Origin of the sequence: Flavobacterium chungnamense, from assembly GCF_039539165.1 — a bacterium.
GTDB classification, from domain to species: domain Bacteria; phylum Bacteroidota; class Bacteroidia; order Flavobacteriales; family Flavobacteriaceae; genus Flavobacterium; species Flavobacterium chungnamense.
This window is the reverse complement of record NZ_BAABCS010000005.1, coordinates 57,672-99,828: the sequence shown is the minus strand read 5'-3', so window position 1 is coordinate 99,828 and position 42,157 is coordinate 57,672. Positions and strand designations below refer to the sequence as shown.

The following is a 42,157-nucleotide window of genomic DNA, read 5'->3' as shown; positions in this document are numbered from 1 at the left end:
TAAATAAAAAAAGTTTATTGAAACGAATTTCAATAAACTTCTCTCAATATCATATTTTATAGGTACTCAAAACATTTTTACCAACTATTTTTGACTATTAAACCATATTTTAAAAATAAAGAACACCTGCTATTTTATCTTATAAATCGATGAGGATTACCAACATACAAACCTTTTTGAGTAATATTTTGAATTACAACTGTTCCTCCTCCAAGTTGGGTATTAGAAATTATGGAAACATTATCAATAACAGTAGAATTGATTCCGAGAATACACAATTCTTCCACTTTTATAAATCCGGCTAAAGCTACTCTTGGCGACAGAAAACAATGTTCTCCAACAATAGTATCATGAGCAACAGTACAAGATATGTTAAGAATAGTATTTTGTTTTATAACTGCATGTGCATCAATACTACAGAAAGGATAAATTACACATCCTTTTTCTACAGTAGCAGTAACATCAACCCACGAAGTAGAATGAATTATTTTTCCGAATGGAATAATTTCTGAAAAACGTTCAAATAATTGTTTTCTTATTACTAGGTGTTTATAACCAATACCTAGTATCAGTTCATCAAAAGATTGTTTTGCAAACTCTTTTTCAATAGCATCAACATTGCCAAGAATAGGAAAACCACTAGTATGTGTTTCATTTGAAAAATCATCAAAAAAAACTACCTTTTCATAATGATTATCAGACAATGCATAATGTGCAATTTGCTGTCCTAAATGACCTGAACCAATTATAGCTAATGTTTTTTTCATTAAAGATTAGTTTTATCTTTTATTGAATAAAGTGGTCGTCGTTTAACCTCTTTATATATTCGTCCTATGTATAAAGATATGATTCCCATAAAAAATAATTGCAATCCGAAAACAATAATGATTGAAGCAATAATTGAAGGCCAACCTGCTTGAAAATCTATAAAGAATAATTTCAACACCACCAATATAAATATACCTAACAAACCTAATACAACAAGTGACATTCCAAATTTGACGGTTATTTTTAAAGGAAGTTCTGAAAAGTCAAAAATAGCATCAAATGCCAATTGCATTTTACGTTTAAAATTAAACTTGGAAGTTCCAGCAAATCGTTCACGCTGTCCAATTTCTATTGTTGTCCAATGCTTAGATATGTCAATAAATATTCCTTCAATAAAACGATTGGTTTCATTGTACTTTAGAAATTCATCAGCAAAATCTCTATTAAACATTCGCATTACAGCAATCCCTTTTGGAATATTTAATCCAGTAAATTTATTTAATGTACCCCAAAATATTTTAGAAAATAATCTATTAATGAAAGAATCTTTTTTTTCTTTTCTTATTCCCCAAACTAAATCATATCCTTTTTCGATTTCTTCTAAAAATCTAGGAATTTCGATTGGTGGATCTTGTAAATCTGGATCCATATACAACAAGTAATCTCCTGTAGCATGAGCAATAGCAGCAGAAACAGCAGATGCTTTTCCGTGATTATATGAAAAAACAACTAGTTTTATTCTATCATCTAATTGTGCTTGTTCTTTTATGATTTCTACAGTCTTATCTTTACTCCCATCATCTACAAAGACATATTCATAAGTAATTGGCAAACTGTCCAAAACAATTTTAGTCTCTTTTAAAAACTGAAGAATAACTTCTTCTTCATAATAAACTGGTACAACTAAAGACAGTTTCTTCATTTAGATATAGTTTGTTATTTCTGCTAAATTAGAAATTTTATTTTTCAAATTGGGATAAAAATCATCCCTATCGATGATTAAAACGTTAAATCCTAATTTTTCTGCAGGTTCTAAATCGAGTTTTATAGAATCTCCAATATACAGTACTTCGTTTGCTTTAAAAGGAATTCTATCTAATGATTTTTGATAAAAATCTAAATTTGGCTTAGCAACTCCAAGTTCTTCTGAAACAAAAACATCTTGGAAAACAGGTCCAAAAAAGGAATGTAATTTATCTTTTAATGTAGTATTAAAATTAGAAATCACACCAAGTGGAAGATTTAACTCTGATAAAATTTGGGTATCCTCAAATGCTTCCCATGGTAAATAAGTACAGTTTTTAAAAATAGAATTTACTAATGTTTCTTGAGGAACTATCCCAAGCAAGTACAATAATTCTGAATTAAATTTTTTGTAAAAATCCTCATCTGTCCTATCTGGGAAATGAATTACTTCAGATAATAATTTATGCTTGGCTTTAATATCTGCTAACGAAATTTCATGATCAAAATCTTCAATTGTTTTTTGAATATTGTTATACAATGATGGTTTTCCTAATAAAGTGCCAGCAACATCAAAGAAAATATATTTAATCATATTTAATAAATAATATGTGAAACACTATTGTTGTTTAACTTGTCAAAATCGTTAGAATTTGGATAAACAACATCCATCAAAATTCTTGTTGCAATTCCTTCAATTGGTTTTGGCTCATCAGGAATTTCGTTTAATAAATATTCTTGAATGGCATATTTAACATCTTGGAAACCCAAATTGTGGCGAATAGAATTGGTCCCAGAAATTCTACAATTAATTTCAAATGGAACTATTGAGCCTTCATCTGTAACAATACTTTGAATATTAAAACTTCCAACCAAACCACCAAGAGCAATCATCTTGTCTGCAATGATTTTCATCTCATCATCAAATTGAAAAACTACTTTTGATTCGGTTGTTGTTCCATTTGTTAAAGAACGCTCCATTGTAAACAATCCATGAAGATTTCCTTGTTTGTTTACATAAACTGCAGTTGTAATTTCGATTCCTTTAGACAAAGGTTGAATCATATATCCTTGTGGTAATTGATTTGGTTTTTCAGGATTTAATAAAATACCTCTCGATCCTCTTCCCTCTCTTGGCTTAGCAATAATTTCTTTTTCAGAAAAATCATATTCTGAAGCTATCCAAGATTTGGCAAAAGGAATACCATTGGAAGACAAATACTTGTAAGTTTCATATTTATCCAAATAAATTTTGGCAGTTTTTGCTTCACTTGCAACAACAACTGTATTTAGTTTTTCAGCATTTTCTGAAAGATAATAAACTTCATAATCAGTAGATGGTATAACTAAATCAACTTTTTCAGTTTGGATTATATCTTGAAGCTTTGGAATATAACTTTCATCGTAAGAATAAGGAACTTGGCAGGACACATCACATAAATGATTCCCTGGTGTGAAACTTGCAATATCAGTACCAATTAATCGAATAGGTAAGTTTAAAGAACGAATATTTCTCAAGATACCTTGTCCAACATTTCCTCCTATTCCTGTTACTAAAACTGTTCTTTTTTCCATTGAATATATTTGATAATAGCTTCTTTAAAATTGGTTTGTGGTTGCCATCTTATTAACTCACAAGTTTTTTGATTGTTATAATGAAATGATGAAGCAGTATCTTCGTTAACAAACTCAATTGTAGCTGAAGTATATTCTGCAATAATTTTAGCTAAATCAATATTAGAATATTCCTCTTTACTTACTCCCAAAAGTACTTTATTTTTTACAGAGTCAAAATTTTGAATCGCTAAAATAATATATTGACAAGCATCTTCAACATAAATATAATTTTGCTGTCGTTGTCCTTTACCCCAAACTGTAATGACTTGATTGCCTATAGCTTGTTGAATATAGTTGGGAATAATAGTATTTTCTTTCATTCCGATACCATAAAGAGAAGAAAGTCTTATTATTGTTGCATTAGACGTTTCTAAAACTATTTGTTCTGCAAGATATTTAGAAGTTGCGTATTGAGATTGAGGATTAATTGGAGACTCTTCATTAATTAAATCTGTTTTTAAATCATATACAGAACAAGTAGAAATATAAACAATTTTGGTGGAAGAAAACTTTTTAATTAATTGTTCTGTAAGTGAAACATTAACTTCAAAAAGTTGCTCTTTATCAACACTAATTTGACCAGATGAAACAGCTGCATGGCAAAGAACAAGAAAATCTGGCTGAATAGAAATAGCATTTAAATCTGTAGATGAAAACACTTGAACTCCGTTCCAAAGTTCTGTTTTTCTTCCAATTCCAAAAACTATAAAATCGTCTTTCAACAAACTAAATAAATGACTTGCTAAAAACCCTTTTATACCTGATATTAGAATTATTTTTTTCAAATTTATGAAATAATTATATTGATAATTTGGTATTAAAAGAATCTTATTAATGAAATTCTATTCGTATTGTTTGTCGTAATACTTTTGATATTCGCCTGAAGTAACATTTTTCAACCAAGTTTCATTAGCTAAATACCAATCGATAGTTCGTTCTAATCCTTGTTCGAAAGTTACAGATGGTTTCCAACCCAATTCCTTATTAATTTTGGAAGCATCAATTGCATAGCGCAAATCGTGTCCTGGTCTATCTTTCACATAAGTAATCAATTGTTCCGAAGTTCCTTCAGCTCGACCTAATTTGGAATCCATTTGAACACATAATAGTTTCACTAAATCGATATTTTGCCATTCGTTAAAACCACCTATGTTATAAGTCTCGTGATTTTTTCCTTCGTGAAATACTAAATCAATAGCAACAGCATGGTCTTCTACAAACAACCAATCACGAGTATATTTGCCATCTCCATAAACAGGAAGTGGTTTGTTATTGATAATATTATTTATAAAAAGTGGAATCAATTTCTCTGGAAAATGATAAGGTCCGTAATTATTGGAACAATTTGTAATTACATATGGCAATCCATAAGTTTCTCCATAAGCTCTTACAAAGTGGTCTGAGCTTGCTTTAGAAGCAGAATAAGGAGAATTTGGATCGTAGCTTGTTGTTTCAGTAAATAAACCCTCAGCACCTAGCGAACCATAAACCTCATCGGTAGAAATATGATAGAATCGTTTACCATCAAAGTTATCTTTCCAAATGGTTTTAGCAGCATTTAAAAGGTTCATTGTTCCGATAACATTTGTTTTTACAAAACTCAACGGATCTGTAATAGAACGATCAACATGTGACTCAGCTGCCAAATGCAACACACCATCAAATTGATGCTCTGCGAACAAAGCATTTATAAAATCAGCATCTACTATATCACCTTTTACAAAAGTGTAATTGGGAGCGTTTTCTATATCAGCAATATTTTCAAGATTTCCTGCATAAGTCAAGGCATCTAGATTATAAATGTGATAATTAGGATATTTATTTACGAATCGTCTTACAACATGCGAACCAATAAATCCTGCACCTCCTGTGATTACAATTTTTTTCATATTTATACTGAATATATTTAAGTATTATAATTTACCATCAATTGAACATTTCAAAACTCCTTTTACATCATAAACAACAGAGTTTGGGTTTTTAAATTGTTCTAAATCTATAGTTAAAAATTCATTGTGAGCAACACCTAAAACTATGGTATCATATTTATCAGTAGGTAACGTTTTGGTTGTTATTAATCCATATTCGTGCTTAACTTCAGTTGGATTAGCCCATGGATCGTATATTGATACTGTTATTCCATAATCTTGCAATGATTTGATGACATCTACTATTTTAGTATTTCTCACATCAGGGCAATTTTCTTTAAAAGTAACTCCCAACATCAATAATTTAGAGTGATTTACAGGAATTCGTTTTTTAATCATCAACTTAACAATTCTAGAAGCAACATATTCTCCCATACTATCATTAAGACGCCTTCCTGCCAAAATTATTTCCGGATGATACCCTGCTTCTTGTGCTTTTTGAGCTAAATAATAAGGATCAACACCTATACAATGTCCACCAACTAGTCCTGGTTTGAAATTTAAGAAATTCCACTTTGTACCAGCAGCTTTAAGCACGGCTTGAGTATCAATATCAAGAATATTAAAAATTTTAGCCAACTCATTTACAAAAGCAATGTTGATGTCTCTTTGAGAATTCTCGATTACCTTTGCCGCTTCTGCAACTTTTATTGAAGGAGCTAAATGTGTTCCTGCAGTAATAACAGATTTGTATATTTCATTTACTTTTAATCCTGTTTCTGGAGTTGAACCAGCGGTAATTTTCAAAATCTTATCAACGGTATGTTCTTTATCTCCTGGATTAATTCGTTCTGGAGAATATCCTGCAAAGAAATCTACATTAAACTTTAATCCGCTAACACGCTCTAATACTGGAACACATTCTTCTTCTGTAAGTCCAGGATAAACAGTAGATTCATAAATAACAATATCGCCTTGTTTAAGAACTTTACCAACAGTTTCGCTTGATTTATATAAAGGTGTTAAATCTGGTCGATTGTTTTTATCAACTGGAGTTGGAACGGTAATTATATAGTAATTACAATCTTTAATATCTTCTAATTGAGTAGTGCAAAATAAGCCAACTTTACTCGATGGTTTTTCAACAAGTACAGATTGTAATAATTCTTTCTCAACCTCAAGCGTAAAATCATTACCTTTATTAAGCTCTGAAATCCTATTTTGATTGATGTCAAATCCTACTACTGGATATTTGGTTGCAAACAATCTAGCCAGCGGCAATCCAACATATCCTAAACCTATTATACCTATTTTTATATCCATCTAAAAGTGGTTTAAACAATTAAAATTTACGAACCAATTTCTTGGTAAATAAAACCTATCTCTTTAATTTTTTGTGCATCTAATAAATTTCTACCATCAAAAACAAAAGCTGGTTTTTGCATGCTATCATATATTTTTTGCCAATCATAATTTTTAAATTCATCCCATTCTGTTAGAACAGCAATAGCATGAGAATTGGCACAAGCTTCATAAACATCATTGTAAGAAGTTACAAGTTTCTTATTTTGATCATCCGAACGAGTTTCAAGATAATTCAAATCAGAGATTACTTGCTTGTAGTCAACTTTAGGATCATAAACAGCAATTTTTGCTTGCTCATTAATCAAATCGTCTGCAACATAAATAGCAGCTGATTCACGAGTATCATTTGTATCTTTCTTAAATGCCCATCCTAAAAATGCAATTTTTTTATCAGCGATAGTGTTGTATAAAGTACTTACAATATTTTTAGAAAATCTTCTTTTTTGGTGATCGTTCATGATAATAACTTGTTCCCAATAATCGGCAACTTCATTCAATCCGAAAGATTTAGAAATATAAACTAAATTCAAAATATCTTTTTGAAAACAAGAACCTCCAAATCCTACAGAGGCTTTCAAGAATTTTGGCCCAATTCTACTATCCATTCCAATAGCTTTTGCAACTTCATTTACATTAGCACCTGTTTTTTCACAAAGTTCAGACATTGCATTTATTGAAGAAACACGTTGTGCTAAAAAAGCATTAGCTGTTAATTTAGATAACTCTGATGACCAAACATTAGTAGTTAAAATTCTTTCTCTTGGAACCCAATTAGCGTAAACATCTACTAAAGATTGAATAGCTCTTTGACCTTCTTGAGAGGTATCTCCACCAATTAAAACTCGGTCTGGACTTAACAAATCCTCAACTGCAGTACCTTCTGCTAAAAATTCAGGATTGGATAAAATTTGAAATTGCACTCCATTACCCGTATTATCTAAAATACTTTTAATAGCCTCTGCAGTTCTTACTGGTAAAGTTGATTTTTCAACTACAATTTTATCGTTTTTAGATACTCTTGCAATTTGTCTTGCGCAAAGTTCTATATACTTTAAATCGGCTGCCATACCTTTGCCAGAACCATAAGTTTTAGTTGGTGTATTTACCGAGATAAATATAATTTGGGCTTCATCTATTGCTTTATCAACTTCTGTTGAGAAGAAAAGATTTTTACCTCTAGAATGTGCAACTATTTGACCAAGACCTGGTTCATAAACCGGAATATTGTCTACATTTTCATCATTCCATCTCGCAATACGCTCTTCATTTAAATCAACTACAGTGACTTTGATATGTGGGCATTTTTGTGCTATAACTGCCATTGTTGGTCCACCAACATAACCTGCTCCGATGCAGCAAATATTTGTTATTTTCATTCTATTTTATTTTAAATTTTCCCAATACCATTTCACTGCTTCTTGCAATCCCAATGAAAAGGAATATTTTGGATTATAATTTAGTAATCGTTTCGCTTTTTCTATACTAGCCAAAGAGTGTGGTATATCTCCTACTCTATTAACACCATAAACAATTGATACTTCTGCTATTGAAGCATCATGTTTAGATAAATTTTCTTTCAACAAATTAACCATCTCGTTAAGAGTCACTCTATCACCAAACGCAGTATTGTAAACTGTATTTAGTGCTTCATTATTTTGAGTTGTCATTGCCAATTCATTCATTTGAATCACATTGTCTATATAAGTGAAATCTCTTGAATAGGTTCCATCACCATTAATCACCGGACTCTCGTGACGCATAAATTGCATAACAAATTTTGGAATAACTGCAGCATAAGCTCCATTTGGATCTTGACGTCTTCCAAAGACATTAAAATATCTCAATCCAATTGTTTCTAATCCATACGTTTTACTAAACACATCAGCATACAATTCATTCACATATTTAGTAATTGCATATGGTGATAGCGGTTTTCCAATTACTTCTTCAACCTTAGGCAAAGCCTCTGAATCTCCATATGTAGAAGAACTTGCTGCATAAACAAATCTCTTAACTTGATTATCACGAGAAGCTACTAGCATATTTAAAAAACCCGTAACATTAACTTCATTACTAGTGATTGGATTTTGTATTGATCTAGGTACAGAACCCAAAGCCGCTTGATGAAGAACAAAGTCTTTCTCTTTAGTGGCTTTTAAACAAGTTTCTAAATCTCGAATATCACCTTCAATTAAATCAAACTTTTCATGAGATAGTAAATGCTCAATATTATGTCTATGTCCTGTTGCGAAATTATCCAAACAAGTTACATAGTATCCTTTTTTTATAAAATAATCACACAAATTAGATCCTATAAAACCTGCACCTCCAGTAATTAATATTTTTTGAATAGTATTACTCATTATTTATTTTTTCTTTTGAAAAATACTTTTATACCATTTTAATAAAACATTTTCTGATGGTTCTTCTTCGTGATATCCGTTAGAATAAGCACCATAACCATAGCCATAACCATATCCGTATCCAGCACCATATTTAGCTTTATTCTCAAATCCATTTAAAACAATACTAACATTGTGCAATTCATCTCTTTTAACTCTATTATTTAACAAGTTAACCATTTCTTTTTTAGTGAAATTTTGACGCATTACATATAGAGTAACATCAACATAACTTGACAATTCTACTGCATCAGTTACTAACCCAACTGGTGGCGTATCGAGAATTACATAATCGTATTTTTGTTTTAATTCCTCCATTAACTCGCTCATTGTTTCACCCATGATAAGTTCGGATGGATTTGGTGGAATTGGTCCAGATGTTATAACATCTAAATAGGGTATTTTTGTACTTTGAGTAATCTCTTCTAATGTTGATTGACCAATTAAATAATTAACTGCGCCTGTATTATTTTTTAGATTAAAATCATCAAAAATCTTAGGTTTTCTCAAATCTAATCCTACAATAACTGTTTTCTTCTCACTCAAGGCAAATACCGTTGCAATATTGATTGAACAAAAAGTTTTACCCTCACCACTAACTGAAGATGTTAGCATTAATACTTTACTTCCGGAGATCTTTTGCTTTTTATACAAAAATTGTAGCGAGGATCGGATTGCCCTAAAGGATTCTGATAATGCAGATTTCGGTTTTTCAAAAACTGCTAAATTGGTATCAGAGTGTTTCATACCTACAACTCCAATAAGCGGTATGTTTGTTAATGAACTAATATCATCTGTATTTTGAATAGCATTGTTTATAAAAAATATTAAAAACACTATTAAAAGCGGAATTATTAATCCTGAGAATATTGCAATAATATAATTTACTCCTGTTCTTGGCCCAATTAAACCTCCACCTATATCCTTTGCTGGATCAATAAATTGCACATCTGATAAGTTGGCTGCTTTAACAATTTGCGCTTCATTTCGTTTTTGTAGAAATGCATCAATAACGCTATTGCTAAGATTGAATTTCCTCATTATCTTTAGATAATTTTGGCTGTCCTCTGGTAATTGTCTAATGTTACTTTCGGCTTGACTCATCTTGGTTCTTACTTGAGAAGATTCAAATTGGATTGCTGCTCTTGCAGCATTAATATTTTCTAATAAAACCTTCTTTACAGCAGAAATTTCATTATCAATATTATCAAACATTAATTCACTTTTTACAGAATAAGCCATCTCAGATCTTCTTACTGAAAGTGATATTAAATCAGATACATTCTTAAGAATATTTGGATCCTCAATTCCAGCTACTGATGGTGCTGGCAACTTGGAATAATCACTACTATTTCTTAAATAACTACTTAAAGTATTGTAGTAATTAATTTTTCTATCAACTCCATCTTTGATTATATCAAGCTCTGTTATCTGGCTTTGATAAGTCTCTCCTCTTCTTTCTATTTCTACAATATTCTTGTCTCTACTAAAATCTTTTAACTCATTATTAGAATCTCTTAAATCACCTTCCATAAGAGTCAAAGTCGTGTCAATATATTTTATAGTATTTTCTGCAAATAAATTTTTACTTTCAAGTTGTTTCTTCATCAACATCCTAACGGTTGCATTTAGATAATCAACAATTCTAGCCTTATTTGTTCCCTGCATTGACAACTTCAAAATTGAACCAGCTTTTTCGTCAACAGCGACTTTCAAATTTTTGTAATTAGAAACAACATCATCAAAATTATTCATTTTGACAATATACTTTTCATTGGTGTATTTACCTGGATTATCCTTAATTTCTAAAACCCAATTTAAAAAAGGAAGATTAACCCTTTGTCCTACTTTATAGTTTTTAATAAAATCTCCACTAGCAACAGATTGAACATCTTTGGCATTAGTGTTGTAATTAATTACAGAAGCAGAATTTGATTTAAAATTAACTTTTATCTGATACTCGAATGGAGAAACAAAAACAATGTGAATTGGCAAACCAAGTAATTGATTTTTAGATTTATCAATTTTCACATAGAAAGGCGTTGAACCATAAACATCTTTTGTATAATATTTTTGCTCTTGTTGATAGTCAATAAAAAAATCTAATTTATCTACAACTAATTCATTGTGAGATCTAGATTTTAATGTAGTTGCAATAGTTTGTACTTGATCTGAAGTTCCTCCCCAATTGAAAACTAAACTTGTATTTGAAGTAAATAACGGATTTTCTTGTTCTTTTACAGCTATTGTGGTTTCGAGTGAATAAATTTTTTGCTTTCTTATATTTATTTGATAAGCAATAGTCAATGCCACTGCCAATCCAAGTATGAACCATTTCCAATAACTACCAGTTTTTATTAAAAATCCTTTGAAGTCAAAGCTATTTTGGTTTTCAAAAAAAGAAAAATCTTTTATATCTAACATTATTGGTAATTTTAGTTATTTAAGTAATAAAAAAGTGGTTGTTGCCAACGACAGGATAGTAATAATAGTACCTAAAGATTCTATACCTGTTTTACCTGTTCCCCAAGTTTTTTGTTTCAATGGTTTTATATAAATATAATCATTAGGCTGAAGATAATACACATTAGACTTCATTGCATTAGCATCCGTCAAATCAATTCTAAAAGTTTCAGCTCCTTGAGGAAATTGTCTAATAACAATTACATCTTTTCTATCACCAGTAACTGTTATATCACCAGAATTTGCAATAGCTTCAAGAATATTAACTTTATCTTGATACAATACTTTAGAACCCGGACTTACTACTTCACCGTTTACAGTATATCTAAATCCAGCTAATTTTACATTTACAAAAAGTTGTGCATTTGCTTTGAAATATTCGTCTAACAAACGTTCTTCTATCTTCTTTCTGACCTCTTCTGCAGTAAAACCTAAAACATTTACTTCTCCCAATACCGGAATTCTAATATTACCATGGTCGTCGATAGTGTAACCATTAAAGAACAATGATTCGATAGTTGGAGACAATTGAGCTTTGCTTGTATTATTAAACATTTCAACAAGTCTTTCATCAAGTGCTTTTATAGTAACGTTTAATATATCATTTGTTTGAAGTCTATAGGGCTTTATGTTAGTAGCAACAATATTAGATGAATCTGTATTTCCTTTATTCTGTAAATAAATCAAATCTTTTGTAGGTACACATGAGGTAAATACAATTCCAATAAAAAATAATATATAGAGTATTCTGTAGTTCATTATCAAAAATAATTTAGCAAACAAAGATAGTTTTTCAAATCTAAAAACAAAAAAGTTAGAATAGAATATTGACTAATTATTTTTTAGAGAATTCTCAAACGGAACTCGTTGCAAGATACTTCTTCCTAAAGTAACCTCATCGGCATACTCTAATTCGTCGCCAACAGCTATCCCTCTTGCGATTGTAGAAGTTTTTATATTACACTCTTTTATTTGTTTGAAAATATAAAAATTCGTGGTATCACCTTCCATTGTGGAACTTAACGCAAAAATTATTTCTTCAATCGCACCCAATTTTACTTTTTCAACTAACGGATTGATATTCAATTGACTTGGGCCTACCCCATCGATTGGTGAAATTTTCCCACCTAGAACATGATATATTCCTTTAAACTGATTGGTGTTTTCAATAGCCATAACATCTCTAACGTCTTCAACAACGCAAATTATTTTATGGTTTCTTGAGGCATTTGCACAGATTTCACACACATCAAGGTCGGAAATATTGTGGCAATTTTTACAAAATTTAATATCATCACGCATCGTAGTTAACGCTTGCGATAAAAAATGAGTCTGTTCACTAGGTTGTTTCAATAAATGCAATACCAGTCGCAAGGCAGTTCGTTTACCAATTCCTGGTAATTGAGCCATTTCGTTGACTGCTTTTTCGAGAAGTTTTGATGAAAATTCCATTTGGCAAAAGTAACAAATTAGATTTTTAGATTATTAGATTTTTGGATTAATAGATTTGTATTTATGCTTATTCTGTCTTTTTTCTATTTTCTATTATCTTTCTTCTCAAATATTTCTATTTTAGCACAACCAAAAAAATCATTTATGTCTTCAGGAACTATTTTAGCCATTATCATTATCTATTTCGGAATTCTTATTCTTATTTCGAATCTTGTTAGTAAAAAAGATAGTAGCAACGATGCTTTTTTTAAAGCAAATAAAAATTCTAAATGGTATTTGGTAGCGTTTGGAATGATTGGAACGGCGCTTTCTGGCGTGACTTTTATTTCGGTTCCTGGCGAAGTTGGAAATCCTGATTTGCAGTTCAAATATTTCCAATTTGTTTTGGGAAATGCAATTGGGTTTATCATTATTGCAACGATTTTACTTCCACTCTATTATCGAATGAATTTGACTTCGATTTATAGTTACATCGAGCAAAGATTGGGCGTTGTGAGTTACAAAACTGCTGCCACAATTTTCTTGATAAGCCGCACTATTGGCTCAGCTTTTCGATTGTATTTAGTTGTAATTGTGTTGCAACGTTTTGTATTTGATGCTTATAACATTCCGTTTGCAATGACGGTTTTAATTTCGTTAGCGTTAATATTTGCTTACACGTATCGTGGCGGATTGAAAACAATTATTATCACAGATACTTTGCAAACATTCTTCTTAGTTTCTTCGGTGTTCTTGACGATTATTTTTATTTGTAATAGTTTGGATTATAGTTTCATGGAAGCTTTTGAAGCTGTAAAAAACAGTAATTATTCTAAAGTGTTCTTTTATGAAGATTACTTGAAAGGTAACTTCGTAGTAAAACAAATTTTGGGTGGAATCTTTGTAACTATCGCCATGGTTGGCTTAGATCAAGATTTAATGCAAAAGAATTTGAGTTGCAAAAATATTGGTGAAGCTCAAAAAAACATGTTCACATTTACTGGAATTTTTGTGGTGATTAATATTTTCTTTTTAAGTGTTGGCGCCTTACTTTACTTATATGCAGAGAAAAACGGAATTGCTGTTCCGATGGTTGATGGTGTGAAACGTACTGATTTATTGTTTCCTGAAATTGCTTTTAATCATTTGAATATTGTTCCTGCAGTTGTATTTTTGTTAGGATTGACTGCGGCAACTTTTGCTACAACCGACTCGGCTTTAACCGCTTTAACAACCTCTTTTTGTGTTGACTTTCTTGGAATGGATAAAAAGCAGTCAGCAGATAGCAGTCAGCAGATAGCAGATGATAAAAAAATGGTTCGAACGCGTCATTTAGTTCATGTTGGGTTTTCGGTGTTGATGTTTTTGGTGATAATTATATTTAATTCTCTGAACGACAAATCGGTGGTGACAATGATTTTTAAAGTGGCGAGTTATACTTATGGACCGCTTTTAGGTTTGTATGCTTTTGGTTTGTTTATGAAATCGAAAACGGTTCATGATAAATTGGTTCCGATTATTTGTGTGATTTCACCTTTAGTTTGTTTTTTAATTGCTAAAAATTCTGCTGCTCTTTTTGGAAATTATGTCATTGATAACGAATTGATTATCGTAAACGGATTGATTACTTTTATTGGGTTGTTAATTATTAGCAAACCTGCCACTAGTCAGACGAAGTTTTAAGAATGGAAAATCTATTTGTTTTTAGTGGACTTGGTGCTGACAAAAGAGTTTTCAACTATTTAGATTTTTCAAAACACAATACCACTTTCATTAATTGGGTTCATCCGACACACAATGAATCAATTGAAAATTATGCAAAAAGATTAACCAAACAAATTACTTCAGAAAAACCAATTTTAATAGGTTTATCTTTTGGTGGAATTATAGCTGTTGAAGTTGGGAAGATTATTGAATCAAAGAAAATAATTTTAATAGCTTCCGCTAAAAATAAAAGTGAAATTCCTTTTTATTATCAATTTGCAGGATTCTTAAATCTTCACAAATTGATTCCAACTAAATTAATGAAGAAATCCAATTTTTTGAGTTTTTGGTTTTTCGGAATTAATAGCAAGGAAAATAAAAATTTGTTGACTGAAATTTTGAATGATACTGATGAAACTTTTCTTAGTTGGGCCATTGATAAAACTGTAAACTGGAAGAATACCCATATCCACAAAAATCTAAAACACATTCATGGTACTGCGGATAGAATTTTACCTATTCAATTTGTAAAATCTGATGTAAAAATAGTTGATGGAGGACATTTTATGACTATTGACAAATTTGAAGAACTGAATATTGTTTTGGGAAATTCAATCAAAAATTAAAATGGAAACCTCTCTAGCCCTGATTGCAGTGGCACGAAGTAAAACGTAAAGCAGGAATTACCATCACTGATAAAGCCCTAACCACTCGCTCCTAATATTGATTAGTTGTCAATAAAACCAAGGTACAAGCTTCTTCTACTTTGATGGAATTGGCTTTAAGTAATTGATAAAACTCTGGATTTTCGGTACCTGGATTGAAAACTACTCTTTTGGGTTTGGTTTCGATAATGTAGTTGTAATATTCGCGTTGGCGCACCGGATTTAGGTACAAGGTTACGGTATCGATATTTTTTAGAGGAATATTTTTGGTTCTGATTGAAATTCCGGCAACTTCGCCTTGATTTTGTCCAATTGCTATAACCGAATGACCTTTGTCAACTAGCATTGTTATGGCTTTGAAAGCGTATCTTTCGGGTTTGGTGGAAGCACCAAGAACTAGTGTTTTCTTATTTTTCATAAATGTAGAAGTTGTTTTTTTAGAGGTCATTTATGGTATCGCCCTATTTGAAATTTGTTTTCAACAAAAGTAATGTAAGTGGCGATTTCATGGTACAAAATTACGGATAATTGTTTTTATTTTAACTTTATGCGTTACTTCTTTATTTATCTTTGTAAAAAATTTAAACTTTTCAAAAAATGGATGTTTTCTTGAATACTTTTTTTGTTTTGCTTGGTGCGCTGTTTTCGGTATTGAATCCGATTGGTGCGATTCCGTTTTTTGTGGGTTTGACTCAAGATTATAACAAGGCAGAACGTTCACGAGTTTCTTTAATGGCGGCAATTAACGTTTGTATTATATTAATAATTTCCTTTTTTGTTGGTGAATATGTTTTGAGTTTTTTTGGAATTACGATTTCAGCACTTAGAATTGCTGGTGGAATTTTGATTGCAAGTTCTGGTTTTGGTTTGCTAAACGCTAATCCGAAAAAGAGAAAAGGAATTAGTAAAGAAGTGGAAGAAGATTTGCAAAGCAGAACCTCTATTGCTTTAACACCACTTGCTATGCCAATGTTGGCTGGACCTGGTTCGATTTCGTTATTAATAGCATTTAATCAAGATCACAAAACTACTCCTGAAATTTTGTCTTCTACACTTTCTATTTTTGTGGTTTCTCTTCTAATATTTTTGGTATTGAGAAGTGCGCATTATTTGGCTAAATATCTTGGTGCTTCAGGAATTGTGGCGATTTCTAGAATTGTAGGATTCTTAACAGTCGCGATTGGTATTCAGTATATTATTAGTGCGGTTTTGAGTATTATTAGAGGAATTTAGAAAATTACGAAGTACAAAATACGAAGTACGAAGTTTGAAATAAATAATCCCAAATTCCAAAGTAAACAATTGGAATTTGGGATTTGGGATTTGCTGTTTTTAAAATTTATTTTCTTGGAAGAAAAACTTCTGCCATCATGCATCTTGCACTTCCGCCGCCACATGCTTCTATGGTGTCTAGGCTTGAATGAAGAATTGTGATATGTTCTTCTAATTGTGCGATTTGCTTTTTGGTTAAAGCATTGTAAGCTGATGAACTCATGATTAAGTATCTTCTTTCATCTGCGCCTTGCAATTCTAACATGTTTCCTGCGAAATTGTTCATTTGATCTTCACTAATTAGAACAATTTCTTTTTCGTCTGAACGAAGACTGTCTAGAACCATTTTACGTTCTTTTTTATCATCGATACAATCAGCACAAATTACTGCAAATGTATCTCCAATGCACATCATTACGTTGGTATGATAAATCAATTTTCTTTCGCCATTAACGGTTTGAAATGATTCAAATATGATTGGATTCAAATCGAAATCTTCGCAAAATTCTATGAATAATTCTTCGTCTGCTCTTGGAGAAAGTGCGCAATATGCTTTTCCGTTTTCTCTATCAAGAACAATACTTCCTGTTCCTTCAAGGTAAAATCCATCATCTTCAGCAGAAGTATAGTCCATAATTCCGTCGTTGATTTCGTATCCTTTAGCTTCAAGAATATCTAAAATATCTTCACGCCTTTCGGCACGACGATTTTCGGCAAACATTGGATACAAAACTACATCACCATTTTCGTGAAAAGAAATCCAATTGTTTGGAAAAATACTATCTGGTGTGTCTGGATCTAAAGTGTCGTCAACAACCGTAACATCGATTCCGACCATTCTTAATTTGTTTACGAATGCATCAAACTCTTGTTGCGCTTTTTCATTAACATTCGCTGGAGTTAATCCGTCAAGGACTTTTTGATAATAGTTGTTTACTGCCGTTTGTTCGTTCATTCTAAACGCTACCGGACGAATCATCAGAATTGAGTTTGTAGTTTGATTCATTTTTTTGTTAGTTAGTGGTTTATTGTTAATCGTTAATTGTTTTAGTTCCAACCAAGAACCCTAAACTAAAAACCATAAACATATTTAATCTCTTATTAAGGGTAGAGTCGAACATCTTAATAGTCCTTCTTGTTTTGCTATTTCAGAGTATGGAATTTCTTCCACTGTAAAACCTTTTTCTCTTAGCCAATTATTTAATCTTGTGAAGTTTTTCTCAGAAACTACAACATCTGGCGCGATAGAAAATACATTGGAATTCATATTATACATTTCGTCTCGTTTAATGTGAAATAGGTTTTCTTTTCCGAATAATTTTACTAAATAAACGTAATCTGCTTCTTCACGGAAACCACTTTTGTAAATAATTCCTTTATTAGTTCCCACTGGCTGAAAACAGCAATCAAGGTGCAATGCATTATCGCGAGCTTCTAATTTAGATTTCACCAAATCAAATTCTTTCACAATTTTGTTTGGAAACAAATCTTTAATGTATTGAACACCTAGCATATTAGTTCTTGCTGTGATGTAATCTTTATAATCGGAACCTTTGTAAGTTCCTATAAAAATATAATCATTCCAAAGCATTACATCACCACCTTCAATATGTACATCGTCTGGCGGACGAACCACTTTAGCAGGATTGATTTGATCAATAACATAATTTATTGCATCCAATTCACGATTTCTATCAGGTAAAATGTTGGCTTTTATAAAAACATCGTCAATCACGAAACCAATATCACGAGTAAAAATTTGATTATAATTTTCAATCATTTCTGGGCGAAAAACTTTCACATCATATTTTTGAAATACTTTATTGAAGGCTTCCATTTCGTTAACCATATCTACTTCAATTGGATATGTTCCTGCGAGAATATGTTCTAATGATTTTGGATCGTAGGCTTCGTCTACTGTTGGAGTTGGTCCATTATTTAATGCTGAACCTAACACAACGGCTCTTAGTCTTGAGGTTTCGTTTTTTACATTTAATTGTAACATATAATTTGCTTTTGGCATTTGTACAAATATAAAAAAGCTCCGTTGATTAACGAAGCTTTTGTTTATAAGTATTTAAAGAATTTTATCTTTTATCCATTGCAACAAAATCTCTCAATGGATGACCAGTATAAACTTGTCTAGGTCTACCAATTGGTTCTTTGTTAACTCTCATTTCCTTCCATTGTGCTATCCAACCTGGTAAACGACCGATTGCGAAAAGAACAGTAAACATATCCGTTGGAATTCCTAAAGCACGGTAGATAATACCTGAGTAGAAATCAACGTTTGGATATAATTTTCTTGATACAAAATACTCATCAACTAAAGCAGATTCCTCAAGTTTTTTTGCAATTTGAAGAATTGGATCATTTACTCCTAAAGTTGCAAGAACTTCATCAGCAGCTTTTTTAATGATTTTAGCTCTTGGATCAAAGTTTTTGTATACTCTATGACCAAATCCCATTAAGCGGAATGGATCATCTTTATCTTTTGCTTTAGCTAAATATTTATCAGCATCACCTCCATCTTTTTGAATATCTTCAAGCATCTCTAAAACTGCTTGGTTTGCACCACCATGTAATGGACCCCAAAGTGCAGAAACTCCTGCAGAAATCGATGCAAATAAACCTGCGTGAGAAGAACCAACAATTCTTACCGTTGATGTAGAACAGTTTTGCTCATGATCTGCATGAAGAATAAATAATTTATCTAAAGCATCAATTACAACTTGGTTTTGTTTGTAAGGACCTGTTGGCAATTCAAACATTAAATGCATGAAATTTTCAACATAACCTTTGGTATTATCATAATAATTCAAAGGATAACCCATCATTTTTCTATAAGTCCAAGTAGCAATAACTAAAAATTTAGCCATTGTTTTACATACAGCTTCGTACATTTCTTTTTCATTTTCAACATTAACCACTTTTGGATTAAAAGCGGTTAAAGCAGAAGTTAAAGAAGACAAAACTCCCATTGGATGAGCTGTTTTTGGAAAACCATCAATGATGTTTTTCATTTCTTCGTTTACCAAAGTATATTTACGAATATCATTTTCAAATTGTTCTAACTGCTCTTTTGTAGGCAACTCTCCAAAAATCACCAAATAAGAAACCTCAAGAAAATCAGCTTTTTCCGCTAAATCTTCAATTGCATAACCTCTGTAGCGTAAAATTCCTTCTTCACCATCAAGGAAAGTAATATCACTTTTACAAGAACCTGAATTTTTATAACCTGGATCTAAAGTGATGGCACCTGTCAAGGCACGTAGTTTTTCAATATCGATGGCTGGTTCGTTTTCGCTTCCAACAATTACTGGAAACTCATACTTTTGGCCATCATATTCTAATATTGCTGTTTTTGACATAATATGTGTGGAAATTAATCGTGATAATTTATAATTTAACAAAATTATGGAATTCTAAATGAATTAAAAAACAAATACGTTAACGTTTTCGTTAATTTTAATATAAAAATTGCAAGGTTGATATAGTTGAATACAAAAAAAACTCGTTAAGTTTGAACTCTATGGAAATATTACTCTTTTTTTGGAAATAAAAACTCACCATTATATTAATGATTAATAAATTAAAATAGCTTAAAATTAAAATATGGAGATTTTGTTAAATACCAGTTTAGAGTAATATTTACGATGTCTAATAAAATAACAACACCTGACAAGTTTAAAACTCATCAGGTGTTGTTTGTAAAATATTTAAGTGATTACTTCTGTTTGAATGCTTTCAATCCTGGAAAGTAAGCAGTATTTCCTAATTCTTCTTCAATACGTAATAATTGATTGTATTTCGCCATTCTATCAGAACGTGAAGCTGAACCAGTTTTTATTTGTCCACAATTTAATGCTACAGCTAAATCAGCAATAGTATTATCTTCTGTTTCTCCAGAACGATGTGACATTACTGAAGTATAACCTGCATTATGAGCCATATTTACTGCTGCAATTGTTTCTGTAAGTGTCCCAATTTGGTTAACTTTTACTAAAATTGAATTGGCAATTCCTTTTTCAATTCCAGTTGACAAACGTTCTACATTAGTAACAAACAAATCGTCACCTACTAATTGTGTTTTGTCACCTATTAATTCTGTTAAGTATTTCCATCCTTCCCAATCATCTTCATACATTCCGTCTTCAATTGAGATAATTGGATAATTTGCGGCAAGTGAAGCTAAATATTCAGCTTGTTCTCTTGAAGTTCTAATTTTTCCAGTTGCTCCTTCAAATTTAGTATAGTCGTATTTTCCGTCTACATAAAATTCAGAAGCTGCACAATCTAAAGCAATCATTACTTCATCACCAAATTTATACCCAGCGTTTTCAACAGCAATTTTGATTGTATCAAGTGCATCTTCTGTTCCGCCAGCAAGATTTGGTGCAAAACCACCTTCGTCACCAACAGCAGTTGATAAATGTCTATCGTGTAATACTTTTTTCAAATTGTGGAAAATTTCAGTTCCCATTTGCATTGCATGCGTGAATGAAGTTGCTTTTACAGGCATAATCATAAACTCTTGGAAAGCAATCGGTGCATCAGAGTGCGAACCACCATTGATAATATTCATCATTGGAACTGGTAAAGTATTGGCAGAAACTCCACCAACATATCTGTATAAAGGTAATCCTAATTCATTTGCAGCCGCTTTTGCAGCCGCAAGAGAAACTCCTAAGATTGCATTAGCTCCAAGATTTCCTTTGTTAGAAGTTCCGTCTAACTCAATCATAAGTTGATCGATATGATTTTGTTCAAAAACAGAAACTCCCATTAATTCAGGAGCAATTTTAGTATTTACATTTTCAACAGCTTTAAGAACACCTTTTCCCATGTAAGCTTTTCCACCATCACGAAGTTCAACAGCTTCATGTTCTCCTGTAGATGCACCACTTGGAACAGCAGCACGACCTAAAACACCATTTTCTGTTACTACATCCACTTCAATTGTTGGATTTCCTCTTGAGTCAAGAATTTGTCTAGCGTGAATTTTGATAATAATACTCATTTTTATGTTTATTTGTTAAAATTAAGGTTGAAATTATTGTTATTTCCACAAATTTACTGAAAGTTAAAAAGCAAAATAATTAATTTCAAAAAACTTATAAACGCAATCGTTTTAGTAATTTATGATTTCATTTTATTTCTAGATCATTACATTTTTTTTAATACTTTCTATAAACTCATCAAATAGATAAGAAGAATCATGAGGTCCTGGACTTGCTTCAGGATGATATTGAACTGAAAAGCAATTTTTAGATTTCATTCTCATTCCTGCCACGGTGTTGTCATTGATATGATAATGAGTGATTTCTAAATCATTATGATTTTCCAATTCTTCTCTGTTTACAGCAAAACCATGATTTTGTGAAGTTATTTCACCTTTTCCAGTAAGAACATTCATAACAGGATGATTTATACCTCTGTGACCATTAAACATTTTATAAGTAGAAATTCCGTTTGCTAAACCGATGATTTGATGTCCTAGGCAAATTCCGAAAACAGGTATATCAGAAGCTATCATTTGTTTAGCTGTTTCTTGGACTTGAAAAAGAGGCTCAGGATCTCCAGGACCATTTGACAAGAAATATCCGTCAGGATTAAATGCTTTTAACTCATCAAAAGATGTGTTGTATGGAAAAACTTTTATATAACAATCTCTTTTTGCAAGATTTCTAAGAATGTTTCTTTTAATTCCTAAATCTAAAGCAGAAATTTTGAAAGTTGCGTTTTCATTTCCAAAAAAGTAAGGCTCTTTGGTAGATACTTTTGAAGCAAGCTCCAACCCTTTCATATCAGGAACATTTGCTAGTTGTTTTTTTAGTTCTTCTATTGAAGTTCCATCTGTTGAAATCACAGAATTTTGTGCTCCATTATCGCGAATGTAACTAACAAGCGCTCTTGTGTCTACATCTGAAATACATATTAGATTTTGTTTTTCAAAGTAATCGTATAAATTACTTTCAGAATCGGGACGTGAATGGTTAAAACTAAAGTTTTTACATACTAAGCCAGAAATCATAATTTTTTCTGATTCAACCTCGTTAGAATTTACTCCATAGTTACCAATATGTGGATTGGTAGCCACCATTATTTGACCAAAATAAGATGGATCGGTGAAAATTTCTTGGTAACCTGTCATTCCTGTATTGAAACAAACTTCACCGAAAGTTGTTCCAGAAATCCCGATAGATTTACCATAAAAAATGGTTCCATCGGCTAATAATAAAATGGCTTGTGGTCTTGTTGTGTATTTCATTTGATGTAGTTAGTAAAAAGTAGTTAGTTGTTGTTTTGCAAATTTAAGTTAATCTTTTATAATTCTAAAGTGGATTTATTAAAGTTTATAAACATTCTAATAGTTGGCTACTTAGCCCTGATGTAAGGGAAAAGCCTTGTCTCGTTCTTTTAAACGAGACAAGCTTTGGAAAGGCAGCAGGAAAATGGATTACTGATAAAGCCCAAACGATTCGCTTCAAATAATAAATAATTTAATATTGGGTATAAAAAAAAGGATAAACTCGAAAGCTTATCCTTTATATTTATGAAATTGAATTCATTATTCTGCTGATTGCTTCGCCTATTCGCTAGCGCTCGGGTCAGTAGTTTCTTCTGAAGAAGTTTCTGGTGCTTCAGGAGCTTTTGTTTCAGCTGCTGGAGTTTCAGATTTTTTAGCTTTTCCACCACGACGGCTTTTAGCTTTTTTCTCTTCTTTTTTACCACCGTTGTAAATTTCGTTGAAATCTACTAACTCAATCATTGCCATATCTGCGTTATCACCTAAACGGTTACCAACTTTGATGATACGAGTGTATCCACCTGGACGGTCACCAACTTTAGCTGCTACTTCTCTAAAAAGTTCAGTAACACCATATTTATTACGTAAGTAAGCGAAAACGATACGACGATTGTGAGTAGTATCTTCTTTTGATTTTGTTATAAGCGGCTCAACGAATTGTTTAAGTGCTTTTGCTTTAGCAACAGTTGTGTTAATACGTTTGTGTTCAATTAATGAACAAGCCATATTAGCTAACATAGATTTTCTATGTCCAGTCTGTCTGCTTAAGTGATTGTTCTTTTTTCCGTGTCTCATTTTAAATGCTATTTAATTTGAATAAAGAAACTAGTCTTTATCTAATTTATATTTTGACAAATCCATTCCGAAAGTTAAATTTTTAACTGCAACTAGTTCATCTAATTCTGTTAAAGATTTTTTACCGAAGTTACGGAACTTCATTAAGTCGTGTTTGTTAAAAGAGACAAGGTCTCCTAATGTATCAACTTCAGCTGCTTTTAAGCAATTTAATGCTCTTACAGATAAATCCATATCAACAAGCTTAGTTTTAAGCAATTGTCTCATGTGTAATGATTCCTCATCGTATGAATCTGTTTGAGCGATTTCGTCTGCCTCAAGAGTGATTCTCTCATCTGAGAATAACATGAAGTGGTGAATTAATACTTTTGCAGCTTCAGTAAGAGCATCTTTTGGATTGATTGAACCATCAGTTTTGATTTCAAAAACTAATTTTTCATAATCTGTTTTTTGCTCAACACGGAAATTTTCAATAGCATATTTCACGTTTTTCACTGGTGTAAAGATAGAATCTGTAAAGATTGTACCAATAGCAGCATTTTGCTTTTTGTTTTCTTCTGCAGGAACGTATCCTCTACCTTTTTCAATTGTTAATTCCATATTGAAATTAACTTTTGGATCAAGGTTACAGATAACTAATTCTGGGTTTAAAACTTGAAATCCAGAAATAAATTTTTGAAAATCACCAGCTGTAATTTGCTCTTTACCAGTTATAGATATAGTTACTGATTCGTTATCGATATCTTCAATTTGACGTTTGAAACGTACTTGTTTAAGACTAAGGATAATTTCTGTAACATCTTCAACAACTCCTGAAATTGTAGAAAACTCATGCTCTACACCTTCAATTCTTGTAGATGTAATAGCATAACCTTCTAAAGCAGAAAGTAAAACTCTTCTAAGTGCATTACCAACAGTCAATCCGTAACCAGGTTCTAAAGGTCTGAACTCAAACTTACCTTCAAAATCGGTTGAATCGATCATGATAACTTTATCGGGCTTTTGAAAATTAAATATTGCCATAATTTAGACTAGTGTCAATTATTATTTGTTGTACAACTCTACGATTAACTGTTCTTTAATGTTTTCTGGAATTTGAAGTCTAGCAGGAACAGTAACGAACGTACCAGATTTAGTATCATTATTCCATGTAATCCATTCGTAAACATGATTAGAGTTTGATAAAGAACGTTCAATTGACTCTAAAGATTTAGATTTTTCGCGAACAGCAACTACATCACCTGGTTTCAAGTGATAAGAAGGTATGTTTACTAATTCACCATTTACTGTAATGTGACGGTGAGAAACAATTTGTCTTGCAGCTCTTCTAGAAGAAGCAATTCCCATTCTGAAAACAACGTTATCTAAACGAGCTTCACATAATTGTAAAAGGATTTCACCTGTTACACCTTTAGAAGCTGCTGCTTTTTCGAATAAGTTTCTAAATTGTTTTTCTAAGATTCCGTAAGAATATTTAGCTTTTTGCTTTTCCATTAACTGGACAGCATATTCAGATTTCTTACCTCTTTTTTTAGCCATCCCGTGTTGTCCAGGAGGATAATTTCTTTTTTCGAATGCTTTATCAGCTCCGAAGATTGCTTCGCCAAATTTACGAGCAATTTTTGTACTTGGACCAGTATATCTTGCCATTTTAAAATTGTTTTGAGATAGAGATTATGAATTCAGGTCAATAAATCCTTCGATAATCTTTGTTCTTTCTCTTGTTATACTTAATTATATATTAGATACTGAAAATATTTCAGTATAAAATTATACTCTACGTCTTTTTGGAGGACGACATCCATTGTGGGGCATTGGAGTAACATCAATGATTTCTGTTACTTCTACTCCACTGTTATGTATTGATCTGATAGCAGATTCTCTTCCGTTACCTGGACCTTTAACATAAACTTTTACTTTTTTAAGTCCTGCTTCTAATGCTACTTTACTGCAATCTTCAGCTGCCATTTGAGCAGCATAAGGAGTGTTCTTTTTAGAACCTCTAAAGCCCATTTTACCAGCAGAAGACCAAGAAATAACTTCACCTTTTTTGTTAGTTAACGAAATGATGATGTTGTTAAAAGTTGCATTAATATGAGCTTCTCCTGAAGATTCAATAATAACTTTACGTTTTTTTGTACTTGCTTTAGCCATATTACTTACTATTTAGTTGCTTTTTTCTTGTTAGCAACAGTTTTTCTCTTACCTTTTCTTGTTCTAGAATTGTTTTTAGTTCTTTGTCCTCTTAATGGAAGACCAGATCTGTGACGAATTCCTCTATAACATCCGATATCCATTAAACGTTTGATGTTTAATGAAGTCTCTGAACGAAGTTCACCCTCAATTTTGTAGTATGATACAGCATCACGAATTGCTCCGATTTGATCATCATTCCAATCTTGAACTTTAGTATCTTGGCTAACTTGAGCTTTTTCTAAAATCTCAATAGCTCTACTTTTTCCTACTCCGAAGATATAGGTAAGTGCTATAACACCTCTTTTATTTTTAGGTATATCTACCCCTGCTATTCTTGCCATAATTATCCTTGTCTTTGTTTAAATCTAGGATTCTTTTTGTTAATAACGTATAATCTTCCTTTTCTACGCACAATTTTACATTCTGCGCTTCTCTTTTTTACTGATGTTCTTACTTTCATTTTTAATAACTTTAGTATCTGTAAGTGATTCTTGCTTTAGACAAATCGTAAGGACTCATTTCAAGTTTCACTTTGTCACCTGGTAACAACTTGATGTAATGCATACGCATTTTTCCTGAAATGTGTGCGATAACGATATGCCCGTTTTCTAATTCTACACGGAACATAGCATTTGATAATGCTTCAATTATTGATCCGTCTTGTTCTATTGCTGATTGTTTTGCCATAAAAATTAAGCTACTGCTTTTCTATTTTTACCACTTTTCATCAAACCATCATAATGCTTATTCAATAAATAAGTGTTTATTTGTTGAATAGTATCGATTGCAACTCCAACCATAATGATTAAAGAAGTTCCACCATAGAACATAGCCCATGATTGTTGTACATCTAAACTAACTACAATTGCTGGGAACACAGCTATTAAAGCTAAGAATAACGAACCTGGAAAAGTTACCAATGACATAATTTTATCAAGAAAATCAGCTGTTTCAACACCTGGTTTGATACCTGGTATAAAACCACCACTTCTTTTTAAATCATCTGCCATTTTATTTGTTGGAACCGTAATCGCCGTGTAAAAGAATGTAAAGATAATGATTAATAGAGCAAATACTAAATTATACCATAATCCAAACATATTACTAAAAGCACCTGCAATAGATTGAGATGTTTCAGACTGTGAAAGACCAGCTAAAGCAGCAGGGATAAACATAATTGCTTGAGCAAAAATGATTGGCATAACACCAGCTGAATTTAATTTTAATGGAATCCATTGTCTATTACCACCCATCATATCTTGTTCAAAATCACCAGAAGTTGTTCTTCTAGCATATTGAACAGGTATCTTTCTAATTGCCATAACTAAAAGTACACAAGCAATAATTACCAACATCCAAACAATAATTTCAATAACAAGAATCATTAAACCACCATTATTGTTGGTAACTCTTGACTGAAACTCTTGAATAAGTGCTTGAGGTAATCTTGCTAAAATACCGACCATAATTAATAGAGATATACCATTTCCTATACCTTTATCAGTAATTTTTTCTCCTAACCACATAGCAAAAATTGTACCTGTAGTTAAAATCAAAACTGAAGAAAATAAGAAAGAAAATGAATCAAATCCTAACAAAAATGCGCTACTAGGAATTGTTCTGTACAAGTTATAAATATAACCTGGACCTTGAAGTAAAGTGATACCAATAGTTAACCAACGTGTAATTTGGTTTAATTTTTTTCTACCACTTTCACCATCCTTTTGTAATTTTTGCAAATAAGGAATTGCTATACCCATTAACTGAACAACAATTGAAGCAGAAATGTAGGGCATAATACCTAATGCAAAAACAGATGCTTTTGAAAATGCTCCACCGGTAAACATATCAAGAATTGATCCAATTCCTTTATCAGTTTGTCCTGCAAGTCCAGAAAGCTGTGTAGCATCGATACCAGGAAGAGTTACATGAGCACCAAATCTATATACTAAAAGTAAACCTAAAGTAAACAAGATTCTGTTTCTCAACTCTTCTATTTTCCAAACATTCTTAAACGATTCAATAAAATTCTTCATAAGGTCAGAATATTATAATGTTACTGCTTCACCACCAGCAGCTTCGATAGCGGCCTTTGCAGTAGCAGTAAATTTGTGAGCAGTTACTTTTAATTTTGCTTTTAATTCACCTCTACCTAAAATTTTAACTAATTCGGTTTTGGTAGCTAAACGGTTTTCAACTAAAACTGTAAAATCTACAGTATCAGTAACGATTCCGTTATCAACTAAAGCTTGAAGAGTGTCAAGATTCACACCTTGATGCTCAATTCTGTTAATGTTCTTGAAACCAAACTTAGGAACACGTCTTTGAAGTGGCATTTGACCTCCTTCAAAACCAATCTTTTTAGAATATCCTGAACGAGATTTTGCTCCTTTGTGACCTCTTGCAGAAGTACCACCTTTACCAGAACCTTCTCCTCTACCAACTCTTTTATTTTGATTGTGTGTAGAACCTTCAGCAGGTTGTAAGTTACTTAAATTCATAACTATAATTGTTATTTAACTTCCTCAACGGAAACTAAGTGTTTAACTTTATTTATCATTCCAAGGATTGTTGGATTTGAATCATGCTCAACAACCTGTCCCATTTTACGAAGACCTAAAGCTTCTAAACCTCTTTTTTGAGTAAGTGGACAGTTGATTTTGCTTCTAACTTGTTTTACTAATAATTTAGCCATAATTTCCTTGAATTAACCTTTAAAAACTTTCTCTAAAGAAACTCCTCTTTGTTTTGCAACAGTGTAGGCGCTTCTCATTTGTAGTAATGCATCAAAAGTTGCTTTCACCACGTTATGTGGATTTGAAGAACCTTGAGATTTTGATAATACGTCGTGAATTCCAACTGATTCAAGTACTGAACGAACAGCACCACCAGCAATAACTCCTGTACCATGAGATGCAGGCATTAAGAACACACGAGCTCCACCAAATTTACCTTTTTGTTCGTGAGGTACAGATTGACCACTCAAAGGAATTCTAACTAAGTTTTTCTTTGCATCTTCTACTGCTTTCGCAATTGCTTCAGAAACGTCTTTAGATTTTCCTAATCCATGACCAACAACACCATTTTCATCACCTACAACAACAATTGCTGAGAACCCAAAAGCTCTACCACCTTTTGTTACTTTGGTAACACGATTTACACTTACCAAACGATCTTTTAATTCAAGACCACTAGGTTTTACTAATTCTACATTTTTGTATTTAGACATAATATATTAGAATTTAAGTCCAGCGGCTCTAGCGCCTTCTGCTAATGATTTAATACGACCGTGATATAAATAACCTCCTCTATCGAATGTTACTGAATCTATACCGGCTTTTAACGCTTTTTCAGCAACAAGTTTTCCAACCGCTGTTGCAACTTCTACGTTAGTACCTTTAATATCCGCTCCTTTATCTCTAGATGAAGCAGCTAATAAAGTAACACCATTTACATCGTCAATTAGCTGTGCGTAGATTTCTTTATTACTTCTGAATACAGAAAGTCTTGGTCTAGCAGCAGTACCGCTAACAATCTTTCTTATTCTATACTGGATTCTCTGTCTTCTTTCAGATTTTGTTAATGACATAACCTTTATTTTTAAGCTGATTTACCTGCTTTTCTTCTTAATACTTCACCTACAAACTTGATACCTTTTCCTTTGTATGGTTCTGGTCTACGGAAATTTCTAATTTTCGCAGTAATAGCACCTAAAAGTTGTTTATCATAAGATGTAAGTTTTACGATAGGGTTTTTACCTTTTTCAGAAATAGTTTCTAAAGTAACTTCTTTAGCAACTTCTAAAATGATATTGTGAGAAAAACCTAAAGCTAAATCAAGTTTTTGTCCTTGATTTGAAGCTCTGTATCCCACACCCACAAGCTCTAATTCTTTAGTAAAACCAGTTGATACTCCAACAATCATATTATTGATTAATGATCTGTACAAACCATGTTTAGCTCTATGATCTTTGTGGTCAGATGATCTTTCCACAATTACTTGACCTTCTTCTAACTTTACAGTAACGTCCGAAAACTCCTGAGTTAGTTGTCCTAATTTTCCTTTTACTGTAACCAATCCTTCTGTAACTTCTACAGTTACACCAGCTGGAACTACAATTGGATTTTTTCCTATTCTTGACATTGTCGCTTAGCTTTAAATTAGTATACGTAACAAATTACTTCTCCACCAACATTCAATTGCTTAGCTTGTTTTCCAGTCATCAAACCTTTTGATGTAGAAACAATAGCAATACCCAAACCATTTAAGATTCTTGGTAATTTTGAAGCACCTGCGTACTTACGTAAACCTGGTTTACTAATTCTTTGGATGTCTTTAATTACAGGCTCTTTAGTATCTTTATCATACTTCAAAGCAATTTTGATAGAACCTTGAACGGTTGAATCCTCAAATTTGTAACTTAAGATATATCCTTGATCGAATAAAATCTTTGTGATTTCTTTTTTAAGATTAGAAGCTGGAATCTCAACCACTTTGTGGTTAGCTCTAACAGCATTTCTGACTCTCGTAAGATAATCTGCAATCGGATCTGTATACATATTTATTAAAATTCGGCTACGGTTTTCAAAAGAACTATTCCATTGAACCTGAAGCCATTAAACTCAATTTTTAAAGCAGATAATTGCACGTTACCGGCAAAAATCCGGCAAATGTACAATTATCTGCTGAAATAAACTAATTTACCAACTAGCTTTTTTAACACCTGGAATTAATCCTTGGTTTGCCATTTCACGAAATGTTACACGTGAAAGACCGAATTGACGCATATAACCTCTTGGTCTACCCGTTAATTTACAACGATTGTGTAAACGTACCGGTGAAGCATTTTTAGGTAATTTTTGTAAACCTTCATAGTCTCCAGCTTCTAATAAAGCTTTTCTCTTTTCAGCATACTTAGCTACCGTTTTTTCTCTTTTAACCTCGCGGGCTTTCATTGATTCTTTAGCCATGTCTTAATTCTTTTTAAAAGGTAATCCTAATTCTGCTAATAATGATTTTGCTTCTTTATCAGTTGCTGCTGAAGTTACAAAAGTAATATCCATACCTGAAATTTTGTTAACTTTATCAATATCAATTTCTGGGAAAATGATTTGCTCCAAAACTCCTAAGTTATAATTACCTCTTCCATCAAATCCAGTAGCTTTGATTCCGCTAAAATCTCTTACACGAGGTAAAGCTGAAGTAATAAGTCTATCTAAAAACTCATACATTCTTTCGCCACGTAAAGTAACTTTAGCACCAATAGGCATTCCTTTTCTTAATTTGAATGACGCTACGTCTTTTTTGGAAATTGTAGCTAACGCTTTCTGACCAGTAATCTTAGTTAATTCATCTACTGCGTAGTCAACTAACTTTTTATCTGATACAGCTGCACCAACTCCACGGCTAATAACGATTTTTTCAAGTTTAGGAACTTGCATAACGTTTTTATAACCGAACTCTTCTTTAAGAGCTGCAATTACTCTGCTCTTATACTCTTCTTTTAGTCTAGGGATATATGCCATAACTATAATACTTGATTTGATTTTTTAGAAAATCTCACTTTCTTATCTCCTTCTATTCTTGTTCCAGTTTTTGTAGCTTCTTTAGATTTAGGATCTATTAAAGATAAATTAGAAATATGAATAGGAGCTTCTTTCTTAACGATTCCACCTTGAGGGTTTTTTGCACTTGGTTTCGTGTGTTTTGAAACCATGTTAGTACCTTCAACAATCGCTTTATTTTTCTCACGGTCAACTCTAAGAACTTTACCTTCTGTACCTTTATGGTCTCCAGCAATAACTCTTACTACGTCACCTGATTTTATTTTTAACTTTGTCATCATTAATCGAATTAAAGCACTTCAGGTGCTAATGATACAATTTTCATGAATTGTTTTTCACGAAGTTCTCTGGCAACCGGACCAAAAACACGAGTTCCTCTCATTTCACCTGCAGCATTTAACAATACACATGCGTTATCGTCAAATCTGATATAAGATCCATCAGCTCTTCTCACTTCTTTTTTGGTACGTACAACAACTGCAGTAGAAACAGCACCTTTTTTAACGTTTCCGTTTGGTGTTGCATCTTTAATAGACACTACAATTTTATCTCCAACAGAGGCATAACGACGTTTCGTTCCTCCTAAAACACGGATAGTCAAAACTTCTTTTGCTCCTGTGTTATCTGCTACTTTTAATCTAGATTCCTGTTGTACCATAACTATTTCGCTCTTTCAATGATTTCAACTAATCTCCAACATTTCAACTTAGATAAAGGTCTTGTTTCCATGATCTTTACTGTATCACCAATGTTACAGTCATTTGTTTCGTCGTGTGCAACATATTTTTTAGTTTTTAACACGAACTTACCATACATTGGATGCTTTACTCTTCTTGTTTCAGAAACAACAATAGATTTCTCCATTTTGTTGCTAGTAACCACACCAATTCTTTCTTTTCTTAAATTTCTTTTATCTTCCATCGTTCAGCAGATTACAATTCTCTTTTGCTTAATTCAGTTGCCAATCTTGCAACCGCTCTTCTCATTGTTCTAATTTGAAGTGGGTTTTGAATTGGTGAAATAGCGTGAGCGGTTTTTAATTCAGCGTATGTTTTTTTTACTTCACTAAGTTTAACTTGTAACTCAGCTGTAGACAGACTAATAATTTCTGATTGTTTCATAATTTTATATATATTATGCTTCGAAATCTCTAGCAACAACAAACTTAGTTTTAACTGGAAGCTTTTGAGCAGCAAGACGTAATGCCTCTTTTGCAACTGCTAAAGGTACTCCTCCAACTTCAAACATAATTTTTCCGGGTTTAACAACGGCAGCCCAATATTCTACGGCACCTTTACCTTTACCCATACGTACCTCAAGAGGTTTCTTTGTTATAGGTTTGTCTGGAAATACATTAATCCAAAGTTGTCCTTCTCTTTTCATAAAACGAGTTGCAGCAATACGCGCAGCTTCTATTTGACGTGAAGTTAAAAATACACCTTTTTCATGTACAGATTTAATTCCAAACATTCCACTTGAAAGCATGTGTCCTCTTTGAGAAACACCTTTCATTCTACCTTTTTGTACCTTACGGTATTTTGTTCTTTTAGGCTGTAACATTTTTCTTTAATTTAAAAAATTACTTTCTTTTACGTGCATCTGGTTTACCACCTTTGTTGAATGGTTTTCTATCTCCTCTTGGAGAGTCTCCACCTTTTCCACCAGAAGCTTGCTTTTTATCCATTCCAACTAGTGGAGATAAATCACGTTTTCCGTAAACCTCACCTTTCATGATCCATACTTTGATTCCCATTCTACCATAAGTAGTATGAGCTTCTCCAAGTGCGTAATCAATATCAGCTCTGAAAGTTGACAAAGGAATTCTTCCTTCTTTAAAACCTTCTGAACGTGCCATTTCAGCACCATTCAAACGACCTGAAATCAAAACTTTAATACCTTCTGCATTCATACGCATTGCTGCTGCGATAGCCATTTTAATAGCTCTTCTGTATGAAATACGGCTTTCGATTTGACGAGCAATACTTGTTGCAACTAAATAAGCATCTAACTCAGGTCTTTTAATTTCAAAGATGTTAATTTGAACTTCTTTGTCGGTAATTTTCTTAAGTTCTTCTTTCAACTTGTCTACCTCTTGTCCACCTTTTCCGATAATGATACCAGGTCTAGCAGTAGTGATAGTAACGGTTACAAGTTTCAAAGTTCTCTCGATGATTACTTTTGATACACTAGCTTTTGATAAACGAGCATGAATATACTTTCTGATTTTATAATCTTCAGCGATTTTATCACCGTAATCATTTCCACCATACCAGTTTGAATCCCATCCTCTGATGATACCAAGTCTGTTTCCTATTGGATTTGTCTTTTGTCCCATCTTAATTAATTGCTTTGTGTGTTATCTAATTGTCCTAATACGATTGTAACGTGATTAGAACGTTTTCTAATTCTGTGTGCTCTTCCTTGTGGTGCTGGACGAAGTCTTTTCAACATCATTCCACCGTCAACACGGATTTCTTTTACAAATAAGCCTGCTTCAGCTACATTACCTTCACTATTTTTTTGCTCCCAGTTATTGATTGCAGATAATAATAGTTTTTCTAATTTGCGTGAAGCTTCTTTTGAGCTAAATCTTAATACATTTAAAGCTCTTTCCACTTTCTGACCTCTTACCAAGTCTGCTACTAAGCGCATTTTTCTAGGTGAAGTAGGGCAGTTATTTAATTTAGCAAAAGCTATAGACTTATTAGCCTCTTTTCTTGCGTCTGCTGATTCTCTTTTACGAACTCCCATTGCTTCTTATTTTTTACCTTTATTTTTTGCTCCAGCATGACCTCTAAATGATCTTGTTGGTGAAAACTCTCCTAATTTGTGACCTACCATGTTCTCAGTTACATAAACTGGAACAAATTGACGACCATTGTGTACTGCGATAGTTTGTCCTACGAAATCTGGTGTAATCATTGAAGCTCTAGACCATGTCTTAACAACTCCTTTGTTTCCTCCAGCAATATTTTCTTGAACTTTTTTATCTAATTTGTAGTGTACAAAAGGTCCTTTTTTTAATGAACGTGCCATGTCTATCTAATTATTTCTTTCTGCGTTCAACAATATACTTATTACTCGGGTTAACTTTAGAACGAGTTCTATAACCTTTAGCAGGAAGACCTTTTCTAGAACGTGGGTGACCTCCAGATGAACGTCCTTCACCACCACCCATTGGGTGATCGACAGGGTTCATGGCTACCGGTCTTGTTCTTGGTCTTCTTCCTAACCATCTTGTTCTACCTGCTTTACCAGATACAATTAATTGATGATCAGAATTAGATACTGCTCCAATTGTAGCTGAACAAGTTAACAAGATTAATCTTGTTTCACCTGATGGCATTTTAATTGTAGCATACTTACCATCTCTTGCCATTAATTGAGCAAAAGTACCTGCACTTCTAGCGATTGTAGCACCTTGACCAGGACGTAATTCAATACATGAAATTACTGTTCCTAGAGGAATTTTACTTAATGGTAAAGTATTCCCAATTTCAGGAGCTGCACCTTCACCAGATACAACAGTTTGTCCTACTTGTAAACCGTTTTGAGCAACGATATACGTTTTCTCTCCATCAGCATACCATAATAATGCGATAAAAGCAGTTCTGTTTGGATCATACTCAATTGATTTCACTGTAGCTGGAATTCCAACTTTAGTTCTTTTGAAATCAATGATACGATATCTTTGTTTGTGACCACCGCCTGTATAACGCATGGTCATTTTTCCTTGACTATTTCTACCTCCTGAGTTTTTTATCGGTGCGATCAAAGATCTTTCCGGCTTATCAGTTGTAATGGCGTCAAAACCATTAACAACTCTAAATCGCTGACCCGGGGTAATAGGTTTTAATTTTCTTACTGACATCTTAATTTATTAGATATTGTTGTAAAAATCTATTGTTTCTCCTTCTTGTACTTGAACAATTGCTTTTTTGTAAGCATTTGACTTTCCACTTATCAAACCACTTTTAGTGTATTTAGTAGTTCTATCTGGTCTAACATTCATTGTATTAACACTAACAACTGACACTCCATAAGTAGCTTCAACAGCTTTCTTAATTTGTACTTTGTTAGCTTTTTTATCTACAACGAAACCAAAACGATTGAAAACCTCACCATCTTTGGTGATTTTTTCTGTAATAATAGGTTTAACTATGATACTCATGGCTTGTTATTTACTTAAATTTTCTTCAATTCCTTCTAAAGAACCCTCTAAAAGAACTAAATTATTAGCATTTAAAATAGCATAAGTACTTAACTCAGAGTTAGTTACAACGCTAGATCCTTTTAAATTGCGTGACGACAAATATACATTTTTATTTGAATCACCCAACACTATTAGAGATTTTTTATTTTCTAACCCTAAGGCTTTCAAAACACTAATAAATTTTTTAGTATTTGGAGTTTCAAAATTAAAATCTTCTACTACGATTAAATTTGATTCTTTAGCTTTTAAAGAGAAGGCAGATTTTCTTGCCAATCTTTTCAAACTTTTATTCAATTTAAAAGAATAACTTCTTGGTCTAGGTCCGAAGATAGTTCCTCCTCCTTTGAAAACTGGAGATTTTTTACTACCTGCACGAGCTGTACCAGTACCTTTTTGTTTTTTAATCTTACGAGTAGAACCTGCAACTTCAGCTCTTTCTTTAGCTTTGTGCGTTCCTTGTCTTTGATTAGCAAGATATTGCTTTACATCAAGATATACTGCGTGATTATTTGGCTCAATTGCGAAAACTGAATCAGAAAGTTGAACTTTTCTTCCAGTTTCTTTTCCGTTGATGTCTAATACTTTTACTTCCATTACTTCTGAATGATTACATAAGAGTTTTTGCATCCAGGAATAGCTCCTTTAACAACAAGTAGGTTCTTTTCAGCAACTACTTTCAAAACTCTAAGATTTTGTACTTTTACATTTTCACCACCCATTCTTCCAGCCATACGCATTCCTTTGAATACACGTGATGGATAAGAAGATGCTCCTACAGAACCTGGCGCTCTTAAACGGTTATGTTGACCATGTGTAGCTTGTCCAACACCACCAAAACCGTGACGCTTTACAACACCTTGAAAACCTTTACCTTTAGAAACACCCTGTACATCAACAAATTCTCCTTCGCTGAATACCTCAACAGTGACATTGTCACCTAATTTAAACTCACCTTCAAACCCTTGGAATTCAACGACTTTCTTTTTAGCAGAAGTACCAGCTTTTTTAAAGTGACCTAAGTCAGCTTTAGTAGCATGTTTTTCTGTTTTGTCATCGAAACCAAGTTGAAGAGCTTCATACCCGTCAACCTCATTGGTTCTGACTTGGGTAACGACACAAGGTCCAGCTTCGATTACTGTACAAGGAATGTTCTTCCCGTTTTCGTCGAAAATGCTAGTCATGCCGATTTTTCTTCCAATTAACCCAGACATATTAAACAATTTATTAATTAATTAATTTTGAGAACGATACATACCGCCTCTTTTGAGGGTGCAAATATACAACTAATATTGCAACCACCAAATATTATTTTAAAGTTTAAAAAAACCGCTAAGTAAGTGCTACTTTAGCGGTTTTATTTTTCAAATCTTACTCAGATTAAACTTTAATTTCTACTTCAACACCACTTGGTAACTCTAATTTCATTAGAGCATCAATAGTTTTTGAAGATGAAGAGTAAATATCTAATAATCTTTTGTATGACATTACTTCAAACTGCTCTCTCGATTTTTTATTAACGTGAGGAGAACGTAATACAGTAAATATTTTTTTGTGAGTTGGTAACGGAATTGGACCTGTTACAACAGCACCTGTGCTTTTCACAGTTTTTACGATTTTCTCAGCTGATTTATCAACCAACATGTGATCGTAAGATTTTAATTTTATTCTAATTTTTTGACTCATCTTGTTAAAAATTAAGCGTTACCTTTTGCTTTTTTGATAACTTCTTCTGAAATATTAGAAGGAGTTTGTTCATAATGTGAAAATTCCATTGTAGAAGTTGCTCTACCTGAAGATAATGTTCTTAATGTTGTAACATATCCAAACATTTCTGATAAAGGCACATTAGCTTTGATAGTTTTAGCTCCATTTCTGTCACCCATATCATTTACTTGACCTCTACGACGGTTAATATCACCAACGATATCTCCCATGTTTTCTTCTGGAGTAATTACTTCCATTTTCATAATTGGCTCAAGGATAACAGCACCTGCAGCTTTCGCTACTTCTTTGTATCCCATTTTAGCTGCTAATTCAAAAGAAAGTGCATCAGAATCTACTGGGTGGAAAGATCCATCCAATAAGGTTACTTTTAAACTATCTACTTGATATCCAGCTAATGGACCAGTTTTCATTGCTTCTCTAAAACCTTTCTCTACAGAAGGAATATATTCTTTAGGAACGTTTCCACCTTTAACTTCGTTAACGAATTGTAACCCTACAGGCACTTTTCCATCAACTTCATCTGCAGGCTCAAGTCTAAATACGATATCTCCGAATTTACCACGACCTCCAGATTGTTTTTTATAAGTCTCTCTGTGTTGAGCAGATTTTGTGAAAGCTTCTTTGTATTCTACTTGAGGTTCACCTTGGTTAACTTCAACTTTGAATTCACGTTTCATACGATCTACAAGAATGTCTAAGTGCAACTCACCCATACCTGAGATAATAGTTTGACCTGAAGCCTCATCTGTTCTTACAGTAAACGTTGGATCCTCTTCAGCTAATTTAGCTAAAGCCATACCCATTTTATCAACGTCTGCTTTAGTTTTTGGTTCAATAGCGATACCAATTACCGGCGCAGGGAATTTCATTGACTCAAGAATAATTGGATGTTTTTCATCACACATTGTATCTCCAGTCTTAATATCTTTAAATCCAACTGCTGCACCAATATCTCCAGCCTCGATGTAATCGATTGGGTTTTGTTTGTTAGCATGCATTTGGTAGATACGAGAAATTCTTTCTTTGTTTCCAGAACGAGTGTTTAAGATATAAGAACCTGCATCTAAACGACCTGAATAAGCACGGAAGAAAGCTAAACGACCAACATAAGGGTCAGTAGCAATTTTAAATGCAAGAGCAGCGAACGGCTCTTTTACATCAGGACGACGTAAGATTTTAGTTTGATCTTCTTCTAATAAATCAGCATCATCAGGGTGAATACCTTGAATACCTTCTTTATCTAAAGGAGATGGTAAATATTTACAAACAGCATCTAACATGAACTGAACTCCTTTGTTTTTGAAAGAAGAACCTGCAATCATAGGAATGATAGCCATGCCCATAGTAGCTGCACGTAAAGCATTATTTATTTCTTCTTCTGTGATAGAATCTGGATCTTCCATATATTTATCAAGCAGATTTTCATCATAATCAGCAACTGCTTCAATAAGAATATCTCTATATTCCTTAACTTCAGCAACCATATCAGCTGGTATATCAATTATATCAAAAGTTGCACCTTGAGTTGCATCATGCCATACAATTGCTTGATTTTTTACTAAATCAACTACACCTCTAAAATCATTCTCTTCACCAATTGGTAAAGTGATTGCAACTGCATTTGATTTTAGCATATCTCTTACTTGTTGACAAACTGCCAAAAAGTTAGATCCTTGACGGTCCATTTTATTAACAAATCCCATACGTGGAACTCTATATTGATCAGCAAGTCTCCAGTTAGTTTCTGATTGTGGCTCAACACCATCAACAGCAGAAAACAAGAAAACTAAACCATCAAGTACACGTAAAGAACGGTTTACCTCTACAGTAAAGTCAACGTGTCCAGGAGTATCAATAATATTGAAGTGATAAGGTTGTGATTCTGGTAATACTTTTCCTTGTTCTGTTGGAAAATTCCACTCACAAGTTGTAGCAGCAGAAGTAATTGTAATACCTCTTTCTTGCTCTTGTGCCATCCAGTCCATTGTTGCAGCACCATCGTGCACCTCACCAATTTTATGCGATTTACCAGTGTAAAATAATATACGCTCAGTTGTTGTTGTTTTACCAGCATCAATGTGAGCTGCAATACCAATATTTCTCGTGAATTTTAAATCTCTAGCCATTTCTGTATGTATTAAAATCTAAAGTGTGAGAATGCTTTGTTTGCTTCAGCCATTTTGTGAGTATCCATTCTCTTTTTAACAGCAGCACCTTCTTCTTTAGCAGCAGCTAAAATTTCAGAAGCTAGTTTTTGAGCCATAGATTTCTCATTTCTTCTACGAGCATAAAGAAGCATCCACTTCATTGCCATAGAAATTTTTCTATCTGGTCTGATTTGCATTGGAATTTGAAATGTAGCTCCACCAACTCTACGACTACGTACTTCTACGTGAGGCATAACGTTAGTTAAAGCATCTTTCCATACTTCTAATGCTGATTTTTCGTCATTGTTTTTCTTTGCTTCTACGATGTCAATTGCATCATAAAATACTTTAAAAGCTGTAGATTTTTTACCATCCCACATTAAGTTGTTTACAAAACGTGTTACCAATTGGTCATTAAACCTTGGATCTGGTAAAAGAGGTCTTTTCTTTGCTGCTCTTTTTCTCATGTCTTTTCTTTTTGAGTTTTAAAAATTACTTTTTCGCCTCTTTTGGACGTTTTGCACCATACTTAGATCTACGTTGCGTTCTTCCTGCTACACCTGAGGTATCAAGCGCACCACGAACGATGTGGTATCTAACTCCTGGTAAATCTTTTACTCTTCCGCCTCTCACTAATACTATCGAGTGCTCTTGTAAATTGTGTCCTTCACCTGGGATGTAAGCATTCACTTCATTTCCATTAGTCAAACGTACACGCGCAACTTTACGCATTGCAGAGTTTGGTTTTTTTGGAGTAGTAGTGTAAACACGCGTACAAACACCTCTTCTTTGAGGACAAGAATCTAAAGCAACCGATTTACTCTTCTTAGTGATTTGAGTTCTTCCTGTTCTTACTAATTGTTGAATTGTTGGCATAATTAAATACTAATTTTTCTTTTATTTATTAATTCCCCACTTTTTAGGGGTTGCAAATGTAGTAATTATTTTTAATAAAAAAAATCATAATTCATTAATTTTCAATAACATTTCTTTACACATCAAAATTTATATTAAACTCTGAAATTTTACGTTATTTTTACAACGGCAACAAATATTAGAACAGCTAGCTCTATAGCCCTGATGCAAGGGAAAATCCTTTTTTGTAAAAAAAGATTTGGAAAGGCAGCAGGAATAAGGATTACAAATAAAACCCAAGGCATTCGCTCCTAGAAACTGAACTAAATTCAGCTTTAATGAAACAACTAATTTTAATTTTCATATTTCTATTTTCCCTAAATAGCTTTGGGCAAAATAGGTATTTGAAGATTATTGGTAAAAATGACAAGCAAACTAAAATTATCGATTCTGTAGGTTATTCTAAATCCTTTAGTAATGCAAAAGGAGTTGTTGATGAATGTAAATTATTTTCGGAAAAGTTGTTGAAGGTTGGTTTTTTAGAACAAGAAATTATTGAAAGTAAAAAGGAAAATGACAGCACTTTTTTATACCTATATAATATAGGTGAAAAAACTAATTTTATACATATATATATAGGTAAAGATTATGCAGTTAAAAATTGGGGCATTTATGAAGTTAAAAATGATACTTTGAAATTGCCTTTTGTTGAAAGCGAAGCCTTTTTGAATTCGACTTTGAAGCAGTTGGAAACTAAAGGTTTTTCTATGGCGAAAGTAAAATTACTAAACATTAAAAATAAAAACGGTCTTGTTACCGCCGACTTGAATGTAAAAACCGAACAGAAGCGTCAATTGAATGATATTGTAATTAATGGATATGACAAATTTCCCGAAGGTCACAAGAAAAATTTGAAACGACTTTATAAAAAAAGAGTTTTCAATCAGCAGAATTTGGAAAAACTTTACAAAGATCTTGAGCAATATCGATTCGTGAAGCAAACTAAATATCCTGAGATTTTGTTTTCCAAAGATTCCACAAAAGTTTATGTTTATTTGGAAAAAGCAAAAGCGAATAACTTTGATGGTTTTATTGGTTTTTCTAACGATGAAAATTCTAAAGTTATTTTTAATGGTTATTTGGATTTGACTTTGAATAACATTTTAAATTCAGGTGAAAAAATAGCTTTGTATTGGAAAAGTAACGGCGAAGATCAAAAAACGTTTAATCTGGGTTTAGAACTTCCTTATATTTTTAAAAGTCCGATTGGATTGAAAGCGCAATTGAACATTTTCAAACAAGATAGTACCTTTCAAAATACACAAACTTCGATTGATTTAGGTTATTATTTTAATTATAATACTAGATTGTATTTAGGTTATCAATCGGCTGAATCAAGTGACATTAATAATGTAAACACTTCGACTTTAAGTGACTTTGAAAACCAATTTATCACATCTACTTTTGAGTTTGTAGATTTTAAACAAGATGATTTTCTGTTTCCTGAAAAAAGTAATTATAGTTTGAAAATTGGAACAGGAAAACGCGAGTCCAAATTTCAAAGTAATTCGCAGTTTTTTGGAAGTTTGAATTTGAAACATAATTTGTATCTCAACAATAAAAATGTGGTCAATTTAAAAACTCAAAATTTCTATCTGCAAAGTGATGACTATATTATTAATGAATTGCATCGTTTTGGCGGTATCAATTCGATTCGAGGTTTTAATGAGAATAGTTTGCAAGGTAACATCTTCTCCTCTATTTTGACTGAGTATCGCTATATACTTTCGCCAAATATTTATGTGCATTCTATCATTGATTATGGCTATTTTCA

54 protein-coding genes (1 of these 54 running past the window's edge) are annotated in these 42,157 nt (G+C 32.5%); 4 read left to right on the top strand and 50 right to left on the bottom strand.

The window, feature by feature from the left end; translation table 11 throughout:
- Window positions 1-134: 134 nt before the first annotated feature.
- The 12 genes from ABD771_RS04045 to recR form a co-directional block, all read right to left on the bottom strand.
- The gene (locus ABD771_RS04045) at window positions 135-767 is read right to left on the bottom strand and encodes an acetyltransferase (protein ID WP_345090949.1); all 633 of its coding nucleotides are present in this window, start codon (window positions 765-767) and stop codon (window positions 135-137) included.
- Window positions 767-1,690, bottom strand: a complete 924-nt coding sequence (locus ABD771_RS04040; protein ID WP_345090947.1) for a glycosyltransferase family 2 protein — start codon at window positions 1,688-1,690, stop codon at window positions 767-769. The genes ABD771_RS04045 and ABD771_RS04040 overlap by 1 nt, the downstream gene beginning before the upstream one ends.
- Complete coding sequence (locus ABD771_RS04035) at window positions 1,691-2,326, bottom strand: HAD family hydrolase (RefSeq protein WP_345090945.1); 636 nt, start codon at window positions 2,324-2,326, stop codon at window positions 1,691-1,693. It abuts the gene before it with no gap.
- 2 nt (window positions 2,327-2,328) lie between these two features.
- A complete protein-coding gene (locus ABD771_RS04030) occupies window positions 2,329-3,306 on the bottom strand; it encodes an ATP-grasp domain-containing protein (RefSeq protein ID WP_345090943.1) in 978 nt (325 codons plus the stop codon).
- Window positions 3,285-4,133 carry an NAD-dependent epimerase/dehydratase family protein gene (locus ABD771_RS04025; protein ID WP_345090941.1) on the bottom strand — a complete coding sequence of 283 codons (849 nt, stop codon included), beginning with the start codon at window positions 4,131-4,133 and terminating at the stop codon, window positions 3,285-3,287. Before ABD771_RS04025 ends, ABD771_RS04030 begins: the two co-directional genes overlap by 22 nt.
- Before the next feature lie 57 nt (window positions 4,134-4,190).
- Window positions 4,191-5,237, bottom strand: coding sequence for a dTDP-glucose 4,6-dehydratase (gene rfbB, locus ABD771_RS04020; protein ID WP_345090939.1), 1,047 nt, complete (start codon window positions 5,235-5,237; stop codon window positions 4,191-4,193).
- 24 nt (window positions 5,238-5,261) lie between these two features.
- Entirely contained in the window at window positions 5,262-6,539 is a 1,278-nt protein-coding gene (locus ABD771_RS04015) for a nucleotide sugar dehydrogenase (protein WP_345090937.1), read from the bottom strand.
- A 26-nt stretch (window positions 6,540-6,565) separates the two neighbouring features.
- Window positions 6,566-7,957 carry a UDP-glucose 6-dehydrogenase gene (locus tag ABD771_RS04010; protein ID WP_345090935.1) on the bottom strand — a complete coding sequence of 464 codons (1,392 nt, stop codon included), beginning with the start codon at window positions 7,955-7,957 and terminating at the stop codon, window positions 6,566-6,568.
- A 6-nt stretch (window positions 7,958-7,963) separates the two neighbouring features.
- Window positions 7,964-8,944, bottom strand: coding sequence for an SDR family oxidoreductase (locus tag ABD771_RS04005; protein ID WP_345090933.1), 981 nt, complete (start codon window positions 8,942-8,944; stop codon window positions 7,964-7,966).
- A 3-nt stretch (window positions 8,945-8,947) separates the two neighbouring features.
- Window positions 8,948-11,407, bottom strand: coding sequence for a polysaccharide biosynthesis tyrosine autokinase (locus ABD771_RS04000; protein ID WP_345090931.1), 2,460 nt, complete (start codon window positions 11,405-11,407; stop codon window positions 8,948-8,950).
- 15 nt (window positions 11,408-11,422) lie between these two features.
- The gene (locus ABD771_RS03995; RefSeq protein WP_345090929.1) at window positions 11,423-12,205 is read right to left on the bottom strand and encodes a polysaccharide biosynthesis/export family protein; all 783 of its coding nucleotides are present in this window, start codon (window positions 12,203-12,205) and stop codon (window positions 11,423-11,425) included.
- Window positions 12,206-12,277: 72 nt separating this feature from the next.
- Window positions 12,278-12,898, bottom strand: coding sequence for a recombination mediator RecR (gene recR, locus ABD771_RS03990; RefSeq protein WP_345090927.1), 621 nt, complete (start codon window positions 12,896-12,898; stop codon window positions 12,278-12,280).
- Window positions 12,899-13,042: 144 nt separating this feature from the next.
- On the opposite strand from recR, the gene ABD771_RS03985 reads away from it, so the two are divergent.
- A complete protein-coding gene (locus ABD771_RS03985; protein ID WP_345090925.1) occupies window positions 13,043-14,560 on the top strand; it encodes a sodium:solute symporter in 1,518 nt (505 codons plus the stop codon).
- A gap of 2 nt (window positions 14,561-14,562) precedes the next feature.
- On the top strand, window positions 14,563-15,207 hold the full coding sequence (locus ABD771_RS03980; RefSeq protein ID WP_345090922.1) for an alpha/beta hydrolase: 645 nt from the start codon (window positions 14,563-14,565) through the stop codon (window positions 15,205-15,207).
- A gap of 91 nt (window positions 15,208-15,298) precedes the next feature.
- Here the strand turns inward: ABD771_RS03980 and ABD771_RS03975 are convergent, their stop codons facing one another.
- Window positions 15,299-15,664, bottom strand: coding sequence for a CoA-binding protein (locus ABD771_RS03975; RefSeq protein ID WP_298119834.1), 366 nt, complete (start codon window positions 15,662-15,664; stop codon window positions 15,299-15,301).
- A gap of 191 nt (window positions 15,665-15,855) precedes the next feature.
- Between ABD771_RS03975 and ABD771_RS03970 the strand changes: the two genes are divergently transcribed.
- Window positions 15,856-16,479, top strand: coding sequence for a MarC family NAAT transporter (locus ABD771_RS03970; RefSeq protein WP_425556444.1), 624 nt, complete (start codon window positions 15,856-15,858; stop codon window positions 16,477-16,479).
- Window positions 16,480-16,585: 106 nt separating this feature from the next.
- Here the strand turns inward: ABD771_RS03970 and ctlX are convergent, their stop codons facing one another.
- The 37 genes from ctlX to rpsL form a co-directional block, all read right to left on the bottom strand.
- Window positions 16,586-17,524: a citrulline utilization hydrolase CtlX gene (gene ctlX / locus ABD771_RS03965; RefSeq protein WP_345090917.1), complete on the bottom strand. Its 939-nt coding sequence runs from the start codon at window positions 17,522-17,524 to the stop codon at window positions 16,586-16,588.
- 84 nt (window positions 17,525-17,608) lie between these two features.
- Window positions 17,609-18,523, bottom strand: coding sequence for a dimethylarginine dimethylaminohydrolase family protein (locus ABD771_RS03960; RefSeq protein WP_345090914.1), 915 nt, complete (start codon window positions 18,521-18,523; stop codon window positions 17,609-17,611).
- Window positions 18,524-18,605: 82 nt separating this feature from the next.
- Entirely contained in the window at window positions 18,606-19,889 is a 1,284-nt protein-coding gene (locus ABD771_RS03955) for a citrate synthase (RefSeq protein ID WP_345090911.1), read from the bottom strand.
- 356 nt (window positions 19,890-20,245) lie between these two features.
- Entirely contained in the window at window positions 20,246-21,538 is a 1,293-nt protein-coding gene (eno, locus tag ABD771_RS03950) for a phosphopyruvate hydratase (protein WP_345090908.1), read from the bottom strand.
- Window positions 21,539-21,676: 138 nt separating this feature from the next.
- On the bottom strand, window positions 21,677-22,789 hold the full coding sequence (gene carA, locus ABD771_RS03945) for a glutamine-hydrolyzing carbamoyl-phosphate synthase small subunit (RefSeq protein WP_345090905.1): 1,113 nt from the start codon (window positions 22,787-22,789) through the stop codon (window positions 21,677-21,679).
- 321 nt (window positions 22,790-23,110) lie between these two features.
- Window positions 23,111-23,623, bottom strand: a complete 513-nt coding sequence (rplQ, locus tag ABD771_RS03940) for a 50S ribosomal protein L17 (protein WP_298302820.1) — start codon at window positions 23,621-23,623, stop codon at window positions 23,111-23,113.
- A 30-nt stretch (window positions 23,624-23,653) separates the two neighbouring features.
- Entirely contained in the window at window positions 23,654-24,646 is a 993-nt protein-coding gene (locus ABD771_RS03935) for a DNA-directed RNA polymerase subunit alpha (protein ID WP_344816871.1), read from the bottom strand.
- A gap of 21 nt (window positions 24,647-24,667) precedes the next feature.
- The gene (rpsD, locus tag ABD771_RS03930) at window positions 24,668-25,273 is read right to left on the bottom strand and encodes a 30S ribosomal protein S4 (protein WP_298395763.1); all 606 of its coding nucleotides are present in this window, start codon (window positions 25,271-25,273) and stop codon (window positions 24,668-24,670) included.
- 120 nt (window positions 25,274-25,393) lie between these two features.
- A complete protein-coding gene (rpsK, locus tag ABD771_RS03925; protein WP_274782172.1) occupies window positions 25,394-25,777 on the bottom strand; it encodes a 30S ribosomal protein S11 in 384 nt (127 codons plus the stop codon).
- Window positions 25,778-25,785: 8 nt separating this feature from the next.
- Window positions 25,786-26,160 carry a 30S ribosomal protein S13 gene (gene rpsM, locus ABD771_RS03920; RefSeq protein ID WP_344816872.1) on the bottom strand — a complete coding sequence of 125 codons (375 nt, stop codon included), beginning with the start codon at window positions 26,158-26,160 and terminating at the stop codon, window positions 25,786-25,788.
- Between the two features lie 2 nt (window positions 26,161-26,162).
- Window positions 26,163-26,279, bottom strand: a complete 117-nt coding sequence (gene ykgO / locus ABD771_RS03915) for a type B 50S ribosomal protein L36 (RefSeq protein ID WP_081932050.1) — start codon at window positions 26,277-26,279, stop codon at window positions 26,163-26,165.
- A gap of 11 nt (window positions 26,280-26,290) precedes the next feature.
- On the bottom strand, window positions 26,291-26,506 hold the full coding sequence (gene infA / locus ABD771_RS03910; protein WP_007136545.1) for a translation initiation factor IF-1: 216 nt from the start codon (window positions 26,504-26,506) through the stop codon (window positions 26,291-26,293).
- 5 nt (window positions 26,507-26,511) lie between these two features.
- Window positions 26,512-27,855, bottom strand: coding sequence for a preprotein translocase subunit SecY (secY, locus tag ABD771_RS03905; RefSeq protein WP_298304721.1), 1,344 nt, complete (start codon window positions 27,853-27,855; stop codon window positions 26,512-26,514).
- Window positions 27,856-27,867: 12 nt separating this feature from the next.
- A complete protein-coding gene (gene rplO / locus ABD771_RS03900) occupies window positions 27,868-28,320 on the bottom strand; it encodes a 50S ribosomal protein L15 (protein WP_344816874.1) in 453 nt (150 codons plus the stop codon).
- 11 nt (window positions 28,321-28,331) lie between these two features.
- Window positions 28,332-28,514, bottom strand: a complete 183-nt coding sequence (rpmD, locus tag ABD771_RS03895; RefSeq protein WP_298119790.1) for a 50S ribosomal protein L30 — start codon at window positions 28,512-28,514, stop codon at window positions 28,332-28,334.
- A gap of 12 nt (window positions 28,515-28,526) precedes the next feature.
- Complete coding sequence (gene rpsE / locus ABD771_RS03890; RefSeq protein WP_089046918.1) at window positions 28,527-29,051, bottom strand: 30S ribosomal protein S5; 525 nt, start codon at window positions 29,049-29,051, stop codon at window positions 28,527-28,529.
- Window positions 29,052-29,054: 3 nt separating this feature from the next.
- Window positions 29,055-29,408, bottom strand: coding sequence for a 50S ribosomal protein L18 (gene rplR, locus ABD771_RS03885; RefSeq protein ID WP_298304726.1), 354 nt, complete (start codon window positions 29,406-29,408; stop codon window positions 29,055-29,057).
- Window positions 29,409-29,419: 11 nt separating this feature from the next.
- Window positions 29,420-29,962 carry a 50S ribosomal protein L6 gene (gene rplF / locus ABD771_RS03880; RefSeq protein WP_298304728.1) on the bottom strand — a complete coding sequence of 181 codons (543 nt, stop codon included), beginning with the start codon at window positions 29,960-29,962 and terminating at the stop codon, window positions 29,420-29,422.
- Window positions 29,963-29,979: 17 nt separating this feature from the next.
- The gene (gene rpsH, locus ABD771_RS03875) at window positions 29,980-30,378 is read right to left on the bottom strand and encodes a 30S ribosomal protein S8 (protein WP_298304731.1); all 399 of its coding nucleotides are present in this window, start codon (window positions 30,376-30,378) and stop codon (window positions 29,980-29,982) included.
- A gap of 141 nt (window positions 30,379-30,519) precedes the next feature.
- On the bottom strand, window positions 30,520-30,789 hold the full coding sequence (gene rpsN / locus ABD771_RS03870; protein WP_035125659.1) for a 30S ribosomal protein S14: 270 nt from the start codon (window positions 30,787-30,789) through the stop codon (window positions 30,520-30,522).
- Between the two features lie 3 nt (window positions 30,790-30,792).
- Entirely contained in the window at window positions 30,793-31,344 is a 552-nt protein-coding gene (gene rplE, locus ABD771_RS03865) for a 50S ribosomal protein L5 (protein WP_345090894.1), read from the bottom strand.
- A 2-nt stretch (window positions 31,345-31,346) separates the two neighbouring features.
- Window positions 31,347-31,661 (bottom strand): 50S ribosomal protein L24, encoded by a 315-nt coding sequence (gene rplX / locus ABD771_RS03860; protein WP_345090959.1) that lies wholly within the window; start codon window positions 31,659-31,661, stop codon window positions 31,347-31,349.
- 11 nt (window positions 31,662-31,672) lie between these two features.
- Entirely contained in the window at window positions 31,673-32,041 is a 369-nt protein-coding gene (gene rplN, locus ABD771_RS03855; protein WP_007803649.1) for a 50S ribosomal protein L14, read from the bottom strand.
- Between the two features lie 2 nt (window positions 32,042-32,043).
- Window positions 32,044-32,304, bottom strand: coding sequence for a 30S ribosomal protein S17 (gene rpsQ, locus ABD771_RS03850; protein ID WP_035125656.1), 261 nt, complete (start codon window positions 32,302-32,304; stop codon window positions 32,044-32,046).
- Between the two features lie 11 nt (window positions 32,305-32,315).
- Complete coding sequence (gene rpmC, locus ABD771_RS03845) at window positions 32,316-32,504, bottom strand: 50S ribosomal protein L29 (protein ID WP_298119774.1); 189 nt, start codon at window positions 32,502-32,504, stop codon at window positions 32,316-32,318.
- Between the two features lie 13 nt (window positions 32,505-32,517).
- Window positions 32,518-32,943 carry a 50S ribosomal protein L16 gene (gene rplP / locus ABD771_RS03840; RefSeq protein ID WP_344816877.1) on the bottom strand — a complete coding sequence of 142 codons (426 nt, stop codon included), beginning with the start codon at window positions 32,941-32,943 and terminating at the stop codon, window positions 32,518-32,520.
- Between the two features lie 19 nt (window positions 32,944-32,962).
- Entirely contained in the window at window positions 32,963-33,718 is a 756-nt protein-coding gene (gene rpsC / locus ABD771_RS03835) for a 30S ribosomal protein S3 (RefSeq protein WP_298119771.1), read from the bottom strand.
- A 5-nt stretch (window positions 33,719-33,723) separates the two neighbouring features.
- Entirely contained in the window at window positions 33,724-34,134 is a 411-nt protein-coding gene (gene rplV, locus ABD771_RS03830; protein ID WP_298119769.1) for a 50S ribosomal protein L22, read from the bottom strand.
- A 6-nt stretch (window positions 34,135-34,140) separates the two neighbouring features.
- On the bottom strand, window positions 34,141-34,419 hold the full coding sequence (gene rpsS, locus ABD771_RS03825) for a 30S ribosomal protein S19 (RefSeq protein WP_007136562.1): 279 nt from the start codon (window positions 34,417-34,419) through the stop codon (window positions 34,141-34,143).
- 10 nt (window positions 34,420-34,429) lie between these two features.
- On the bottom strand, window positions 34,430-35,254 hold the full coding sequence (rplB, locus tag ABD771_RS03820) for a 50S ribosomal protein L2 (RefSeq protein ID WP_344816878.1): 825 nt from the start codon (window positions 35,252-35,254) through the stop codon (window positions 34,430-34,432).
- Between the two features lie 9 nt (window positions 35,255-35,263).
- Complete coding sequence (gene rplW, locus ABD771_RS03815) at window positions 35,264-35,554, bottom strand: 50S ribosomal protein L23 (protein ID WP_290835169.1); 291 nt, start codon at window positions 35,552-35,554, stop codon at window positions 35,264-35,266.
- A gap of 6 nt (window positions 35,555-35,560) precedes the next feature.
- Complete coding sequence (rplD, locus tag ABD771_RS03810) at window positions 35,561-36,190, bottom strand: 50S ribosomal protein L4 (protein ID WP_345090957.1); 630 nt, start codon at window positions 36,188-36,190, stop codon at window positions 35,561-35,563.
- Entirely contained in the window at window positions 36,190-36,807 is a 618-nt protein-coding gene (gene rplC, locus ABD771_RS03805) for a 50S ribosomal protein L3 (protein WP_344816879.1), read from the bottom strand. The genes rplD and rplC overlap by 1 nt, the downstream gene beginning before the upstream one ends.
- Before the next feature lie 166 nt (window positions 36,808-36,973).
- Window positions 36,974-37,279 carry a 30S ribosomal protein S10 gene (rpsJ, locus tag ABD771_RS03800; protein WP_274782155.1) on the bottom strand — a complete coding sequence of 102 codons (306 nt, stop codon included), beginning with the start codon at window positions 37,277-37,279 and terminating at the stop codon, window positions 36,974-36,976.
- A gap of 11 nt (window positions 37,280-37,290) precedes the next feature.
- Window positions 37,291-39,447: an elongation factor G gene (gene fusA, locus ABD771_RS03795; protein ID WP_345090887.1), complete on the bottom strand. Its 2,157-nt coding sequence runs from the start codon at window positions 39,445-39,447 to the stop codon at window positions 37,291-37,293.
- Between the two features lie 11 nt (window positions 39,448-39,458).
- A complete protein-coding gene (gene rpsG / locus ABD771_RS03790) occupies window positions 39,459-39,935 on the bottom strand; it encodes a 30S ribosomal protein S7 (RefSeq protein ID WP_344816880.1) in 477 nt (158 codons plus the stop codon).
- Between the two features lie 25 nt (window positions 39,936-39,960).
- On the bottom strand, window positions 39,961-40,344 hold the full coding sequence (rpsL, locus tag ABD771_RS03785) for a 30S ribosomal protein S12 (RefSeq protein WP_007136570.1): 384 nt from the start codon (window positions 40,342-40,344) through the stop codon (window positions 39,961-39,963).
- A 317-nt stretch (window positions 40,345-40,661) separates the two neighbouring features.
- Here rpsL and ABD771_RS03780 point away from each other — a divergent pair, with 317 nt between their 5' ends.
- Window positions 40,662-42,157, top strand: partial view of a BamA/TamA family outer membrane protein gene (locus ABD771_RS03780; RefSeq protein WP_345090882.1) — the 5' portion only. 169 nt of this gene lie beyond the right edge of the window; 1,496 of the gene's 1,665 nt are visible here — the first part of the coding sequence; the start codon lies at window positions 40,662-40,664; its stop codon lies beyond the right edge, outside the window.

Excerpts from the sequence above, each read along its gene's own strand:
- rplF (WP_298304728.1), bottom strand. The coding sequence starts at position 29,962 with ATGTCAAGAATAGGAAAAAATCCAATTGTAGTTCCAGCTGGTGTAACT.
- ctlX (WP_345090917.1), bottom strand. The coding sequence starts at position 17,524 with ATGAATCAAACTACAAACTCAATTCTGATGATTCGTCCGGTAGCGTTT.
- rplR (WP_298304726.1), bottom strand. The coding sequence starts at position 29,408 with ATGTCATTAACAAAATCTGAAAGAAGACAGAGAATCCAGTATAGAATA.
- ykgO (WP_081932050.1), bottom strand. The coding sequence starts at position 26,279 with ATGAAAGTAAGAACATCAGTAAAAAAGAGAAGCGCAGAATGTAAAATT.
- rpsC (WP_298119771.1), bottom strand. The coding sequence starts at position 33,718 with ATGGGACAAAAGACAAATCCAATAGGAAACAGACTTGGTATCATCAGA.
- ABD771_RS03955 (WP_345090911.1), bottom strand. The coding sequence starts at position 19,889 with ATGTCAAAAACAGCAATATTAGAATATGATGGCCAAAAGTATGAGTTT.
- rpsM (WP_344816872.1), bottom strand. The coding sequence starts at position 26,160 with ATGGCAAGAATAGCAGGGGTAGATATACCTAAAAATAAAAGAGGTGTT.
- rfbB (WP_345090939.1), bottom strand. The coding sequence starts at position 5,237 with ATGAAAAAAATTGTAATCACAGGAGGTGCAGGATTTATTGGTTCGCAT.
- rplC (WP_344816879.1), bottom strand. The coding sequence starts at position 36,807 with ATGTCTGGGTTAATTGGAAGAAAAATCGGCATGACTAGCATTTTCGAC.
- rpsL (WP_007136570.1), bottom strand. The coding sequence starts at position 40,344 with ATGCCAACAATTCAACAATTAGTAAGAACAGGAAGAACTCAAATCACT.
- rplV (WP_298119769.1), bottom strand. The coding sequence starts at position 34,134 with ATGGGAGTTCGTAAAAGAGAATCAGCAGACGCAAGAAAAGAGGCTAAT.
- rplB (WP_344816878.1), bottom strand. The coding sequence starts at position 35,254 with ATGTCAGTAAGAAAATTAAAACCTATTACCCCGGGTCAGCGATTTAGA.
- ABD771_RS04010 (WP_345090935.1), bottom strand. The coding sequence starts at position 7,957 with ATGAAAATAACAAATATTTGCTGCATCGGAGCAGGTTATGTTGGTGGA.
- infA (WP_007136545.1), bottom strand. The coding sequence starts at position 26,506 with ATGGCAAAACAATCAGCAATAGAACAAGACGGATCAATAATTGAAGCA.
- rplP (WP_344816877.1), bottom strand. The coding sequence starts at position 32,943 with ATGTTACAGCCTAAAAGAACAAAATACCGTAAGGTACAAAAAGGTAGA.
- ABD771_RS03935 (WP_344816871.1), bottom strand. The coding sequence starts at position 24,646 with ATGGCAATATTTAATTTTCAAAAGCCCGATAAAGTTATCATGATCGAT.
- carA (WP_345090905.1), bottom strand. The coding sequence starts at position 22,789 with ATGAAATACACAACAAGACCACAAGCCATTTTATTATTAGCCGATGGA.
- ABD771_RS03960 (WP_345090914.1), bottom strand. The coding sequence starts at position 18,523 with ATGTTACAATTAAATGTAAAAAACGAAACCTCAAGACTAAGAGCCGTT.
- rpmD (WP_298119790.1), bottom strand. The coding sequence starts at position 28,514 with ATGGCTAAATTATTAGTAAAACAAGTTAGAAGCAAAATCAACTGTCCA.
- rpsS (WP_007136562.1), bottom strand. The coding sequence starts at position 34,419 with ATGGCACGTTCATTAAAAAAAGGACCTTTTGTACACTACAAATTAGAT.
- rpsG (WP_344816880.1), bottom strand. The coding sequence starts at position 39,935 with ATGAGAAAAAGAGCAGCAAAGAAAAGACCTCTTTTACCAGATCCAAGG.
- eno (WP_345090908.1), bottom strand. The coding sequence starts at position 21,538 with ATGAGTATTATTATCAAAATTCACGCTAGACAAATTCTTGACTCAAGA.
- secY (WP_298304721.1), bottom strand. The coding sequence starts at position 27,855 with ATGAAGAATTTTATTGAATCGTTTAAGAATGTTTGGAAAATAGAAGAG.
- ABD771_RS03995 (WP_345090929.1), bottom strand. The coding sequence starts at position 12,205 with ATGAACTACAGAATACTCTATATATTATTTTTTATTGGAATTGTATTT.
- ABD771_RS03975 (WP_298119834.1), bottom strand. The coding sequence starts at position 15,664 with ATGAAAAATAAGAAAACACTAGTTCTTGGTGCTTCCACCAAACCCGAA.
- ABD771_RS04035 (WP_345090945.1), bottom strand. The coding sequence starts at position 2,326 with ATGATTAAATATATTTTCTTTGATGTTGCTGGCACTTTATTAGGAAAA.
- ABD771_RS04000 (WP_345090931.1), bottom strand. The coding sequence starts at position 11,407 with ATGTTAGATATAAAAGATTTTTCTTTTTTTGAAAACCAAAATAGCTTT.
- rpsJ (WP_274782155.1), bottom strand. The coding sequence starts at position 37,279 with ATGAGTCAAAAAATTAGAATAAAATTAAAATCTTACGATCACATGTTG.
- recR (WP_345090927.1), bottom strand. The coding sequence starts at position 12,898 with ATGGAATTTTCATCAAAACTTCTCGAAAAAGCAGTCAACGAAATGGCT.
- ABD771_RS04045 (WP_345090949.1), bottom strand. The coding sequence starts at position 767 with ATGAAAAAAACATTAGCTATAATTGGTTCAGGTCATTTAGGACAGCAA.
- rplD (WP_345090957.1), bottom strand. The coding sequence starts at position 36,190 with ATGGAAGTAAAAGTATTAGACATCAACGGAAAAGAAACTGGAAGAAAA.
- rplW (WP_290835169.1), bottom strand. The coding sequence starts at position 35,554 with ATGAGTATCATAGTTAAACCTATTATTACAGAAAAAATCACCAAAGAT.
- rpsH (WP_298304731.1), bottom strand. The coding sequence starts at position 30,378 with ATGTATACAGATCCGATTGCAGATTATCTTACGAGAGTCAGAAATGCT.
- fusA (WP_345090887.1), bottom strand. The coding sequence starts at position 39,447 with ATGGCTAGAGATTTAAAATTCACGAGAAATATTGGTATTGCAGCTCAC.
- rplX (WP_345090959.1), bottom strand. The coding sequence starts at position 31,661 with ATGACAAAGTTAAAAATAAAATCAGGTGACGTAGTAAGAGTTATTGCT.
- rpsQ (WP_035125656.1), bottom strand. The coding sequence starts at position 32,304 with ATGGAAGATAAAAGAAATTTAAGAAAAGAAAGAATTGGTGTGGTTACT.
- rpsD (WP_298395763.1), bottom strand. The coding sequence starts at position 25,273 with ATGGCAAGATATACTGGTCCAAGTACAAAAATTGCTCGTAAATTTGGC.
- rpmC (WP_298119774.1), bottom strand. The coding sequence starts at position 32,504 with ATGAAACAATCAGAAATTATTAGTCTGTCTACAGCTGAGTTACAAGTT.
- rpsK (WP_274782172.1), bottom strand. The coding sequence starts at position 25,777 with ATGGCTAAAGCAAGTACAAAAAAACGTAAAGTTATTATTGAATCTTCA.
- rpsN (WP_035125659.1), bottom strand. The coding sequence starts at position 30,789 with ATGGCTAAAGAATCAATGAAAGCCCGCGAGGTTAAAAGAGAAAAAACG.
- ABD771_RS03980 (WP_345090922.1), top strand. The coding sequence starts at position 14,563 with ATGGAAAATCTATTTGTTTTTAGTGGACTTGGTGCTGACAAAAGAGTT.
- ABD771_RS04040 (WP_345090947.1), bottom strand. The coding sequence starts at position 1,690 with ATGAAGAAACTGTCTTTAGTTGTACCAGTTTATTATGAAGAAGAAGTT.
- ABD771_RS03985 (WP_345090925.1), top strand. The coding sequence starts at position 13,043 with ATGTCTTCAGGAACTATTTTAGCCATTATCATTATCTATTTCGGAATT.
- ABD771_RS04005 (WP_345090933.1), bottom strand. The coding sequence starts at position 8,944 with ATGAGTAATACTATTCAAAAAATATTAATTACTGGAGGTGCAGGTTTT.
- rplN (WP_007803649.1), bottom strand. The coding sequence starts at position 32,041 with ATGGTACAACAGGAATCTAGATTAAAAGTAGCAGATAACACAGGAGCA.
- ABD771_RS04015 (WP_345090937.1), bottom strand. The coding sequence starts at position 6,539 with ATGGATATAAAAATAGGTATAATAGGTTTAGGATATGTTGGATTGCCG.
- rplO (WP_344816874.1), bottom strand. The coding sequence starts at position 28,320 with ATGAATTTAAGTAACTTACAACCTGCTGAAGGTTCTACACACAATCAA.
- ABD771_RS04030 (WP_345090943.1), bottom strand. The coding sequence starts at position 3,306 with ATGGAAAAAAGAACAGTTTTAGTAACAGGAATAGGAGGAAATGTTGGA.
- rplQ (WP_298302820.1), bottom strand. The coding sequence starts at position 23,623 with ATGAGACACGGAAAAAAGAACAATCACTTAAGCAGACAGACTGGACAT.
- rplE (WP_345090894.1), bottom strand. The coding sequence starts at position 31,344 with ATGGCATATATCCCTAGACTAAAAGAAGAGTATAAGAGCAGAGTAATT.